Here is a 57,671-nt window from a genome sequence, read left to right as displayed (position 1 = left end):
GTACGATTGATTCCTCAATTGGCAATGCTAATTTATGCATCTCTGCTGTTACATCTGTCCCCTTTATTTCTTGCTTCGTTTCTATTTTCGCTTGTTTTTGCTTTTTATATTTCTTCAATGTCTGTACAATGCGTTCTTCATCGAATGGTTTTAAAATATAATCTAACGCATCTACTTCAAATGCTTGTAATGCGTATTGATCATAGGCCGTTGCAAATACAATCGCAGGAGGATTTTTCATCTTTTTTAATATATTTGCGATTTCAAATCCATTATCATCGGATAATTGAATATCCAGAAATACAATATCTGGTTTATGGTTCATTAGTTCCTCTAATGCGTCTTCCACACAATCAGCCTCACCAATTATCTCAACTTCTTTCGTTCTTTCTAATAAATATTTTAGCTCATCACGTGCTAACATCTCATCATCAACTACTAATACTTTTAACAACCCGTTCTTCCTCCCCTACTTTTTTTGGAATTATAAAGGTAACCTCCGTCCCCTTATTTAATTCACTTTCAATATGAAGCATCGTGTCTTTCCCAAATAAACCGACTAGACGTTCATTAATATTATATAAAGCTGTTCCAGTCCCTTTCTTTGATGAAACTACCATTTTCCCTAATTGTTCTAAACGTTCTATCTCAATTCCCTGCCCATTATCCCTCACTTCAAAGTGAACCATACCTTCTCTTTCAAACACATGCACTTCTACTTCGCATACTGGTTGTTTCTTTGGAAAAGCGTGCCGCAATGCATTTTCAACCAATAATTGAAGAACAAATGGTGGTACTAGAGTTGTCTTTAGCTCTTCCTCAATATACAGCTTTACTCCATACTTATTTGGGAACCTTGCTTGTTCTAGTGATAAGTATGCCTGTACATGGTTTAATTCTTGTTCTAGTGGAATCAATAACTGACGTGCCCCTTGCAAATTACAGCGGAAATACACACTAAGCTGTAATAATAACTTCCTTGCTTTTTCTACATCGGTTCGGCATAAAGCTGATACTGTATTAATCGCATTAAATAAAAAGTGCGGGTTAATTTGTGCTTGTAATGCTTTTATCTCCGCATCTTGCAATAATTTGCTTTGCAATTCAGCTTCACCTAATTCAAGTTGTGTAGAGAATATTTTTGCCAGCCCTTCTGCTAATTCCTCTTCCACACGACTTAACTGGTTAGGATTTTTAAAATACAGTTTTAATGTCCCTATCGTATTTCCATGTGAAGTGAGTGGAATAACGATCGCCGCTTGCAAAGGACAACCTTCATGTTGACAATTAATAACCTCACGTGATTTTGCTTTCATTATTTTCCCTGTGTTTAACACTTCTTTCGATAAACCAGTTATTAAACTATGTGAAGGAATATGGTGATCTGATGCTAATCCAACATGAGCTAATATTTTCTCTGTATCTGTTAAGGATACCGCATCTGTTCCTGTAAAGCGGTGAATAATTTGTGCCACATGCTTACACGATTCTTCTGTTAAGCCTTGGCGAAAATACGGTAACGTTTTATCAGCAATACGTAATACCTTATGGGTCTGAAGCGCCTTTGCGTTCTCTTCCTGACGCAAAATAGCTTGTATCATAGAAAGTAAAATAAAACTTCCAAAACTATTTACAAGGATCATTGGTATCGCAATTGTTTTCACAATACTAATTCCATCCTCTACAATTAATAGGATCATAATCATTTCTAAAGAAACGATAACAACACTTAAAATTGCTGAAAACTTAGGTGTAATTGTACGGTTATATTTTTTGAAAATGTATCCGATATACCCTGTTATAATCCCTGCTAAAATAGAAGAAATTGCACAACTTAGCGCTGTCGTACCACCGAGCATATAACGATGAATACCAGCGATAACTCCTACCCCAACTCCTACGATTGGTCCACCAAGTAAACCACTAATACCCACACCCATAATACGTGTATTCGCAATGGTACTTGATGAAGAAACACCTTGTAGCCAATTTTCATTCATAATCGTATTTCCTGCTATTTCAATACCAGTGTAATTGCTTACAATTGTAAACACAGAAAAAATACAAATAAGCTTAAGCTTATCTACATATCCGTCCTGCCTATGGAGAAGGCGCCTAAACGTTTTAATATGAGAGAGTAAAAATCCTAAAATAACGATAAGTCCGACGCGTTCAATCATCATGAGTACTAAATTTAACATCTTTGATTCATTCCTTTTTATTTAGTTAGTTTTATTATGGGAAAATAACGAAGTAGGCGTCAAGAAGAATGAAATGTTTTTTGAAATATTTTACACATGGAAATCTCCTCTTTATTTGACAATGTAATAGAAGAGTGCTAAAAATAAAGTAATATCATACAGTCCTTTAACCCAACCCCGTGAGGTTGAGAAGGAAGTCGGAATACAATATACGTATGTTCTTTTTTAGAGATACGTATGCTTTTTTGGCCTTCTCATCATATCAGGTGAGAAGGCCTTTTGTTATTCTTCCATAGCGACTGTAGAAGAAAATAAGGAGGAATAATAATGAACATTACCACTGATGTACAAACAACAGAGGAGACGAAAGAGAAAAGATATAAAACACTGTTTGGTTCTGCACTAGGATACGCCGCAGAAGGTTTAGATATGCTGCTCTTATCTTTCGTACTCGTTTATATTTTAAAAGAGTTTCATTTAAGCCCTGTTGAAGGTGGAAACTTAACATTAGCTACGACAATTGGTATGCTAATTGGTTCTTATTTATTTGGGTTTATCGCTGATTTATTTGGTCGTATCCGTACAATGGCCTTCACCATCTTACTATTTTCACTAGCAACAGCACTCATTTATTTCGCAACAGATTACTGGCAATTATTAATTCTTCGCTTTTTAGTTGGAATGGGAGTTGGTGGTGAATTCGGAATTGGAATGGCCATCGTAACTGAAACATGGTCAAAAGAAATGCGTGCTAAGGCAACATCGGTCGTTGCACTTGGATGGCAATTTGGTGTTTTAGTAGCTTCACTTCTTCCAGCATTTATTGTCCCGCATTTTGGATGGAGAGCTGTTTTCTTATTCGGACTAATTCCAGCTTTACTAGCTGTTTATGTACGTAAAAGTTTAAGTGAACCGAAAATATGGGAGCAAAAACAACGCTACAAAAAGGAATTGTTACAAAAAGAAGCTGATGGTATTTTAACAACTACTGAAGCAGAACATCTAAAACAAATAAAAAAATTCCCACTTAAAAAGTTATTTGCAAATAAAAAAGTAACAATAACAACAATTGGTCTTATTATTATGTCGTTTATCCAGAACTTCGGATATTATGGGATTTTCACATGGATGCCAACTATTTTAGCAAATAAATATAACTATACATTAGCAAAGGCGAGCGGTTGGATGTTCATCTCTACGATTGGCATGCTCATTGGAATTGCAACCTTTGGTATTCTGGCTGATAAAATTGGTCGTCGTAAAACTTTTGCAATCTATTATATCGGTGGTACTATATACTGTCTTATTTACTTCTTCCTATTCACAGATTCAACATTATTATTATGGGGAAGTGCATTGCTCGGATTCTTTGCAAATGGAATGATGGGCGGATTCGGAGCCATTTTAGCTGAAAACTATCCCGCCGAAGCTCGCTCTACAGCGGAAAACTTTATTTTCGGTACAGGACGTGGTTTAGCTGGATTTGGCCCTGTTATTATCGGTTTACTCGCTACAGGCGGAAATTTACTTGGAGCATTATCCTTAATTTTCATCATCTATCCAATCGGATTAATTACAATGTTATTATGTGTGCCAGAAACAAAGGGAAAAGTATTAGACTAAACGAAAAAGAGGAAGCATCTCATTTAAAATGCTTCCTCTTTTCAGTGTTTATTTATCATTCATTTTGATTTACTAGCTTTCTGGAATAAGAAAGCAGTTTTATCTTTTTCTTGTACAATGCCTTGCTTCAATGCTAATTCTCCTGCAACTTTAGGTGCCAGCCACAGCATCGGGAATAACAAAATTGATACCGGAACAGCTGTCACTACAATGAAAGATTGTAATGCATTAATGCTTCCTTCTCCCATATATAAAAGAATTGCTGCAACTGCTCCCATAATAAGTGACCAAAAAATTCGCAAGCTAATTCTAGGATCTCCATCTCCAGTCACTGCCATTGAAATGGAATAAGCCATTGAATCTCCTGTTGTTACTACAAATAAAATTGTTAATAAAAGAAATGCCGGTCCAATAATATTAGATAGTGGCAGTTGCTCTGTAATTGCAATCATAGCTGCTGGCATACCAGATTCACTTAAAGCGTTCGAGATAGATCCAGGCTTCATTAATTCATAAAATACACCCGATCCCCCCAATATAGTGAACCAGAACGTTGTAATAATAGGTGCAATAATTCCAATTGCAACGATGATTTCGCGAATCGTTCTTCCTCTTGAAATTCGACTTACTAAAATTGCCATCATTGGTCCATATCCAATAAACCATCCCCAGAAAAAGATTGTCCAAGATCCTAACCAACCTGTATCCCCGCGGTATGTGCTCATTGGTATAAACTCATTTATATAAAACCCAAACGAAGAAACAAATGAATCAATAATAAATCCACCTGGTCCAAAGAATAACACAAACACCATCAATAAAATCGCTAGTTTAACATTTAAATCACTTATTATTTGAATCCCTTTATCAATACCCGTTACCGCAGATATAGTAGAAACAGCTACCACACAAATAATAATTGCTAATTGAGTAGTAAACACGTCGGAAATTCCGAATAATGCTTGTAAGCCATAACTTGCTTGTAAGCCTAAAAATCCGATCGGACCAATTGTTCCTGCAGCTACTGCAATAATTGCAAATGCATCAATCATCGTTCCAAGCAAACTCTTTCGCAATTTCTCTCCAAAAATAGGATATAAAAGCGTACGAGGTTTTAACGGCATACCTTTATGATAATGTCCATACATCATAACTACCGCACTAATTGTACCTAAAATCGTCCAAGCTAAAAATCCCCAATGCATATAACTTTGTGCTAAAGCAGGCATGACTGCTTCTTTCGTTCCAGCAGATATACCTTCATGTATTGGTGGCACCGTCATCAAATGGTACATTGGCTCTGCCGCTGCCCAAAAAACGCCACCTCCGGCAAGTAGTGTAGACATAATAATAGCAAGCCACTTTGCCGTACTAATCTCAGGTTTTTCTAAATTACCTAGTTTGACCTTCCCATATTTCGAGAATGCCATACACATCGCAACAATAAATGTACCTAACAATAAAATCTGCCAAAAAGCCCCGAAGTACTTAATTGAAAATGCAAAACTGCGATTAATAGCTCCCTCTACATAACCTTTATTTAAGAAAACTGCGATTACAAATAATAAAAGCGAACCACCACTAATAAGAAATACAGGCCAATCTGTTTTTTGATTCTTCATCCTCATTTACACATCCTCCTTCCTCAGCAATCTAAAAAAACAACTTTATTATGTTTTCTTGTTTAAATCCAAAACACAATTATTATATAAATATAATAATTCATCAATTTTCCACATACTTATGTTGTCCCTAAAAATATGCTAAACCCCTTATTTAAAAGAAATATTCTATTCCTCTTACATAAAAAAGCAAAACAAAAGACCTTATATGTCTATAAGGTCTTCGAAACAGAAATTTGATTATAACATAAGGAACTCCCTGGTTCAAAAAGCTCCTGCCAAAAATAACCGAGAGTAAAGGCTTCCATTTGCTACATAACAGTAATTAAAAAAATTTTATATTTTACAGGAAATCCCCCCTATACTAAATATTATTTATGAAAGAAATTTGGCTTCAAAATATCATTCGGATACGGTTTATGATAAATATGAGTGGCAGCTGGCGATAATGGCGGTATTAACCATACCCAATTTCCTGTTACAACGCGACCACAGGCAGCTTCTTGCTTCTCAAATTGCTGAAATTGTTGTGCAGCAGTATGGTGGTCAACAATACTAATTCCTTGTTTTTTAAATGAATATAATACAGCAATGTTCAACTCAATTAATGCCTTGTCTTTCCATAACGTGCTATTTCTTGATGTATCTAAATTCATCATTTCTGCAACTGCTGGAAGTAAATTATAACGATCCTGATCAGCTAAGTTCCGAGCTCCAATTTCCGTCCCCATATACCATCCATTAAACGGAGCTGCCGTATAAGAAATACCACCAATCTCTAAACGCATATCTGAAATCATCGGCACTCCATACCATTTCACTTCTAAAGATGAGATTGGGTAATCTGGATGCTCAATTGGTACTTCTTTTACTTCTTCTTTTGGAATTTCTTTATATATAGGCTCTTTTCCATCAACAGAAAATACAAGCGGTAATACATCAAAATTCGTACCTTCTCCTTGCCAGCCAAGTTCCTGACAAAAATCCGTAAATGTAGCGGAATGAGAATCACCGATTACTCCCATTTCTGTTTTATATCCTGCATATCGAATTAATTGATGATTATAAATTCGTATATTATTTTCTTCACTTTCATATTGCTTAAAAATTGTAATTGTCGGTTTAACTTTCCCGTCGTTCGTTGCATATTTAATGTGATGAATTAACGCATTATATACACCTTCTTCATCATTCACTTCACGTGCATCTAATATGTGCATCTTACTCCAGAATAACCTTCCAATACATCTATTACTATTACGCCATGCCATTCGCGAACCATGAACAAGTTCTTCAAATGTATGCTCATACGTTCCCGTTCTCTCTATTTCCATGTGAATTTCTTTTATACGCTCTTCTATGAATTGCTCTTTATTAAGCTCTTTATAGCAAGTAGTAATAAAATTACTCGCTTCCTCTATTAATTGTTTCGTTTTACTCATAAACAATCTCCTTCTATTTCAACAAACGCTACTAATTTACAGTATAAGCAAAAAGGATAATAGTCACAAACGAAAGTGAAAGTGTTACTTTTATTGTAATATTTTCAGAAAATTATAGAAATCTCTCTTGACTTCTATGAAAAATAAGTGTATTTTTGACTCAGGTAAAATATTTTTACCTAGGGCAACTTTCGAACTAGAAAGGAGGTAATATTATGTCTTCATTTCAATTGCCAAAACTTTCATATGACTATGATGAATTAGAGCCATATATTGATAGCAATACACTTTCTATTCATCACGGAAAGCACCATGCGACATATGTAAACAATTTAAATGCTGCTTTAGAAAACTATACTGAATTACATAATAAATCTTTAGAAGAGTTACTATGTAATTTGGATGATTTACCAATGGAAATTATTACAGCAGTTAGAAATAACGGTGGTGGTCATTATTGTCATAGTCTTTTTTGGGAAGTGATGAGCCCTCGAGGTGGCGGCGATCCTAATGGAGACGTTGCAAAAGGAATTGATTATTATTTCAATACCTTTGACAACTTAAAAGACCAACTGTCCAAAGCGGCCATTAGTCGTTTTGGAAGTGGATATGGATGGCTTGTTCTTGACGGTGAAGAACTTTCTGTTATGAGCACACCGAATCAAGATACACCTTTGCAAGAAGGGAAGATCCCGTTACTCGTCATTGATGTATGGGAACATGCCTATTATTTAAAGTATCAAAATCGGCGCCCAGAGTTTGTTACCAACTGGTGGCATACAGTGAACTGGGACCGGGTAAACGAGAAATATTTACAAGCAATTCAATCACAAAAACATTAGTCGTGCGTATAAGGTAAATTTGGTAATGTAAAATCAGTATTGTCGAAATCCTCCAGAATCCCCCGGATTGCCACCGGGGGATTTATGATTACTTCATTGTATTTATGTAATGGCGTAAAATATTTTTCATTTCTAGTTTCAACTCTCGGAATGGAAATCCCAATTCACGAGCCTTTTCATTATGTAACGTACAATTAATTACTTCATTATAAGGCGCTTTATTATCTCCTACTTCTTGAATGAGAGCTTTTATCCCCGTATTTTCTTCTATGAAACGAATAACTTCTCTGGTAGAAACTACCCCGTTGCTACAAGCATTAATCGGCCCTTCTATGTTTTCCATCCCACACCAAGCTAAAAACTCTCCTGCTTCTTTCTCATGTATAAATGCCAAATCTCCATCTACATGATCCACAACGATAGGCTCTTGTTTCACAACATGTTCAACGTAAAATTGTAATCTTTTCGTATAATCATTTTCTCCAATAACAACTGGAAAACGCACTGCAACAACTGGGAATGCTGCATGTTGAAATACAACTGCCTCAGCTAATCTCTTACCTTCACTATAATTAAAATCATTCCTATCTCCATACGTGATTGCATACTCATATGGATTAAAGTCCTCTTCTAACAGACCTAGCGCAGGCTCATAGACAGCCATTGAAGATGTCATAATATACTTCTTAGTTTTTCCTTTTAACACTTCACATGCTCTCTTCGCTGCATTTGAGCTATAGCATAAATTATCGTATACAATATCATAACTTTTACCTTCTAAACGCTTTGCTAGTTCTTTTTCGTCTTCTCTATCTACGATGATTCTTTTTACTGCACTTCCAAAGGAATCTTTAGTAACTCCCCTCGTCGCAATCGTTACATCATGTCCAACTTGCAACAGTACTTCTACTAAATGTTTACCAAAAAATCTTGTTCCCCCTAGTACCAATACTTTTTTCACCTTCATCATCCCCGTTTTCATAAATTGTAAAATACTACCTCCCTTATTATAAATGCTAAAATAAAAAAACATGGAATCAGTTTAACGATTCCATGTTTTTTCTACATATGACGCATTAACGTACTCGATATTTAAAAATACAATAACAGAAATATAAAATAGAAATTACTGATACATAAACCCATAGTTCATATACAAATCCCTCTCCCCAAACTCCCATAAAATAAAAGAGTGAAGGCAGTGTCAATGTTACCCATGATTGTACGAAAGCAATTCTTCCAAGATATTGATTGATATTCTTTTTTTGTGTATTTAATACAAAGAATAAATACCAAAGTAATGCCCACATAAACCATGTTAACGCATTAACAACATCGTTGAATTGAACAAATGAAACGACCATATAGAATAAAGCAATAATCGCTACCCAAATACAGAACCATCCTAGACCACTACTATCCATTCCCTTTATAAAAGTAACACCTACATATAAATAGGTTAATCCAAATAAAAAGGTAGCTGAATATGAATATACCGTCCAATTACTTTGATCAGAAATCATAATCAAATAGAACGGAATGATAATTTGTAATGCCCCCACAAATAAATTAAAAACACCTGCGCTTTTCATCTCTGCTTTTCCTAATATAACAAGACTATTTAAAAATAAAGCTGCACCTGAAAGTAATAATCCTACATAACCCATATATATTCGTGTGAAAATCTTATCTTTTCACACTTTTAACCTCCCCACACTTTAAAGTGATACCTATATTATTTTTCTTCCCATTTAAAACTACATACATAATTTTTCATCTGAATAAGTCAGACTTCCTACCTTAAAAAAGAGCAAACTTAAAACGCTTTCAATAATAAATAACCCTATCAAAATATGCAATAGGATTCCTTGATTATAAACGGACTCTAACAAGGATACAAGTGTTGGAATACTTTTCAATCATACGTTTTTAATTTCTATAAAAAATGAATAGAATGATACATTTTCCCTATCTCATTCTACTAATGCCTAGCATAAAATATAGTACAATCATATCATTTTAAGGAAGGTTTGATATTTATGCCTCTTCATTATCCAAATCAACCTGTTTTTCACTCCACAGGTGTATTAACAAGAGAGCCTGCAACTGTTTCAGCAGTAGTAAACATTGTAAATTTAGATGCATTTTACGCACACTATGTAAGTATAGAGGTTTGGGATTGGTCTAACTATTCTAATCCTGTAAAATTACCTGTACTAATTGGTGAAAATGCGGAAGTAGTATTTCCATATATTTCACAAAGGAACAACTTAGCAGTTTTTTATGCTGATTTAGGTGACGCTGTTGACTTGTATGAAATTCGTATTTCTTATCCTAGCCACTCCAATATTATCGCAAATTGTTTTGGACGAAGCATACCGCCATACGCAAGCCAAGAAGGTAATACCGTATATCATAAACAACTTGTTCGAATTCATTAAGTTCTCTTTCCAAATCACCAATTTATAAAAGCATTCAATAGATTAAATTCCTATTGAAGTGCTATGGTCAGTAATACTCTCTTTCATTTTCTTTTCCTCAACGAAAACTATTACTGACCTTTGGTTCCCTTATTATACATAAATACAATAAAAATAAAGTATCCTCCTTAAATCATTTGATAGCCATTTTTATTATTTACCTGCCATCTCCAAGAATCTAAACACATTTCTTCTAATCCATATTCCGCTTCCCATCCTAATTCTCGCTTCGCTTTAGATACATCAGCAAAACATATCGCTACGTCCCCAGGACGACGCCCGATAATTTTATACGGTATTTTTTTGCCCGAAACCTTCTCAAAAGCATTAACCATCTCCAATACACTATACCCTTTCCCTGTACCAAGGTTATATGCATCTATTCCTGTAGTTTCAAGCACTTTCTCAAGTGCCTTTACATGCCCTTTTGCAAGGTCAACAACGTGAATATAATCACGAACACCTGTCCCGTCTTTTGTTGGATAGTCATTTCCAAATATATTTAATTCCTTTAACTTCCCTACTGCTACTTGTGTTACATATGGCATTAAATTATTAGGAATCCCATTTGGATCTTCTCCAATACGACCACTTTGATGCGCCCCAAATGGGTTGAAATAACGAAGTAACGCGATACTCCATTCACCATCAGCTTTTGCAACATCACGCATAATTTGCTCTATCATTAACTTTGTTTGCCCATATGGATTTGTCACGCTTAATGGAAATTCTTCCGTAATTGGTGATGTTTTTGGAATTCCATATACAGTTGCAGACGAACTAAAAATAAATTTTTTCACATTATGTTTTTGCATTACATCACATAATATAATCGTACTTATAATATTATTATAATAATATGTAAGCGGAATTGTAGTAGATTCCCCAACTGCTTTGAAGCCAGCAAAATGAATAACTGCTTCAATGTTATTTCCCAAAAAAATCTCATTCATTTTTTCACGATTTAAAACACTTTCATTATAAAATTTAAATTGTTTCCCTGTTATTTCTTTTACTCGGTTTAAAGACTCTATTGAACTATTTGAAAGATTATCTACGACTATAATTTTATAATTATTATTTAATAATTCTATACACGTATGACTACCAATATATCCTGCTCCACCCGTTATAAGTATCGCCATATATATAGTCCCCCACTTATCATCAATTATAAAATTTTATAATCTCAATACACATCTATCCTATCATATTCCAAGATATAAATTCTAAATATTTTAAATTTTCTTTTATATAAAAAGCTACATAACCTTTAAGTTATGTAGCTCTTCAACATCTATATTTTTCTATATCATTTTTTATTACCCAAAAATTTTAGTAAAAGCTATCCAAACGTTCTGATTTGTTAAATTACGTAACAATATACACTTAAAAAGTGTGCCAGGCTTCCTAATAATACGAAAACATGAAAAATTTCATGGTGTCCCATATATTTAAACTCCAACCATTTTGGCTTAGCACCGTAAATAAACCCACCAATTGTATAAAAAATACCTCCAAGTATTAAGAAAAGGATACCTCCTGTACTTAAATTCTCAGCTAGCGGTACAAAGAATAGAACAATTAACCAACCCATCAGAAGATAAATTCCTGTCGATAACCATCTTGGGCAATTAAACCAAAACATTTTAAAAACAATACCACAAATCGCAGTTGCATAAACCAAACAAAATAGTAGTAAACCATTTGCTGAACTTAATGTAATTAAGCAAAAGGGTGCATATGTACCTGCAATTAATATAAAAATCATAGAATGATCTAACTTCCTAAAGAAATAAATAACACGTTCACTGGCTACAACACTATGATACACAGCTGATGCCATATAAAGGACCATCATCCCAATACCGAATAAAATAACAGCTGTAATTGCAGCAAAAGATGGCATCTTAACAGAAACTTTCACAAGCATAGCTAATAATGCAATAAATGCTAATACAGCTCCTCCTAAGTGAGTAAATGCATTAACCGGTTCTCTTACATAAGCATTCATATAAACACCCCTCATATAATTACATGTAGTTTTAATAACTACATGTAATTATATACGCATTATTTATACTAGTCAACATTTACAATTCACTTGTTTCGTAATACCATATTTAAAGATATACTAAACATTCAGTTCCACTAAGTGATAAAAGTGAGGGGTTTTACGTGGAAAATATAAATAAATTACTTGAATCATTACATTTAGAAAAAAATATTAAACTTGAGGATATCCCAAATGTCGACTTATATGTAGACCAAGTTGTTCAACTATTTGAGAATACTTATGCGGATACAACAAGAACTGATGATGAAAAAGTATTAACAAAAACAATGATTAACAATTACGCAAAAGGGAAACTATTCATCCCTATTAAAAATAAAAAGTATTCAAAAGAGCATATGATTTTAATTAGCTTGATTTACCAATTAAAAGGAGCCCTTTCCATTAATGACATAAAAAGCTCCTTAGAAAATATAAATGTACCTTTACTAAACGATGATACATTCGAATTAAATACTCTCTATAAAGATTATCTTGCTCTTACTGAAACCAATGTGGAAACCTTTAACCAGGACGTAAATAACCGTATTAGGGAAGTAAATGAGATTTCCTCCTTAGAAGATCAAAAGCTAGAAAAGTTTTTATTACTAACATCCTTCGTGACGATGAGTAATATGTACAGACGATTGGCAGAGAAGTTAGTGGACGATTTAAAAGAATCGTAAATAAAAAAACTATCCACCTGTTACAGTGGATAGTTTTTTTATTTACTTAATTGCTTCATGGACTTTTAATTGTTTCCCTTTAATCGTTGTATTTTTCATGGTCTTTAAAACAATTGGTCCTTTTCCATTTAATATTTCAACGTAAGAAACATTGTCCTGTATCGTAATAATTCCTATATCTTCTGCTGTAACACCTTTAATTTTAGCAATTGTGCCGACAAAATCTACCGCTCTAATTTTCTTTTTCTTCCCACCATTAAAGTACAGCTTCATAATCCCTTTGTTTAAGTCTGCACTTTTATCTTTCTTTATAATTGGTTTAGCATGTATTTTTTCCTCAAATACTGCCTTCCCTTTCATAACCTCTTCTTTTGAAGGTGCATATGCCTTTGGAATTTCAAAGCCGATGTACGCCTCAATTTCTTCTAAAAATCTATTTTCATACGGAGTTATGAATGTAATAGCTTTTCCTTTATTGCCAGCTCGTCCCGTTCTTCCCGTACGATGTACATAACTTTCTTTTTCTAACGGAATATCATAGTTAATAACATGTGTAATATTATCAATATCAATTCCTCTAGCAGCTACGTCTGTCGCTACTAAATAACGGAACTTTCCTTTTCTAAAATCGTCCATAACTTCAAAACGATCTTCTTGCACCATACCACCATGTATTTTGTCACAAGGATAGTTAACACGGTTTAACTGTCTAAATACGTGATCTACATTTTCTTGTGTACGGCAAAAAATAATACAACTATCTGGATTCTCAATTGTTGTTACATCTTTAAGAAGTGAAAGCTTCTCCTCTTCTCTCGTCTCAAAAAGTGTATGTTCAATTTTGTCTGTGGTAATCCCGGCAGCCTTAATTTCAATATGCGTTGGCGAATCCATATACGTACGGGATAACTTTTCAACATCTTCTGGAAGTGTTGCCGAAAATAGCATTGTCATTCGCTTTGTAGGTAATTCATCAATAATTGCCTCTACTTGATCAATAAAGCCCATATTTAGCATTTCATCTGCTTCATCAATGACTAAATACTTCAGACATTCTAAAGAAAGGGTACCTTTTTCAATATGATCTAACACACGGCCAGGAGTCCCTACTACGATATGTGTCTTTTGTTTTAACTCTAATTTTTGACGTGCAAATGGAGACTTACCATAAACGGCCGCAGCCTTAATTCTTTTGAAGCGGCCTATATTCGTAATATCTTCTTTCACTTGAACAGCAAGTTCTCTCGTCGGCGTCAAAACTAATGCTTGTGGCTTATTCTCTTCCCATTCCACCATTTCACAAAGTGGAATACCGAATGAAGCTGTTTTTCCACTTCCAGTTTGCGATTTTACAACAAGATCCTTCTTTTTCAATGCAACTGGAATAACCTCTCCTTGCACTTCTGTTGGATGTTCATATCCTAAACCAGTAAGTGCTCGTATTATTTCTTTACTTAATGCATAATTACTAAATTCCTTTTTACTCATATACTAACCTCATTTGAATTTTATATTTAAATAACTATACTCTCCATATCTAACGTCAAGTTATACCAAGATACTATATTAAATCAATGTTTTCAATTCATTTAAGTTTCAATTTATCTACGTATAATTCTTAAATAATAAAGGACAGCCTTAATTATAAGTCTGCCCCTCTAAATTGTATTCATCTTTTATGGAACTAATTTTTTTACAACTGGTATTCTTTGCAATACTAAAGTAATTACCATACTAAGAACAATTGTGATTGTTACATTAATAGGTATTGCCAATATTGCATGTGCATGTTCATTCACCTTTGGAAATACTCTGTACAGATAGTTATTTAATAAGAAATAGTGAAGGATATAAATACCAAGGCTCGCTTGATTTATACCGCGTAATACAAATGGTAATTTTCTTTCTGAATTTCCGAAAGAATATTTGAAAAATACAAATAAACTAATCGCCATAAGTACAACACCTGGAGAAAAGTATCCATACCAAAACTGATCCAATTGTCCGTTTGCCTGAACTGTATAATAATATGTAACAAAGAATGTAATAATAAATCCTACAATTCCTCCAATGTAAGCCAAATTCCTCCACTTTTTCACAATATCATAATTGGATAAATAATAACCAAGAAGGAAATAGCCTACATAATTTGTAACGTAAAATAATTCAATATTAAAGTTGATAGGATAATAATATTTTGCCAAATTAACGACAACAGATGCATATAACCATAAAATTAAAAAATACTCTATCTCTTTCTTTTGAGCATTCTTCACAAAAATTTTCAGTAAAGGTGTAATTAAGTATATCCCTACAATCATGTACATGAACCATAAATGTCCACCAATACTATCTGTTAGAAAATATTTTATCCCCTGTTTTATAGAACGCGGGAAATATCCTGCATAAGCTCCGTATAAATAAAATAAAACACTCCAAGCTACAAAAGGTATAATTACCTTACTTGCACGTTTCTGTATAAATTCTCCAATAGAAATATCTTTCGTACCCTTTAATAATAAAGCTCCACTAATCATCACAAAGATTGGAACGCTAGCGCGTGAAAGTGACTCAAAAAGATTCCCAGACAACCAACGCGAAACGTTATTTGCATCCAATGTGGAAACATAACCAGCGGAGACATGAATTGTAACTACTGCGATTGTCGCTAACACACGCAACCAGTCCATATACACTAATCGTTTCATTAACAGCTCTCCTAAATTTACATATTTGATTTTTCCTATACCACACATAATTTTACATTAAATCATGTTATGTTAAAACAAATTTTGACGATATAAACCTACAGTAGACTTAAATCAACTTAATTTTTTTATATAAACATTAAAACCTTTGACTTATTAGTGAAAATAATGTAAATTATCCTTTGGACGAACATTTTCAAACGAAACAAATAAAATATTCGTATTTTAGGGGTGTAAATGATGGAAAACGTATTTGACTATGAAGATATTCAATTAATTCCTGCAAAATGCATTGTAAACAGTCGATCTGAATGTGATACAACTGTCACTTTAGGAAAACATAAATTTAAATTACCTGTCGTACCTGCAAATATGCAAACGATTATAGATGAAAGAATCGCAACTTATTTAGCTGAAAATAATTACTTCTATATCATGCATCGTTTCCAACCAGAGAAACGAATCTCATTCATTAGAGATATGCAATCACGTGGATTAATTGCTTCAATCAGCGTTGGTGTTAAAGAAGACGAATACGAATTCGTACAACAATTAGCCACTGAGCAACTTTCACCTGAATACATTACAATCGATATCGCACACGGTCACTCTAATGCTGTGATCAACATGATTCAACATATTAAAAAACATTTACCAGAAAGCTTTGTTATCGCTGGAAACGTTGGAACTCCAGAAGCGGTAAGAGAATTAGAACACGCTGGCGCTGACGCAACAAAAGTTGGTATTGGACCCGGTAAAGTTTGTATTACTAAAATTAAAACAGGCTTTGGAACTGGTGGTTGGCAGTTAGCTGCACTTCGCTGGTGTGCAAAAGCTGCAAGTAAGCCGATTATTGCTGACGGTGGTATTCGTACACACGGTGATGTAGCTAAATCTATTCGATTTGGGGCAACTATGGTTATGGTCGGTTCTCTATTCGCTGGTCATGAAGAGTCTCCAGGGGAAACAATCGAAAAAGATGGAAAGCTTTATAAAGAATACTTCGGTTCAGCTTCTGAATTCCAAAAAGGTGAGAAGAAAAACGTTGAAGGTAAGAAAATGTTCGTGGAGCATAAAGGTTCTTTAGAAGACACTTTAATCGAAATGGAACAAGATCTTCAATCTTCTATCTCTTACGCTGGTGGAACAAAATTAGATGCTATTCGTACTGTAGATTATGTTGTCGTGAAAAACTCTATTTTCAACGGTGATAAAGTATATTAATTCTTATATTGAGCTCGAAGGACAAGCATGTGTATGCCTGTCCTTCTTTTTTATGTATAAAACCGTTAAATATTTTTATTTTACTGAATTTTCTAGTATCATATTTTTAAATACTTAAAATAAGGGGGCTATAATAAATGAAAAATGTAATTGAAAATCGCCTTATTCGCGCAGAAGTTCCTACTGAACTAACATGGGATCTTTCTGATTTGTATAAATCTGATGCCGAGTGGCACGCTGCATTAAACGTATTAGAAAATGATATACAGAAACTTGGTGCATTTAAAGGACGCTTGCATACTAGCTCCACTACTTTACTAAATTGCTTACTTATAGAGGAAGAGCTTTTAATGAAATTAACAAAACTGAGCTCATATGCAAACCTAAAAGAATCTGCTGATCGGACAGATCCAGTTATTCAAGCGAACTCTTCCAAAGTTTCTGCTCTAGGAACGAAAGTACATACAGCACTATCCTTTATTCATAATGAAATTCTCTCATTTGAAGAAGGCACGATTGAAAAATATTTAATTGAGGAGATAAAACTCAACCCTTTTCGTAAATCATTACTAGAAGTGCTGAGCAAAAGGCAGCACACTCTTTCACCTGAAACAGAAGAAGCACTTGCTGCACTTGGCGAAGTTCATAGTTCTCCATACAAAATTTACGGCATGACTAAATTGGCCGATATGGATTTCAATCCTATACAAGACGAACAAGGAAACGAATTCCCTTTGTCATTTGCATTATTTGAAAGCAATTATGAATTCTCTCCAAGCGCATACATACGTAGAAAAGCATATGAATCGTTTGTTTCCACTTTGAAGCGATATAAAAATACAGTTGCCACAACATATGCTACTGAAGTAAAAAAACAAGTGACACTTTCTCGTTTACGCAAATATGAATCCGTTACTCATATGCTTTTAGAGCCGCAAAAAGTTCCACTTGAAATGTATAACAATCAACTTGATATTATTTATAAAGAATTAGCGCCTCATATGCGCCGTTTTGCAGATTTAAAAAAGAAAGTATTAGGACTCGATCAAATGCTTTTCTGCGACTTACATGCACCTTTAGATCCTGAATTTAATCCAGCAATTACTTACGAAGAAGCAGGCAAACTCATTCAAGATTCTTTAAAAGTATTAGGAGATGAATATAGTTCCATTATCGAAAAAGGCTTCAAAGAAAGATGGGTAGATCTTGCAGATAATGTAGGCAAATCAACAGGAGCATTTTGTTCAAGTCCATATGGTTCTCATCCATATATTTTAATTACATGGCAAAATACGATGCGCGGATGCTTCACATTAGCACATGAATTTGGTCATGCTGGGCATTTTTATTTAGCAAATAAAAACCAGCGCATTATGAATGTACGTCCATCTATGTACTTTGTTGAAGCACCATCAACAATGAATGAATTATTACTAGCCCAACATTTACTTGCAACAACTAACGATAAGAGAATGCGCAGATGGGTCATTCTACAACTACTTGGCACATATTATCATAACTTTGTTACTCACTTACTTGAGGGCGAATACCAACGAAGAGTATATACTCTAGCAGAAGAAGGACAAGCACTTACAGCTAAAAGTTTAACCGAAATAAAAACAAATGTCCTTTCTACATTCTGGGGGGATTCTGTAGAAATCGATGAAGGTGCCGGCTTAACTTGGATGCGCCAACCTCATTATTACATGGGCTTATATTCTTACACGTATTCTGCAGGTCTAACTGCATCTACCGCAGTAGCCCAAATGATTAAAGAAGAAGGGCAGCCCGCCGTTGATCGCTGGTTAGATGTACTTCGCGCTGGTGGTACAATGAAACCACTTGAATTAATGAAACATGCCGGAGTAGATATGTCAAAACCAGATGCAATCCGTAAAGCTGTTTCTTACGTTGGCTCCTTAATTGATGAATTAGAGCGTTCTTATCAAGAATAAAAAAATAAGCCCTCGCTTCTTTATGAGGGCTTATTTCATATTTACTTTCCAAATCTTTTACGGTATCCACATTTCCTACATAACTCTTCGACTGCAACTCTTTTCGAAAATCCATCGACAATGTTTGTTGCTCTTTCACCTTCTATAATGTTAGAAAATGAATCATTATTAATATTCCCAAGATTAATAATCCCTTCACCGTCTAAACAGCAAGGAATAACCGTTCCATTTGCTAAAATACCCGCTTGATTTCGAAGACCATGACAGAATCCTTTTCCATCATCCTCTTCTTCATGCAATGCCGGCCATTGAAATTCATAATCTTGATTAATAAAGACACGTTCCGCAATTTTTATACCTTTTCCTGGTGTAAGCTTCTCTTCAATTTGATAAGGCAGATCAAACTCATTTTCAATTATGGATAATAGCTCTCTATTTTTCTGGATTTCAGCATTTGTCTTATTATCCTGAGTTAAATTCCATAACCTTAGCGAAACAATTAAATCTGATTGACTTGTTGCTTCCCTAATGAAGGCAAGTATACTTCTTACATAGCCCTCTTTATCTTGCGAACCTGGATGTCCATCAAAACTGTGCAGGGAAAAGTTCATTTGTCTTAGAGCAGGCTTATTTAACAGTCTATGCCTTCTCTTATTAATTAACGTTCCGTTCGTTGTAATATTAACTTTAAATCCTTTTTCATGGCTTAAATCTAGCAGTTGATCTATTTTTGGATGGAGCAACGGCTCACCCTTCACGTGCAAATAAATGTAGTCTGTGTGAGGTTTAATTTGGTCTAATCTTTTAGCAAAATCCTCCACAGAAATGAATTGCTTCTGCCTTTCCGTCGGCGGACAAAAGCTGCACGCAAGATTACATACACTTGTAATCTCTAAGTAAAACTTCTTAAACTTCTTCACCTTTAATTCCTCACTTCTCTGACTACTTATAATTTTTTCCTCTTCATATTACAGCATACTTTTTTAGAAATAGAAACATACTTATTTTAGGAAATCTGCATACCACCTATTAATGTTTAAAAGACCATCGGTGATTTTTATCCAATGGTCTTTTTTACTCTTTTTATATACAAATGGAAATTTACTTATGATATGGTTCACCACGATTAATACGAAACGCTCTATACACTTGCTCAAGCAATACTAATCGCATTAATTGGTGTGGTAATGTCATTTTCGAAAAAGAAAGAGATTCATTGGAACGCTTCATTACTTCTGAACTTAGTCCAAGTGATCCACCAATTACAAAGGCAACTTTACTCTTTCCATATGTAGCAAGACGATCTAGGCTTACTGCAAATTCTTCTGATGACTTTTGTTTTCCTTCTATCGCTAATGCGATCACGTGCGTATCATCAGAAATTTTATCCAGTATACGTATACCTTCTTTTTCTTTTACAATTAACATTTCGGCTTCACTTAAATTTTCTGGTGCTTTTTCATCTGGCAATTCAATTACTTCTACTTTTGCGTACGCAGATAATCGTTTTAAATATTCTGCTATACCTTGTTTTAAATACTTTTCCTTTAATTTTCCGATTGAAATAATCGAGATATTCACATTTATTCCCCACCTTACAAACATGTTATCCACATAACTTATCCACATATCCACAAATGTTACCCACATATTGTGTGAGAATCTGTGTTCGATACAACATATGTCGCCTCATTTTGACAAAATTCACATGTTTTTTTATCTTTTTCTGAGTTATCCACATTGTTAATAACCGGTGCAACTTCACATTCATCAACAATAATATCTAACGCTAATTCAACATGTTCTAAACAACAAGGTAAATTCATATTCTTCACCTCACTTTTCTACAATAGAAAACAGGAGGTAGGCCCTCCTGTTTTTAATATTTTTGAATGCCTAATTTCACCGTTGTTGTTGCTCTTTTTGTACCACGATAAAACGTAAGAGTCATTTTATCATTAATTTTTTTATCATATAAGGCCGTACGGAACCCAATAATATCGTTTACTGGTTTTCCATCTACCGCTACAATAACATCATGTTCTCGCAAACCAGCATCCGCGCCTGGTGAAGGACTTTTCACATCTAAAATGCAAACTCCCTCTGCTACATTGCCTGGTAAATGTAATGTTTTGGACCAATAATAATTCGGAATCTCATTTAATGATCTAAGTTCAATTCCAACATAAGGTCTTCTTACTTTCCCGTACTTCTCAAGTTCATTCATAATCGGAACGGCTCTAGTAACCGGAATAGCTAATCCGATTCCTTCCACTTCTTTTGCAGCAATTTTCATTGAGTTAATACCAACTAATTGTCCTGCCGCATTTACAAGTGCACCACCACTATTACCTGGATTAATCGCTGCATCTGTTTGTAATACTTCTACTTGCCAATCGTAATGACCATCTTGGTCTAAGTCTACAGGAACAATACGCTCGTTAGCTGAAATAATGCCTTGTGTAACGGTCCCCGAAAATTGCAGTCCGAGTGGATTTCCAATCGCAATGACCGGTTCTCCTCGACGAACTTTATTAGAATCGCCAATCTCAATTATTTTTTTCACATGCTTCGCATCTATTTCTAGTACAGCTAAATCTGTGACTACATCGGTTCCTAATACTTTCCCTGGGACCTTCTTACCGTCACTTAGACTTACTTCAATACGATTTGCTCCAGCAACGACATGGTTATTTGTTACAATGTAAGCTTGTCCATCTGTCTTTTTATAAATGACACCAGATCCTGTACCGGCTTCTGAATCTGCCTCTGAAAAATTGTCTCGTTGAATATTAATAATACCAACAACAGCTTCAGAAGCGCGATCAACAGCGTCTACAAAGCTAACCTGTTTAATCCCTTGAGCTTCAGCCATGTTACTTCCACTTGCTTCAGCTTGCGGAAGCGCGCCAGCATGATTCGAAAATAAAGGCGCCCCAAATGCAAATAATGAAGCCCCTACAATTGTTCCTGCTATGCTAGAAATGACAATACCTTTATGCTTCTTTTTACCTGCACGTTTTATACGATACTTTTCTTCATCAATAAAGGACATATTTGTTCACCTATCTTCCTGAAAACAACTATATTCACCTTTATTGTTTACTAAAATGAAGAATTATACGTATTGAATTTTCGTAGGCATTTTTGGATCTGTATCATGAATTTCAAAGGATTCTCCCACTCCAAATCCTTTTTCCTCTAACACTTGCGATACTGACATACGCGCTAGTTCTTTCATATTGTTATCTAAGCTTAAATGTGCTAAATAAATATGTTTTGTCTCATCTGTAATTACATCTGCCATCGCTAACGCAGCATCCTCATTACAAACGTGACCAACGTCGCTTAAAATACGTCTTTTAATGCTCCACGGATAACGTCCCATACGAAGCATTTCCACATCATGATTACTTTCAAATACGAAAGCATTAGCTCCCTTAATAACACCTTTCATACGGTCACTCACGTATCCTGTATCTGTAATAAGGGCTAATTTTCTATTATTGTTATGAAAAGCATAAAACATCGGCTCTGCCGCATCATGGGAAACTCCAAATGACTCGACCTCAATATCACCGAATGTTTTCACATCCCCAACTGAGAAAATGAACTTTTGCTCAGTTGGAATATTTCCTATTAAATGTTCCATTGCATTCCATGTTTTCTCGTTCGCATAAACTGGTAAATCATATTTACGCGCCAATACACCTAATCCTTTAATATGGTCACTATGCTCATGTGTGACAAGAATACCTGATACATCATTTATATTCAGTTCTGCTTGTTTAAATAAAGCCTCTGTTGCTTTACCACTTAAACCTGCATCGACGAGTAATTTTTTTTCATCCGTTCCTACATATAGCATATTCCCTGTACTTCCACTTGCAAGCACACTAAAATGCATACTCATTCTTTCTCACTCCATTATGTTCTTCCGGCACTTGAGTTTCCCCTAATTCCATAACTTGTCCTTCAATTGCATTCACAAAAAAGTCCTTTTTCTGCTCTGTCTTTAAGTTCCAAGTTGGAGCTAGCACTTGTATATTAGAAGATGATTCAGCTAGAGCCGCATATCCAATCTGCGCCTCTTTCACGTGCGTATTTTCTGCAATTTTATTTTTTAAATATATATTTTCCAAAGCTGTTTGAGCAGTGATAATTTCTTGTTCTTTCGTTTTTTCACTTTCGCCCATTTCCTTCAAATCCGTTAACATTGTTTGTGTATACGAAACAAGCTCGTTTTTTTCATTTAAATCCACAACAATCATTGCATGATTATTGTGGAAAATCGGCTTATCCTTATACTTTTGGAAGAAATAAATTTTAGAGTCTTTCATTGCTCCAAATTCGTATTTCTGCCCATCAAGGACACTGTTTTTTAAGAAATCATTATATTTATCCTTAGATAATGATTTTGCATTTAAAAATGGCTCTTTCAACTTACCTTCTATCGTATATTCATTTTGCAGATGCGCTGTTTGATTTTTTAAAGATTGCACATCTTCTTCTTTAAAGTTTTTATTTTTCGCCATAATAAATGACTCTTTTTTCGGCTCTTTAGGAAAACTCCCCATAGTAATTTTAGATTCTTTTAATTGTTGATCAATTTTTGTTTCTGTCACAATTTCCAACTGATTACTATCTTGCTTTTGAATGAACTGAAAGATAAGAAAGAGGTCTAAAACAAAAAAGGTCACAATAAATATCGTTTTAATTCGATCCCAATCCATTTAGTCCTCCCTCACTCCACTCATATATTTTTTGTTTACCCTCTTCATCACATTTTACATACCATATCGGCTGTAAAATACTGATCTCTCCTCCGTTCACAGGACCTCCGTTCACGGAAGATTTCAATGACATTTTATAACCAATACCAACATCCTGAATTGAATTTTTGTCAATTTCCGGATTATTCTCTAATGATGTCATCACTGTACGACCTGATGCAAGAGAAGTGGGTGTACTAGGTAAAGGAATATTGAAATCAAAAAGAGATCTCTCATACTGCATGATTTCGCCTGAACCCCATGCTTGTTTTAATTCAGCCATTCCATCTGCATTAAATACAGGTAAACCGCCCTCGTATAAACGGAATGAGGTTTTCCCCTTATTAATATAATCAAGACGATAAGAATTTAAGTTACCACTGTGCCCACTTACAAAGTCGAAGCTTTTCTTCAAAAGCATCGCATTATCTGTAACTTTATCACTATATACTGCGGAATTTTTATATTTCAACATTAAATTCAACTTATCAATTTCCATAGATCGAATACCATCTGTAAATGTTTCCTTTGATTTCTCGGTAATAGGACTTAAATAACGCGGATCACTAAATAAAACATTTTTAAATGAATCCACATCTAACCCAGACACAAAATACTCTATCTGATTTAATTCCGTAATTCCATCTGGTAAAAACAGTTTTTTCGTATCATTTACTTGATATTCAAAATATGGTTTTGCTAATGTAATAAATCGATTTTGGTCGTTTATAACATCCTTTACATAAGCACCACTCAACATCGCTTGATATATTCTACGAGGATTATCATAAGAAATAAAATTAACTTTAATTTCTTGGTCCTTGCTTCGAGAAGGATCGATTACAATGCGATTAAAACCTCTATTAGATTCTAAATTTTTATCTTTAATATTGAACATGTCTTTAATCGTCTCAAGTGGCACATTTGTAGGAAAAACAAATTCAATCTTTTCTTCTCCGTGTACATAAGAAAGAAAATCCCCTTTAGGAACTGTGCCTGTTATTTCCCTAAAATCATGTAATTCTCCATTTTCAAGAATTTTATAAAGTGAGTTCACGTTGTTCGTATTCTCACTTACGTAATGATTTTTTTCTTTATGAACAATAACAGAGGATGGGCGAACAACTCCTGAAATCTTTATCGGATTTATCTCTTCATTACCTTGAACAAATTTTGTATTTTGCACAGAAGTGGAATCGGGAACATATGTCCATAAATTAAAAGTTAAAAATAGACTAATAACAACTAAATTAATTAGAACTATCGTTTTAAAGTTTTCCATACTCATTCCCAATCGTCCTCTTCATCTGGTGCCAGTGGCAGTGTGAAATAAATCGTCGTTCCTTTTCCTTCCTCACTCTTCGCCCAAATAGAACCACCATGTGCCTCAATCATTTCTTTTGCAATAGCTAATCCAAGACCTGTACCACCCATTTGTCTTGAACGGGCTTTATCCACACGATAAAAACGTTCGAAGATTTTATCTACGTTTTCTTTCGGAATACCCATACCTTGGTCACTTACACTAATCTCTAATAACTCCCCTCGATCACGTAAGCGATATGTTACTGTTCCACCTTCTGGCGAATACTTTAATGCGTTAGAAATAATGTTATACAACACTTGTGTAATTTTGTCCGTATCCATATCAATAAATCTAGATTTTTTAGAGAAAGATCGTTTGAAACTTACATTTTGCTCTTTAGACATTTCAAAGCGATCAATAACATTATTAAAGAAGTCAGTAAAGTCGACCCACTCTTTCATCAAACGATGTTCTGTACTATCAAGCTTAGATAGTTGCAACAGCGCATTTACAAGCCTTATCATTCTTTCTGTTTCCTCTTGTGTAACTGTTAAAAATTGCGGTGCAATATTTGGATCTTGCCATGCACCATCTGTCAGCGCTTCTAAGTAACTACGCATCGTTGTTAATGGTGTTCTTAATTCATGAGAGACGTTCGCCACAAACTCGCGGCGTTCCCCTTCTATACGCTCCTGCTCCGTTACATCGTATAATACAGCAATTAAACCATTTGCCTTCCCCGTCTCTTTTTGAATAACAGAGAAACTAGCACGTAAAATGTATGGTTCATTTCTCGTACTAAAATCTAATAAAACAGAATCAGGCTCTTCGTATAAATGATCGAGCGTAAATTCTTCCTGTATCCCCAATACTTCTAAAACCGATTGATCCAGCGCCGTTTCACGCGAAACATTTAGCATCTTTTCCGCAGGGTCATTTAATAAAATAATATCCCCTTTTCGGTCAGTAGCAATTACTCCATCTGTCATATGTGATAAAACAGATGATAATTTACGTCTTTCGCTTTCTGTTGAAGAACGAGCTTGTTGTAGCTTTTTTGATAAATTATTGAAAGATAATGCTAATTGGCCAATTTCATCATGACTATGGACCTTTACTTTTCTCGAATAATTTCCTTTTGCCATTTCAATTGCTTGCCTTCGCATATCTGAAATTGGTCTTGTAATTGTTTGAGCTAGTAAAATCCCAAGTACAGCCGTTACTAACAAAGCAATCACTGTTCCGGTAGCAAAAATTTGATTTATATCCTTCATTTGTTTGTATACATCTTCCATAGATGCAACAATACGAATGACACCAAGTACCTCCCCAGCTTTATCGCTTTGAATAGGAGTAATCATCACTTGAACTCGATGGCCAGTTCCTCCATCTTTCTCAATTTTTGATTCTAGTTTATTTTGTACAATTACCCGTTGAACAGCTATATCTGTCGATGTTCTGCCTATCTTATTTTGCTTAGCCGTGTCTGAAATCGCCATTAATTTTCTATTAGAATCAAATACACTTACTTCTTGAATATCTTTCTTACGATCCGATGCAAACTTTTGAATCGAATTTTTTATAGCGTCATCTAATGATTCTGGATCTGTTTTTTCACGACTTTTTGTAAATTCTTGCTTTAAATTATACGATAGTAAATTCGTTTGTTGTGTCAGGGAATCCTTAAAGCCTTGTACAAGACTTTTTTCTAATTCTCTTACGAAATATACACCGATTACTTGCATCGCTATTAATATTAATAGCATATATATGAGCACAAACTTTAAATGAATGGATTGAAAAAAACCAACCTTTTTCATATATTATTCCTGCTCTGGGTCACGCAAGTAATACCCTACCCCACGTCTAGTTACAATTAAAGTAGGATGACTTGGATTATCTTCAATTTTTTCACGTAAACGACGTACTGTTACATCCACTGTACGCACATCTCCAAAATAATCATAACCCCAAACTGTTTGCAATAAATGTTCACGTGTCATAACTTGTCCTAAATGTTTTGCTAAATAATGTAGCAATTCAAATTCACGATGTGTAAGCTCAATATTTTCCTCACGCTTTGTTACACTATAAGCATTTGGATTAATAATAATTGGTCCAATAACCATTTCAGTATTTTCTTCTTTTTCTGCTGCACCACCTTGTTGATGGCGGCGTAAATTCGCCTTCACACGAGCAAGTAATTCCCTCGTACTAAATGGCTTCGTTACATAATCATCTGCTCCAAGCTCAAGCCCTAATACCTTATCAATTTCAGAGTCCTTCGCTGTAAGCATAATAATCGGCATTTCTGAGTTTTTACGTATTTCACGACAAACCTCTAAACCATCTTTTCCTGGTAGCATAATATCTAATAAAACCATATCTGGCTGTTCTTCATTAGCTTTCTCAATTGCTTCATCACCATCATGTGCCATTACAATTTCAAAACCCTCTTTTTCTAGGTTGAACTTCAAAATGTCTGCAATCGGCTTTTCATCATCAACTACTAAAATTTTCTTTCCCATCATCGTCTATTTCCTCCTCATAAAAATATGGTCAATGATTCTTAAATATATTGATGTTTCTATAGTATATCCCTATATGACAGCAACCTTTATTTAAGTGTTCTCTCCTCTATTCTCATAGACTCATGTATGATCCACCTTTACACGGAATCCTATACGATCTACAGAAAAACCTCTAGCTTCAACTGCTAGAGGCTCCTCATCCTATTGTAAAATAACTACCCACATTTGTAAAACTACACAAAATAAAAAGGATATTAAGTGGGCCCACTTAATATCCTGAGAGTGGCTCGGGACGGAATCGAACCGCCGACACGAGGATTTTCAGTCCTCTGCTCTACCGACTGAGCTACCGAGCCAAAACTATATATAAAACCACTAATGGTGGTATAAACAAAAGTGGCGGTCCCGACCGGGGTCGAACCGGCGATCTCCTGCGTGACAGGCAGGCATGTTAACCACTACACCACGGGACCAAAAATAAACATAAAAAAACATGACCCGTACGGGATTCGAACCCGTGTTACCGCCGTGAAAGGGCGGTGTCTTAACCACTTGACCAACGGGCCACGAAAAATAAAATGGTGAGCCATGAAGGATTCGAACCTTCGACCCTCTGATTAAAAGTCAGATGCTCTACCAACTGAGCTAATGGCTCATACTCACCAACGTCATATTTTCGTGACGACAAGATGTATCATAACATATCATCTTTCACTTTTGCAATACTTTTTTTGTTTTTTTTATAAAAGATAAGAAAAAACTCATGCGGACATGAGTTTTTCTTAAAAATATCAATTAAACTTCGTATACGTTACGAACGATATTCGTTTGGTTACGATCTGGTCCAACTGAGAACATAGATAATTGGATTCCTGTTAATTCAGAAACACGCTCTACGTATTTTCTTGCATTTTCAGGAAGCTCATCTAATGATTTCACACCAGTAATATCTTCTTCCCAACCTGGAAGCTCTTCATATACAGGCTCACATTTCGCTAAAATGTTTAAGTTTGCTGGAACTTCATCTATAACTTCTCCGTTATATTTGTAAGCAACACAGATTTTAAGAGTTGGAATACCTGTTAATACATCAATAGAGTTTAATGATAAATCCGTTAAACCACTAACACGACGCGCATGTCTTACAACAACGCTATCGAACCAACCTACACGGCGTGGGCGACCAGTTGTTGTTCCGTATTCACGACCAACTTCACGAATTTGATGACCAATTTCATCATTAAGTTCAGTAGGGAATGGACCATCACCAACACGGCTTGTATATGCTTTACATACACCTACAACGCGAGTAACTTTCGCCGGACCAACTCCAGTTCCAACTGTTACACCACCAGCAATCGGGTTAGAAGATGTAACAAATGGGTACGTACCGTGGTCAATATCAAGCATAACACCTTGTGCACCTTCAAATAATACACGGTGATTGTTATCTAGTGCATCATTTAATACAACAGATGTGTCGCATACATATTGTGCGATTTGTTGTCCATATTCGAAGTACTCTTCAAAGATTTCTTCTACGCTGAAACCTTCTGTATCGTACATTTTTTCAAATAAACGATTTTTCTCTACTAAATTGCGCTCAAGCTTCTCTTTAAATGCTTCACGGTCTAAAAGATCAGCCATACGGATACCAATACGAGCAGCTTTATCCATATATGCAGGACCGATACCTTTTTTCGTTGTACCGATTTTGTTATCACCTTTACTAGCCTCTTCTAACTCATCTTGTTTTAAATGATAAGGTAAAATAACGTGTGCACGGTTACTTACACGTAAATTATCAGTACTTACACCACGGTCGTGTAAGTATTTTAACTCTTCAAGTAATGCTTTTGGATCTACTACTAAGCCATTTCCGATTACACAAATTTTCTCTTTATAGAAAATACCAGATGGAATTAAGTGTAACTTATATTTAACTCCGCCGAAAACAATTGTATGTCCCGCGTTATTTCCACCTTGATATCTTGCAACTACTTCCGCATGCTCAGAAAGAAAATCAGTGATTTTACCTTTTCCTTCGTCGCCCCATTGTGTTCCTACAACTACTACTGAAGACATTATTAAAGCACCTCCGCAATTTTCAAACGATCTATTCAAACAATATAATTGTACCAAAACCGAAAAAGAAGTCAACCAAAAAAGCGAACATTTTTTTATTAAAAATCATTTTCGTTCGTAAGAATTATATTTTCACCTTATGAAAGCCTTATCTTTACTCTATAAAAAAAGAAACACATCTTATTATAAGAAATGCGTTTCTTTTTTATACTGCCTTTATGCCCCATCCTCAAAGCGTCGTTCTAAGTTAACGAACTTATTAAATTCTTTAACAAACGCAAGCTCTACTGAACCTACCGGACCATTACGTTGTTTTGCGATGATAATTTCAATCGTATTTTTATTTTCCGTTTCACGGTCATAGTAATCTTCACGATACAAGAATGCTACAATATCAGCATCCTGCTCAATACTCCCCGATTCACGAATATCAGACATCATAGGGCGTTTATCTTGACGAGATTCAACACCACGGGATAACTGTGAAAGGGCAATAACAGGCACTTGTAATTCACGCGCAATCCCTTTTAATGTACGCGAAATCTCAGATACTTCCTGCTGACGGTTCTCGCCCGACTTCCCACTTCCCTGAATAAGCTGTAAATAGTCAATTAAAACCATCCCAAGACCTTGTTCCTGCTTTAATCTACGGCATTTTGCTCGAATCTCATTTACCTTAATCCCTGGTGTATCATCAATATATATACCGGCATTTGAAAGGCTTCCCATCGCCATTGTTAACTTCGCCCAATCATCAGAAGTTAATGACCCAGTACGAAGTCTTTGCGCATCAATATTACCTTCTGCACAAAGCATACGCATAACAAGCTGATCAGAGCCCATCTCCAAACTAAAGATCGCTACATTTTCATCCGTTTTCGTCGCTACGTTTTGTGCGATATTTAATGAAAATGCAGTTTTCCCTACTGACGGACGCGCCGCTACTATGATTAAATCATTTCGTTGGAAACCTGCGGTCATCTTATCTAATTCAGTAAATCCAGTTGGTATTCCTGTAACTTCACCTTTTTGATTATGCAAAAGTTCGATTTTATCGTAAGCATCCACAAGAACGTCTTTAATATTCTGGAATGCTTTAGCGTTCGTTTGATGAGATACTTCTAATATTTTTTTCTCAGCCTCATTTAAAAGGCCGTCCACATCATCTTCTCTCTCATATCCATCAGACACGATATGAGTCGCCGTTCGAATTAAACGACGTAAAAGCGCCTTTTCAGCGATGATTCGTGCATAATACTCTACGTTAGCAGCAGTTGGAACAATCTCTGCTAACTCTGCTAAGTAAGAAACCCCACCAACTTCTTCTAGTAATCCTTGATCAGCCATCGCTGACGTCATCATTACTAAGTCAATTGGCTCTCCCTTATCAGACAAGCCAAGCATCACTTCAAAGATCTTTTGATGTTTCGTTCGATAAAATGAGTCAGGTACCAATAGTTCTGATGCTGACGTTAACGCATCTTGATCAATCAATATGGCACCTAAGACTGCCTGCTCAGCTTCTATATTATGCGGAGGGGTACGATCAGCCATTACATCACTCATACGCAATCCTCCTTGTTTAATTTATTTTTATTGTTCACTAACATGAACTTTTACTTTTGCTGTTACTTGCGGATGCAATTTTACAGTCACATTTGTATAACCTAATGCACGAATTGCATCATCCATTTCAAATTTACGTTTATCAAGTTTGATTTTATGTGATTTTTGCATTGCGTCTACGATTTGTTTGCTTGTGATAGAACCAAATAAACGGCCACCTTCTCCAGATTTCGCCTTCAGTTCCACAGTTAATTTCTCTAAAGTTTCTTTCAGCTCTTTTGCATTCTCAAGCTCTGCTGCTGCATCTTTTTCTTCTTTACGCTTTTGAGCTTCTAAAGTTTTCATACTGCTGTTTGTCGCTTCAGCAGCTAATCCTTGTTTTAGTAAAAAGTTATTTGCATAACCATCTGGTACGTTTTTTATTTCTCCTTTTTTACCTTTACCTTTTACGTCTTTTAGAAAAATTACTTTCATGATTGTGTGCCTCCCTGTAAATAGTCATCAATAACAAATCGAAGCTTCTCCTCAGCTTCATCTACTGTAACATTTTTCATTTGTGTGGCTGCATTCGTCAAATGCCCGCCACCTCCTAGATTCTCCATAATTAGCTGCACATTCACTTCACCTAAAGACCTGCCGCTAATTCCAATGAAATTCTCCCCACGTTTCGCTATAACAAATGATGCAATAATACCCGTCATCGTTAATAGCGTGTCCGCTGATTGTGCAATAAGCACTTGATCGTAATAGTCATCACTATCAACTTTTGCAATAGCAATTCCATTTTTATAAATGTACGCATTTTTAATAGCTTTTGCAACTCGTAAATACTGATTCATATCTTCTTTTAACAATTCTTGTACAAGGACAGTATCTGCACCATGCGAGCGTAAATAAGAAGCTGCATCAAACGTACGAGCACCCGTCCGGAACGTAAAACTTTTCGTATCAACAATAATACCAGCTAACAATGCCGTCGCTTCTAACATTGTCATCTTTAAATTTTTCGGTTGATACTCAAGTAATTCTGTAACAAGTTCTGCCGTCGAAGAAGCATATGGTTCCATGTAAACAAGTAATGGATCTTCAATAAAATCTTCTCCACGACGATGATGGTCAATCACCACTACATTTTCAATTTTACGAACCAGTTTTTCCTCCATCACCATAGAAGGCTTATGTGTATCCACAACAACAAGTAAGGACTCATCATTTGCAAATTCCATCGCTTGATCTGGGGTAATAAAATGAGACCATAGTTCTTCATTTTGTTTCACTTTATCCATCAGACGTTTAATTCCCTTATCGGAATCATTTTCATCTAACACAATATATCCTTTGCGCTCATTTAATTGAGCTACCTTTAAAATACCAATCGCAGCACCAATTGCATCCATATCAGGGGCCCTATGTCCCATTATAATGACATTACTACTTTCTAATACTAAATCCTTCAATGCATGCGAAATAACTCTAGCACGTACACGAGTACGCTTTTCAACTGGATTTGTTTTACCGCCGTAAAATTTAACTTTACCTGTCGCTTGTTTAATAGCTACTTGATCCCCACCACGTCCAAGCGCAAGGTCTAAACCAGATTGAGCCATTGCTCCAAGCTCTGATAAAGGCATATCACCTGATCCGACACCCACACTTAACGTAAGTGGTATATTCCTTTTAGATGTTTCTTCACGCACTTGATCTAAAATGTTAAACTTGCCTTTCTCCATTTGTGCTAAAATACTTTCATTTAGTACAACGAAGAACCTCTCTGAAGATGCACGTTTTAAATAAGCGCCATACTTAACAGCCCATTCATTTAGACGTGACGTCACAAGACTTGTTATATTCGTACGTAATTGATCATCTAATCCTTGTGTAACTTCATCATAGTTATCTAAATAAATAACAGCTAAAACAGTGCGTTGATCTTCATACATCTTTTCAATTTCTGTTTGTTCCGTTACATCAAAGAAATAAATTAGCTTTTCTTCTTTCCTTACAAAAACACGGAACTTTCGATTATTTAAAGAAACTATATCGTCAGAAGTTTCCCCCTTAATAAAAAGGAGTAATGTTTCTGATACATCGTAAAGGTGCCAACCGGCTAATGCATGCTGTCCCAAACATGATGATAAATAAGGATTTGCCCAATCAATCCCATAATCCTTATTGTATAACAAAATACCAATTGGCATTTGGTTAAATGCTTCATTACTCACTTTCTTTACCCTTGTAATCATATCTGTCGTATGTTTTTCAAAATTTCTTTGGAAAGTAAGTTCGAATCGTATAACGACAAAAAGTACAATACAAAAGATAAAAAAGGCTGATATTCCCATAATTAAATGAAAGTAACAGAGGAGTGAAATTAGCACAAATACAAAAAATGCCAATACATAAACAGGATATAAAAACCACTGTTTCTTATAAAATTCAGGCATGTATACAACTCCTATAAAGTAAAACTAACTCACCTTCCAGTTAGTTTTACAGATTAAAATAGTATAAGGAATATTATTTTATCCCCCTATTTTAGAACGCAATGAAATCCCTAAGTCAATTATACCTAAGATTGTTACAAGAGGAAACATCATCGGAATAAACATGCATACAATAAAACTAATAATAGGAACACCTTTAGTAAATCCTTTTCTATGCGCTAAAAAGGTGATAAATGTCAGACCTTGCAGTACGAGCAATAGTGCAAATATGACATATAGGTTGGAAAATACCATATATAAATATGATGCTGGTTCTACCTTTATAAAAGTTGCTAACAAAATAAATATAACGTAATACCAGACAATGCTCTTTGGCAATTGTATATCTTTAAATTTAGGCCAAGATATAACGTCATACTTTAACTTCCTCAAGACACTACCCGATAGGAGCACTGTAATCCAAGAAAAACAAACAGAAACCATTACAAGTAAACTCGGGAATAGTGTTTGTAATATCTCATTGAATTGTCCAAATAACTCTTTTTGTTCTTTACTAATTGGCATACCTGCAGCGCTTACCATCTTTTCACTTTGCGCCATACTTTCATTAAACATATTTTGTATTTGCTTCATTAAATCTATGTTAAAAAACTTTATACTTGCAACATAAATGAGCACAAAACCAATTAAATATGCAAGGGTTCCTGCCATCAAGATCTCTATTGGCTTTTTTCTTTTTTTATACATGGATCCTAAAACAATCCCTATCAATCCAAACATTATTGTCTTCACTACATTCAAGGGCTGGCTCACAATAACGGTAATAAAAAGCGCAGCTGTAAAAATTATAAAAGCATTGGATAACCTATATTTTATCGTAAACAATATAAACGGTAATGGTAATGCGAAAGTTACAACTGTACCTAAAACCGGAACGTATAAAGACACAAGCAATAATATCGCGTATATAGCTAATAACGCTGCGCCTTCAGTAATAAATTTTGTTTGTTTCATGATTTAACCTCTCTTTCAAAAAAGAAAAGCATAGCAAAATGCACAGTAGAGTCCGACTCTACTGTGCATTTCATACGCTATTATTCACCAACATATGGTAAAAGTGCCATTTGACGAGCACGTTTAATTGCAACTGTAAGTTTGCGTTGGTATTTTGCGCTTGTTCCTGTTACACGACGAGGTAAAATTTTACCACGTTCAGAAACGAAACGTTTTAATAAATCAACATCTTTATAGTCAATGCGAGTGATGCCGTTAGATGTGAAGAAACACACCTTACGACGTTTCGCACGTCCACCTTTGCGTCCTGCCATGTCTATTCCCTCCATTCTTTGTTAAAAATAGCCGATTCATACCATTAAAATGGTAAATCGTCGTCCGAAATGTCAATCGGTTGACCAACATTCGAAAATGGATCGTCATTCTTCGTAAATCCAGAGTTTCCAGTGTTACCTGAGTTGCCTGAATTACTAGATTGACCAAATGGGTTAGAGCTTTGGTTACCGAAACCAGCTCCTGATGGTTGCTGATTGAATGAACCACGTTGCTCCCCACCGCCATTACGCGGCTCTAAAAATTGTACGCTCTCCGCAAGAACTTCTGTTACATATACACGTTTACCATCTTGTCCATCGTAATTACGAGTTTGAAGACGTCCGTCTACGCCTGCTAAGCTACCTTTTTTCAAATAATTTGCCACGTTTTCTGCTTGTTTACGCCATATTACACAATTAATAAAGTCAGCTTCACGCTCACCTTGTTGATTCGCAAATGCGCGATTCACAGCTAACGTAAAAGTAGCTACTGCAACACCATTGGGCGTGTAACGTAAGTCAGGGTCCTTAGTTAAACGACCAACGAGGATAACACGATTCATCAATCGAACCACTCTCCCTTATATATCAATTATTTTTCTTCTTCTTTAACAACGATATGACGAAGGATATCTTCGTTGATCTTAGCTAAACGGTCGAATTCGTTAATCGCTTCTGCGTTAGAGTTCACGTTTAAGATCATGTAGAAACCTTCACGTAAGTCGTTGATTTCGTAAGCTAAACGACGCTTACCCCACTCTTTCGTGTTAATGATTTCTGCACCATTGTTTGTTAAAACACCTGCAAAACGTTCAACTAAAGCTTTTTGAGCTTCTTCTTCAACGCCAGGACGAATGATGTACATAATTTCGTACTTTCTCATTACACTTTCACCTCCTTTTGGTCTAAACGGCCCATAATGGGCAAGGAGCAATTAATTTATAGTAATTACTCACGAGTTTAGATTATATCATAGTAAGTTATATGAATCAACTCACCAATACGTAAAAAACTTGGCAAACACATAATATATTTGCCAAGTTCATATCTTTATTTTTCCTAGGAAATATTAAATTAAACGTTAAAACGGAAGTGCATAACATCTCCGTCTTTTACGATATACTCTTTTCCTTCTAAACGTACTTTTCCAGCTTCTTTTGCAGCTGTCATAGAACCGTTTGTCATTAAATCATCATAAGAAACTGTTTCTGCGCGAATAAATCCACGCTCAAAGTCTGTATGAATTACGCCCGCACATTGTGGTGCTTTCATACCTTGTTTAAACGTCCATGCACGCACTTCTTGCACACCAGCTGTGAAGTAAGTAGCAAGTCCTAATAAGTCATATGCAGCACGGATTAACTGATCTAAACCAGATTCTTCAATGCCTAGTTCTTCCAGGAATACTTTTTTCTCTTCCTCATCTAACTCAGCGATTTCTGATTCAATTTTTGCACATACAACAATTACTTGTGAATTTTCATTTGCTGCAAATTCTTTTACCATTTGTACGTATTTATTTTCAGAAGGATCCATAATATCATCTTCACTTACGTTTGCTACGTATAGCATTTCTTTCGTTGTAAGTAAATGAAGGCCTTTAACAATCTTCATTTGCTCTTCTGTAAATTCAACAGTACGAGCTGGTTTCCCCTCTTCGAAAGCTTCTTTTAAACGCACTAAAATTTCATGCTCATATACTGCTTCTTTATCTTTTTGTCTTGCTAATTTCGCAACACGCTCGATACGTTTATCAACAGACTCTAAGTCTGCTAAGATTAGCTCTAAGTTGATTGTTTCAATATCATCAATTGGATCTACTTTTCCTGAAACGTGCGTAATATTTTCGTCTTCAAAACAACGAACAACTTGGCAAATTGCATCTACTTGGCGAATGTGAGATAAGAATTTATTTCCTAACCCTTCGCCCTTACTTGCACCTTTTACGATACCTGCAATATCAGTAAACTCAAATACAGTCGGAACAGTCTTTTTCGGTTCTACTAATTCCGTTAATTTATTTAAACGCTCATCTGGTACTTCTACAATTCCTACGTTTGGATCAATTGTACAGAATGGATAGTTCGCAGATTCTGCTCCTGCTTGTGTAATTGCATTAAATAAAGTGGACTTCCCTACGTTAGGTAATCCAACAATCCCAGCCGTTAATCCCATATTTTTCACTCCTATGTCTCAATCTTTCATCATTATAGATAGTAACGAAAAAAATGACAAGTTTCCTCCAAACGAAAAAAGCAACAGCCACCTACTGCAACTGTTACTTTTTCTCTATTCTTCGTGCTTCACAAGTATTTTTTTCACCTTACGATCAAACTCTCTTCGAGGAATCATTACTGAATGGTCACATCCCTCGCACTTAATGCGGATATCCATTCCCATACGAATAATTTTCCAACGATTCTCACCACATGGGTGGGCTTTCTTCATTTCCACAACGTCGTACAAGTTATATTCCTTTTGCTCCACTCTCCAAACCCCTCTCGATACTAAAGTGCTTTTCCACTAACCAGTTCTTCACGATTATATAAAACCATACGTGGATATGGAATTTCAATTCCATGTAAATCTAGACGATTTTTAATCTCTTTACGAAGTGCTCTTGCAATAACTGCATGTTGCATCGGTTCTACTTCAGCAATAACGCGTAATATAACTTCTGATGCAGCTAATGTTTGCACACCTAATAATTGAGGCGTCGTTACCATTTTTTCGTATTGTGCAGGTAACTCTATTAATAAATCCTCAATAACTTGCTCTGCTTTCGCAATGTCAGCCTCATATGAAATAGATACATCAACAAATGCTACACTATTACTAACTGAGTAGTTAGTAACTTGAACAATACTTCCGTTTGGTAAAGTATGAATTTCACCTGTCCAACTCTTTACTTTCGTTGTACGAAGTCCAATTTCTAAAACGACTCCTTCAAATTGACCGATTTTAACATAATCGCCAACTGAAAACTGATCTTCTAGCAAAATAAATAAACCTGTAATAACGTCTTTCACTAAACTTTGAGCACCAAATCCGACTGCTAAACCAATTACCCCGGCACCCGCTAATAAACCTGATGCATTAATATTAAACACACCTAAAATCGCAATTAGCATAATGAACATAACAACGTATGCTACAATATTTTCAAGTAATTTCGCTACCGTAACTGTACGACGTTCTGAAATTTGGATTGGAGAACGGCTCCCCATGCGAAACGCATTTCGTACAACCGCTCTTGCAACTCGCACAACAACTGCACCAATTGTTAAAATAATACATATTTTTAATGTCGCAACTCCAATATGAGCCCAACGATCAGCATCCAATAAATACTGTTTCGTAGAATTAAACCACTTCGTTAATAAATCCATGTATCTCTACCTCTCCAGCCAAAATTTCTTTTTAGTTATTCTTCTTATTGTATCAGAAGTCTCTCTGATTGCTGAAAAAATTTATAACTTTAATTGCATTTGTTAACTTCTATCCAGGTATAAAATGGAACGAATATATATATACTAGTACTATTATTTCCGTTTTCATTTACATTTTGCAAAAAGTACGCACTTATAGTTTTCCATTTTATTCGCCATATAACATATTTTGAAAATTTATTAAAAGGATGGGTGCTTCATGAATATTGGAAGTTTTCGCTTACCTTTTTTCGAAAAAGAAACTCAAAATGTTATGCACCAAGACTTAGAAGCCTCCGAGACAATCAGTAACTTCTTGCTTTCCCATATTCCTATTCAAACTAATATACCACTTATTCTCGTTTGTATCGGAACAGATCGTTCCACCGGTGATGCACTCGGCCCATTAGTTGGCACTAAGCTAGAACAAGTAGAAATCAAAAACTTCCAAGTGTTCGGCACACTAGATGAACCAGTGCATGCACTGAATCTAGAAGAGAAAATTCAAAATATACAGAAAGAAAATCCTACTTCCTTTATAATTGCCGTTGATGCATGTTTAGGAAAGTCTCAAAATATCGGTTCAATTACTACTGGAAAAGGACCTAGTAAACCTGGTGCTGCGATGAATAAGAAATTACCTGCAGTTGGTGATTTGCATATACACGGCATCGTCAATTTAAATGGTTTTATGGAGTTTTTTGTTCTTCAAAATACGAGATTAAGTTTAGTGATGAAAATGGCCGATGTAATCGCACAAAGTATAAAAGAGACGGATCAAAAATTATCTGCATTAAAAAAAGCAAACCATCTATAAATAATAAGATGGTTTGCTTTTTAATTTTTATGTGATAATAATTCTAAAATACGATTTAAATCTTCTTTATTAAAAAATTCAATTTCGATTTTACCTTTTTCTTTTTTCGTCTCTTTAATTTTCACATCTGTGCCAAACTTTTCTCTTAAGAACGTTTCACGTTCTACGAAAAATATATTTCGCTCTTTTTTCACTTGTTTTGTTTCACGTGAAACGTGTTGATTAATCTCTTGGACGATTTTCTCTAATTGACGAACATTTAATCCTTCTTTTTCAATGCGTTTCAATAAGGACTTCAATTGTTCTTCATCTTTGATTGTAAGTAAAGTTCTCCCATGAGCCATTGAAAGTTGACCATTTGCAATCATATCTTGTACGAAAGAAGGGAGGCTTAATAACCGAGTATAGTTTGCAATGTAAGGTCTACTTTTACCAAGACGTTTCGCTAATTGTTCTTGCGTTACATTTAGCTCATTCATTAACATCTGGTATGCCATTGCCTCTTCCATCGGATTTAAATCTTCTCGTTGTAAGTTTTCTAACAAAGCAAATTCCATCATTTGCTGCTCGTTTAATTGCCTTACAACGGCAGGTACCTTTTCAAGTCCAGCCTCTTTGGCAGCACGATATCTTCTTTCACCTGCAACAATTTCATATCCTTTAATACTCTTTCTAGCAATTAACGGTTGTAATATGCCGTGTTCTTTAATAGAAGCCGCTAATTCCTCAATCGCAGCTTTATTAAAGTGCTTACGCGGTTGGTATGGATTCGGCCTTAATTCAGTTACGATAATCTCCTGAATCGTTTCTTCTTTTTTCACATCTAAATCAGGAAAAAACACATTAATCCCTCTTCCTAAACCTTTAGCCACCTGCAATCACTTCCTCTGCTAAATCTATATATACTTCTGCCCCTCTTGATTTAGCGTCATACTGCATAATCGGTTTCCCATGACTTGGTGCCTCACTTAAGCGAACATTACGTGGAATAATGGAACGGTATACTTTATCCCTAAAGTATTTCTTCACTTCATCTATAACTTGAATCCCTAAATTTGTACGGGCATCTAGCATTGTTAACAATACACCTTGAATTGCTAGATCTTTATTTAAATGTTTTTGTACAAGTCGAACTGTATTTAATAGCTGACTTAATCCTTCGAGTGCGTAATATTCACACTGAACAGGAATAATAACAGAATCTGCTGCTGTTAATGCATTAATCGTTAATAACCCTAAAGACGGGGGACAGTCGATAATAATGTAATCATATTCATCACGAACTGGCTGTAATGCCCTTTGCAAACGTACTTCCCGGGAAATAGTCGGTACCAATTCAATTTCAGCACCAGCCAATTGAATTGTAGCGGGTAGAACATCTAAGTTTTCAGTTGCGGTTTTCCGTATAACTCCCTGAACATCTGCATCTTCCACAAGAACATTGTAAATACATTGGTCTAATTCTGACTTTTCAATTCCCACACCAGTCGTTGCATTTCCTTGAGCATCAATATCTACGAGAAGGACTTTCTTACCTACTTGCGCCAATCCAGCCCCTAAATTAACAGATGTTGTTGTTTTTCCAACACCGCCTTTTTGATTAGCAATAGCAATGATTTTTCCCATGATGTCACCTACTTTCAACCTTTCTATCTTATTCTAGTAACAATTACGTTTATTGTAACATGAAATAAAAGTTTTTCTTTTCCGTCCTTATTAAACTTCAAAATTTATTTCTAAACTCCTTCTTCATTAACAAGAAAATATAGCAAAAGAGACCTCTCCAGTAGGATAAGGTCTCTAACACATCATTATTATTTTTTCTTCGGAACTTTAATCGTAATTTGATAGTACTCATCAAATTCTTCTTCCTCAGAATTAACATTTAAACCACTGTCAGCCACCATTTGTAATGATTGCCTAATTGTATTCATAGCAATTCTCGCGTCTCGGCTTACTGCTTTTTGCTTCGCCTTGCGCTTCGGTTTTACTTCTTCTAGTAATTTCGCGATTCGTTCCTCTGTTTGTTTTACATTGAGTTGTTTTTCCACAATTTCTTGTAAAACTTTCAGTTGTAATTCCTCATTTTTTAAAGGAATGAGAGCACGAGCATGACGTTCTGTAATACTTTTTTCTAACAATGCACTTTTTATTTCTTCAGGCAACTTTAACAATCGCAACTTATTTGCGATTGTAGATTGTCCTTTTCCAAGTCGTTGTGCCAATGCTTCTTGCGTTAAATTATGTAACTCAATCAGCTTTTGATATGCCACAGCTTCCTCGATTGCTGTTAATTCCTCACGTTGCAAATTTTCAATTAACGCTACAGAAGCCGTCTCTGTATCATTTAAGTTCTTTATGATCGCAGGGACCTTTTCCCAGCCTAACTTCGTTGCTGCGCGAAAACGTCTTTCTCCAGCAATAATCTCGTACTTATCATCCTCATACTGCCTCACAACAATCGGCTGAATGAGCCCGTGTGTACGAATCGTTAATGCCAACTCGTCGATACGTGCATCGTCAAAAACCGTTCGTGGTTGATAACGATTAGGAGTAATATTTACGATCGGAATTTCTTGTATTTCTTCATATACCTTTTTATCTATTTCTTCATGGCTTTCGTCTTGTAATTCGAATTCGCTCTCTTTATCTCCAAAGCCAAATAAACGAGAAAACGTATTTTTCATACATATTCCACCACCTTTTAGGCCTATTGACTATTCTACATAAAATGTTTCCTATGAAACATTTACGTTTTCATTTATATAATTTAATCTTACGTCTAATAAGATTTATTTTTCAATAGGTAATTTATTGGGTGTTCCCGGTTTGCGTGGATATTTCTTTGGTGTCTTGCGCTTTTTCTCGATTAATAAAATATTACGTTCACTTTCTTCAAACGGTAATTGGAACGTAGACATCTCTTTTAACTCTCCGCCAAGCACCTCTAAAGCATACTTGCCATTTTCAATTTCTTCGTTTGCTGCTGCACCCTTCATCGCAATGAATGTTCCTCCGACTTTTACAAGTGGTAAACATAGCTCACTTAATACAGAAAGACGCGCAACTGCACGTGCCATTACAATATCGTACGATTCACGTACACCTTCTTTTTTCCCAAATGTTTCAGCACGATCGTGACAAAATGCAACGTCACTTAATTCTAGCTTTTGTGCTAAATGATTTAAGAAATTAATACGTTTTTGCAATGAGTCTACAATTGTTACTTTTAAGTGCGGGAAACAGATTTTTAAAGGAATACTTGGGAATCCAGCCCCTGCACCAACATCACAAATTGAGAATGGTTTTGAAAAATCATAATAAAAAGCAGCTGTAATAGAATCAAAAAAGTGTTTTAAGTATACTTCTTCTTTTTCCGTAATAGCCGTTAAGTTCATTTTTTCATTCCACTCTACTAATGTTTCAAAGTAGATTTTGAACTGCTCTAACTGCCTAGAAGAGAGGGTAATACCCTTCTCTTCTAGCATAGATTGAAATTGTTCTATGTTCATCTAGCGATAGCTCCTTACTATTTATTGGTTCGATACGCGCGCAATTTTTCCTTGTTCAATATACACAAGTAAAATGGAAATATCTGCTGGATTTACGCCAGAAATACGTGAAGCCTGCCCCATTGAAAGTGGACGAACATCTTTCAATTTCTGTCTAGCTTCTGAAGCAAGGCTAGAAATTGCATCATAATCAATATCCACAGGGATTTTTTTATTTTCCATTTTCTTCATACGCTCTACTTGCTGTAATGATTTTTCAATATATCCTTCGTACTTAGTCTGAATTTCAACTTGTTCCGTAACTTCATCACTTAATTCTACTTCGCTTGGTATTAAAAGATGAATATGCTCATATGTCATCTCTGGACGACGTAATAAGTCACTTGCACGTATTCCGTCTTTCAATTCACTTCCACCAATGCTACGAATTAATTCTTGAACTTCAGGACGTGGTTTAATAATAATGCTACCTAAACGTTCCTTTTCCTGTTCAATTTGTAACTTTTTATTTGTAAATCGCTCATAGCGCTCTTCTTTAATTAATCCGATTTCACGACCAACTTCAGTTAAACGAAGATCCGCATTATCGTGGCGTAATAATAGACGGTACTCTGCACGAGATGTTAATAAACGATATGGTTCATTTGTACCTTTCGTTACAAGATCATCAATTAAGACACCAATATAAGCATCCTCGCGCCCTAAAATAACTTCTTTTTTACCTAAAGATCGACATGCCGCATTAATTCCAGCCATAAGCCCTTGTCCTGCCGCTTCTTCGTAACCAGAAGTTCCGTTAATTTGTCCTGCTGTATATAAATTTTTAATGTTTTTCGTTTCAAGTGTTGGCCATAATTGCGTTGGCACAATTGCATCATACTCAATTGCATAACCTGTACGCATCATTTCGACATTTTCCAGCCCCGGGATTGTTCTAAGCATGTCACGCTGTACATCTTCTGGTAAGCTTGTAGATAGACCTTGTACGTATACTTCTTGCGTATTGCGTCCCTCTGGCTCTAAGAAAATTTGATGACGTGGTTTATCATTAAATCTTACTACTTTATCTTCAATAGAAGGACAGTATCTAGGTCCTGTTCCTTTAATCATACCAGAATACATAGCTGAACGATGTAAATTTTCATCTATTAAACGATGTGTTTCCGTACTTGTATATGTCAACCAACATGGAATTTGATCCATAATAAATTTCGTCGTTTCAAAAGAGAACGCACGTGGTTTATCATCACCCGGTTGAATTTCTGTTTTACTGTAGTCAATTGTATTGCTGTTTACACGAGGAGGTGTACCTGTTTTAAATCTAACAAGATCAAATCCAAGCTCCTCTAAATGCTCAGATAATGTAATAGATGGTTGCTGATTATTTGGACCGCTCGAATATTTTAAATCACCCATAATAATCTCACCACGTAAAAATGTTCCAGTTGTAATTACGACTGTTTTTGCTGTATATTCAGCACCCGCTTGCGTAATTACCCCTTTACATACGCCATCTTCAACGATTAAACGCTCTACCATTCCTTGGAACAAAGTTAAATTTGGTGTTTCTTCAATTGTTTTCTTTAATTCATGTTGGTAAGAGAACTTATCTGCTTGTGCTCGAAGTGCACGTACAGCTGGTCCTTTACCTGTATTTAACATACGCATTTGAATATGCGTTTTATCAATATTGCGTCCCATTTCTCCGCCTAATGCATCAATTTCACGAACAACAATCCCTTTTGCTGGTCCACCAACAGAAGGGTTACATGGCATAAACGCTACCATATCTAAATTAATTGTTAACATTAATGTTTTGGAGCCCATTCGTGCTGCCGCAAGACCAGCTTCACATCCTGCATGACCTGCACCGATTACTATAACATCGTATGAACCGGCATTGTATCCCATTATTTATTCCTCCTAATAATCTCTATCTTTCTGAAACATCGCCATATTATTTTCCTAAACAAAATTGAGAGAACAACTGGTCAATTAAGCTTTCATGGACAGTATCACCAGTAATTTCACCAAGTATTTCCCACGTTCTCGTTAAATCAATTTGTACCATATCAATCGGAACACCATTTTCTATTGCCTCAATTGCATCTCCAATTGTCTTTTCTGCTTGTGTTAATAGTCCGATATGCCTTGCGTTAGAAACATATGTCATATCTGCAGAATCAATTGTTCCTTCAAAGAATAGCTCAGCTATCGCCTGTTCAAGCTCATCTATTCCTTGCTCCTCGATTAAGGATGTTGTAATAACACGATTTCCCGCAGCCAATTCTGCAACACGTTCCATATCAATTCCTTGCGGTAAATCCGTCTTATTCACAATAACAATGAAATCTTTTCCTTGTACCGCACGGAATAAATCTTCATCTTCATTTGTTAAAGCCTCACTATAATTTACGACAATTAACACTAAATCTGCTTGGCTCATCATTTCTTTTGAACGTTCTACCCCAATTCGTTCAACAACATCTTCCGTTTCACGAATCCCGGCTGTGTCTATAAGTTTAAGTGGTACACCACGCACATTAACGTACTCTTCAATAACATCACGAGTTGTTCCTGCAATATCAGTTACAATTGCCTTTTTCTCTTGAACGAGACTATTTAATAGCGATGACTTCCCAACGTTAGGTCTACCGATGATTGCAGTAGCAATACCTTCACGTAAAATCTTCCCTTGCTTCGATGTTTCTAATATTTTTGCAATTTCAGCACGAACATGTGTCGCTTTCTCAATTAAAATATTATGTGTCATCTCTTCCACATCATCATATTCTGGGTAATCTATGTTTACCTCAACATGAGCTAGCGTTTCTAATATGTCCTGACGCAGGCGGCCAATTAATTTAGATAATCGCCCCTCCATTTGATTAATCGCTACGTTCATTGCACGATCTGTTTTTGCACGGATTAAGTCCATGACAGCTTCTGCTTGTGATAAATCAATACGACCATTTAAAAAAGCACGTTTTGTAAATTCACCAGGCTCTGCTAATCGTACTCCTTGCGCTAAAATAAGCTGCAATACTTTATTTACCGAAACAAGTCCACCGTGGCAGTTAATTTCTACTATATTTTCGCGTGTAAAAGTTCTTGGTGCACGCATAATAGACACCATAACTTCTTCAATAACTTGATTTGTATCTAAATCAACAATATGACCATAATGAATTGTGTGAGAAGGAACCTCTGTTAAGTCCTTCCCTTTAAAAATACGATTAACTTTTTCAACCGCATCATCCCCACTTACTCGAACAATGGCAATTGCGCCCTCTCCAAGCGCTGTGGAAATCGCAGCAATTGTATCAAATTCCATGTCCTTTCACCTCACTTGCTTATTTATCTCTATTTCAACACGATTATTTTCTTCACTAAATTATTAGAATACCATAACGAACCTATCTACAAAAGAATAATAACTCATTTTATTATGTCCTCATGTAAAAAACACTAAACTTATTCACAGTGGATAAGTTTAGTGTTTTTAGTTATCCACATCTGTTTTCCCCTCAAAAAAACCGGCACTCATTTGAGTAACCGGTCATTTGGAAGATATTACAACATGCCGATGTGGTTCATTTCCTTCAGAAGTTGTATTGATATCTTGATGATTAGATAATGCTTGATGGATAATTTTTCGTTCAAAAGATGGCATCGGCTCTAAAACAACTCTTTTTTTCGTTTTAGACACTTGTTTTGCTAATCGATAAGAAAGCGATTCTAACGTACTTTTTCTTTTACTACGATAATTTTCAGCATCTAGTGTGATACCAATATACTGTTTCGTATGGCGATTCGCGACAAGTTTTGTCAAATACTGCAAAGAGTTCAACGTATTACCTCTTTTTCCAATTAAAACACCTACATTATCACCAGAAATTGTAAATTCAACTTCGCGTCCCTTTACAATTTTACTAATCTCGACTTCCACACCCATGTTGCGAATAACATTTTTTAAATACTCTTCACATTCTTGAATGGGATCTTTCTTCAATACAACTTCTACTACTGCAGGACGATTCCCAAATAAGCCTAGGAATCCCCTTTTACCCTCATCGATAATATTTATATCAACTTGATCTTTTGAAGTGTTTAATTGCCTTAAAGCATCTTCTACTGCCAGCTCGACTGTTTGTCCTTTAGCAGTAATTACACTCACTTACCTGCTCCTCCAGCCTTACTAGCCTTAATTTCTGGCCCTTTGATAAAGTACATTTGAGCGATACCAAAGATATTACCAACAACCCAGTAAAGTGATAATGCCGCTGGGAAGTTAATTGCAAAGATTAAAATCATAATCGGCATAAGCCAAATCATCATTGCCATTTGTGGATTTTGACCAGCAGTTCCTGCCATTGCAAGCTTTTGCTGAATAAATGTCGTAATCGCTGCAACAACCGGTAAGATATAGTAAGGGTCTGCCTGTCCTAAATCAAACCATAAAAATGTATGTTTACTAATTTCTGATGTTCTCATAATCGCATGATAAAATGCGAATAAAATAGGCATCTGAACAAATATTGGTAAACAACCGGCTAATGGATTTACACCATTTTTTTGATATAACTGCATCATTTCTTGTTGTAATTTTTGCTGTGTTGCTTGATCTTTAGAGCTATGTTTTTCTTTTAACTTCACCATTTCTGGTTGTAATGCTTGCATTGCTTTCGTACTCTTCGTTTGTTTGATCATTAGTGGTAATAATGCAAAACGAATGATAAGAGTTGTAACGACGATTGCTAAACCATAATTCTTACCGAATAATTCAGCAAAATACGTAATTAACTGAGATAGTGGATATACAAAATATTCATTCCAAATCCCAGTGCTTTTCGGTGTAATTGGCTGATTTACTTCACTACAGCCAGCAGTAATTGCCATTAACGCAACAACCATGGCTAGTAAACCTAATTTCTTTTTCAAAGCCTACTCCTCCTTGTATCGGTATGTATATAGTGTAATTCATTTCCTTACGCTACTTTTTTATTTTTTTCATACCAGAGCGTTTAAAGACATGAATTAAGCTTTTCTTTACTTCTTCATATGTCATCTCTGCACAAGGCTTCCTTGCTATTATAACAAAATCTTTTCCAGAATCTATCTCATCTTTCAATTCTGTAATGGACTGACGGATCATACGCTTAATTCGATTACGAACTACTGCGTTTCCTATCTTCTTGCTAACAGAAAGACCGATGCGAAAATTTGGCTGTTCTTCTTTATTTAGTTGGTATACAACAAACTGACGGTTCGCATTTGATTTTCCTTTTTGAAAAACCTCCTGGAATTCATCATTCTTCTTTATACGATTTTTTTTCTTCATATCAATTGACACTCCTGTATTTCATCAGCGGAAATTCACTATTATTAGAAAAAAAGACCACTGAACGATCAGTGGTCTACGCAGATAATACTTTTCTTCCTTTACGACGACGAGCTGCTAGCACTTTACGTCCGTTCGCTGTGCTCATACGGCTGCGGAAACCATGTACTTTGCTGCGCTTACGTTTATTTGGTTGGTAAGTTCTTTTCATTATATGACACCTCCCTGAGGAATATCTGTTAAAGACAGTCTTATAAATTATAGTTAATCAACTAGGAAAATGTCAATGGTTCTCGAAATTTTCATCAAATATTCATTTTGAACCTGTTCACATTCTTTTTCACAGTTCTTATATTTCCTTGTGGATAAATGTTTTTTTATGTTTTTTATATCCACAAACTTTTTTCTTACTTTTACACAGTATATCGTATTGTGGACAAGTTTATTCCACAAGGTATTGATTTTGTGGATAACTTTCTTAATTTCATTGCTATAGCTACTTTTTTTTGATATTATAGTTGTGTTTTCACTTTGAATAAGTTTCCCACATGTTTATTTTATCCACAATTTGTGTATAACATGTGGACAGTTTTAATCACATGTGGGTAAATAGTTGTCCACATTTGCTTTTTTTGTCGAAAACCCTATCTCATATACAAACGACGTTTTTAGGTTTTAAAAGACGTTTCGTATAAATATACATTTACTATTTATTGGGTTGTACATTTGTTGCGCAACCTTATTCTTTTACCATCTTAGTAAAGGAGGGACACCTTTGGAAAACATCTCTGATTTATGGAATAGTGCCTTAAAAGAACTTGAAAAAAAGGTCAGTAAACCTAGTTATGAAACGTGGTTGAAGTCAACAACAGCACATAACTTAAAGAAAGACGTATTAACGATTACAGCTCCAAATGAATTTGCTCGTGATTGGCTAGAATCTCATTACTCAGAACTCATTTCGGAAACACTTTATGATTTAACAGGGGCAAAATTGGCTATTCGCTTTATTATTCCCCAAAGTCAAGCTGAAGAGGATATCGATCTTCCTCCTATAAAAAAAAATCGAGCACAAGATGATTCTACTCATTTACCACAGAGCATGTTAAATCCAAAATATACATTTGATACATTTGTTATTGGCTCTGGTAACCGTTTTGCCCATGCTGCTTCATTAGCTGTAGCTGAGGCTCCAGCTAAAGCATATAATCCTCTCTTTATTTACGGGGGCGTTGGGCTTGGAAAGACGCATTTAATGCATGCGATCGGTCATTATGTAATTGAACACAATCCAAACGCAAAAGTTGTATATTTATCATCCGAAAAATTTACAAATGAATTCATTAACTCTATTCGTGATAATAAAGCAGTCGATTTTCGTAATAAATATCGCAATGTAGATGTTTTATTGATAGATGATATTCAATTTCTTGCTGGAAAAGAACAAACTCAAGAAGAGTTTTTCCATACATTTAATGCATTACACGAAGAAAGCAAACAAATTGTAATTTCAAGTGATCGGCCACCAAAAGAAATTCCAACTTTAGAAGATCGTCTTCGTTCTCGCTTTGAATGGGGACTCATTACGGACATTACGCCACCAGATTTAGAGACGCGAATTGCGATTTTACGTAAAAAAGCAAAAGCTGAAGGACTTGATATACCAAACGAGGTTATGCTGTATATCGCAAATCAAATCGATTCAAACATTCGTGAATTAGAAGGTGCGCTCATCCGAGTTGTAGCTTATTCATCTTTAATTAACAAAGATATTAATGCTGATTTAGCAGCTGAAGCACTTAAAGATATTATTCCAAATTCTAAACCAAAAATTATTTCTATTTATGATATCCAAAAAGCTGTCGGGGGCGTTTACCAAGTAAAATTAGAAGATTTTAAAGCGAAAAAGCGTACAAAATCAGTTGCGTTTCCTCGTCAAATTGCAATGTATTTATCACGCGAACTTACAGATTCCTCTTTACCTAAAATAGGTGAAGAATTTGGTGGACGTGACCATACAACCGTTATCCATGCCCATGAAAAAATTTCTAAGCTACTAAAAACGGATACGCAATTGCAAAAACAAGTCGAAGAAATTAATGATATTTTAAAGTAGTAGCTGAATAGTGTGAATAACTCTCCTTGTTTTACGCACAGTCTATCCACATGTAGATAGACTGTTTTTACATCTTTCAACGGGGTTATCCACATATCCACAAGCCCTATTACTATTACTACTATTTTTTATCTTTATTAATTAAATAAAATCTTATACTTACCGGAGGTTTTTCTTTATGCGTTTTACAATACAAAAAGACTATCTTGTAAGAAGTGTACAGGATGTAATGAAGGCTGTTTCTTCTCGTACAACAATTCCAATTCTTACAGGAATTAAAGTTGTCGCTACTGAAGAAGGGGTTACATTAACAGGAAGCGATGCAAACATCTCTATTGAATCGTTTATTCCCGTCGAAGAGGACGGAAAAGAGATTGTAGAAATAGGACAATCAGGAAGTATTGTTTTACAAGCAAAATATTTTAGTGAGATCGTAAAAAAACTACCGAAAGACACTGTCGAAATTTCTGTGGAAAATCATTTTATGACAAAAATAAAATCTGGAAAATCAGAGTTTAACTTAAATGGTTTAGATTCTGCTGAATATCCATTATTACCACAGATTGAAGAACATCATGTTTTTAAGATTCCAACAGACTTACTTAAACATATGATTAGACAAACTGTATTTGCAGTTTCTACTTCGGAAACAAGACCGATCTTGACAGGTGTAAACTGGAAGGTATATAACAGCGAATTAATTTGTATTGCAACAGATAGTCACAGACTAGCACTTCGAAAAGCAAAAATCGAAGGATATAATATTGCAGATGCGTTTCAAGCAAATGTTGTAATTCCAGGTAAGAGCCTAAATGAATTAAGTAAAATTCTAGATGAGTCGGAAGAAATGGTAGATATCGTTATTACGGAGTATCAAGTATTATTCCGTACAAAACATTTATTATTCTTCTCAAGATTGTTAGAAGGAAATTATCCTGATACAACACGTCTAATTCCAGCAGAGAGTAAGACGGATATTTTTGTGAATACAAAAGAATTTCTACAGGCTATTGATCGTGCTTCACTATTAGCAAGGGACGGCCGCAATAATGTTGTAAAATTATCAACGTTAGAACAAAAAATGTTGGAAATCTCTTCTAATTCTCCGGAAATCGGAAAAGTAGTGGAAGAAGTTCAATGTGAAAACGTAGATGGAGAAGAATTAAAAATATCTTTTAGTGCAAAATATATGATGGATGCATTAAAAGCTTTAGATAGTACAGAGATTAAGATTAGCTTTACTGGGGCAATGAGACCATTCTTAATTCGTACAGTAAATGATGATTCAATTACTCAATTAATTTTACCAGTTCGTACTTACTAGATAGAAAATAAGGGTTGCTAGTTTAAAGATGCTAGTAGCCCTTATTTGATTTTGGGGTATTACTTTCCTAATGCTAGTTTATTTAGTACAATGAAAGAATGAACACTTTGAGAAAGTGAGCGATTTTATGAAACGTATTAAAATTTCAACAGAGTATATTACACTAGGACAATTTTTAAAGTTAGCTGATGTAATCGATACAGGTGGCGCTGTAAAATGGTTTTTACAAGAATATGAAGTGTACGTGAATCAAGAACTTGAAAACAGAAGAGGTCGCAAGTTATATGCGAACGATATTATTGAAATTCCGGGTAGCGGAACTTTCCAAGTTCAGGCATAAAGGGGGAGCCCTTTGTTTATTTCAGAAATACAATTAAAAAACTATCGCAATTATGAAAAATTAGAGCTTTCCTTTGAAGATAAAGTGAATGTAATTATCGGCGAAAATGCGCAAGGGAAAACAAATTTGATGGAAGCTATTTATGTGTTAGCGATGGCGAAATCTCATAGAACCTCCAATGACCGCGAGCTTATCCGTTGGGATGAAGATTTCGGTCAAATTAAAGGGAAATTACAAAAGAGAAATAGTTCTTTGTCTTTAGAATTAAATATTTCGAAAAAAGGTAAAAAGGCAAAATTAAATCAACTTGAACAACAAAAGTTGAGTCAATATATTGGCGAAATGAATGTTGTCATGTTTGCCCCAGAAGATTTAAATCTTGTAAAAGGAAGCCCTCAAGTAAGAAGACGCTTTTTAGATATGGAATTAGGACAAATAGCTCCTGTTTATTTGTATGAATTAAGTCAATATCAAAAAGTGCTCACGCAACGAAACCACTTGCTAAAAAAAATGCAAGGGAATAGTAAAAATGAGGAAACGATGTTGGATGTATTTACACTGCAACTGATTGAACACGGTGCAAAAATATTGCAAAAGCGTTTTGATTTTTTACATTTACTGCAAGAATGGGCAGCCCCAATTCATCGTGGTATAAGCCGTGGATTAGAAGAATTAGAAATTATTTATAAACCGAGTGTAGATGTATCAGAATCAATGGATTTGTCGAAAATAAAAGAAGTATACTATGAAAGTTTTCAATCTGTGAAACAACGTGAAATTTTCCGTGGTACGACTTTAATTGGTCCTCATCGTGATGATTTACAATTCTTCGTTAATAGTAAAAATGTTCAAGTCTTTGGTTCGCAAGGACAACAACGAACGACTGCACTGTCCCTAAAATTAGCTGAAATTGAATTGATTTATTCAGAGGTTAAAGAATATCCAATCCTTTTGCTGGATGATGTTTTATCAGAATTAGACGATTATCGTCAATCACATCTGTTAAATACAATTCAAGGAAAGGTGCAAACATTTGTTACAACGACGAGTGTCGACGGAATTGAACACGAAACATTGAAAGACGCGAAAACAATTCATGTAACGAACGGCACGGTAGATTGTGAAATAGATAGGGCATAAACCCCTGTTTAAATGGAAAAGTAGGTGATCTTTGTGTCAATGGAACAAAAACAAATGCAAGAAAATGCATATGATGAAAGTCAGATACAGGTACTTGAAGGACTAGAGGCAGTTCGGAAACGTCCAGGTATGTATATTGGATCTACGAGTGGGAAAGGACTTCACCACCTTGTATGGGAAATTGTTGATAATAGTATCGATGAAGCATTAGCAGGATATTGCGATGAAATTAACGTTAGTATTGAAGAAGATAATAGTATTCTTGTAACGGATAATGGCCGTGGTATCCCAGTTGGTATACAAGAAAAAATGGGACGTCCTGCAGTTGAGGTTATTATGACTGTCCTCCACGCTGGTGGTAAATTTGGCGGTGGCGGTTATAAGGTTTCTGGTGGTTTGCATGGTGTTGGTGCATCTGTTGTAAATGCCTTGTCAACAGAACTAGAAGTATTTGTACATCGTGACGGTAAAATTCATTACCAAAAATACGAAAGAGGTATTCCGGTTGCAGATTTAAAAGTCATCGGTGATACAGATAAAACTGGAACAATAACTCGCTTTAAACCGGATCCAGAAATTTTTAAAGAGACGACAGAATATGAATTTGATACGCTAGCGACTCGTATGCGTGAGTTGGCGTTTTTAAATCGTAATATTAAATTAACAATTGAAGATAAACGTGAACATAAACAAAAGAAAGAGTTCCACTATGAAGGTGGAATTAAATCATATGTTGAACATTTAAATCGTTCAAAACAACCAATTCATGAAGAGCCTGTATATGTAGAGGGTTCAAAAGATGGTATTCAAGTTGAAGTTGCGCTTCAATATAACGAAGGATATACAAATCATATTTACTCATTTACAAATAATATTCATACGTATGAAGGTGGTACACATGAGGTAGGATTTAAAACTGCCCTAACACGTGTGATTAACGATTATGGCCGTAAAAATAACATTTTAAAAGATGCGGATAGTAATTTAACTGGTGAAGATGTTCGTGAAGGTTTAACAGCAATCGTGTCAATTAAACATCCAAATCCACAATTCGAAGGGCAAACGAAGACGAAACTTGGAAATAGTGAAGCGAGAACGATTACGGAGTCAGTATTCTCAGAGGCTTTTGAAAAGTTCTTACTGGAAAATCCCAATGTTGCACGTAAAGTTGTAGATAAAGGAACGATGGCAGCGCGTGCGCGTGTAGCAGCTAAAAAGGCTCGTGAGCTAACTCGCCGAAAGAGTGCTTTAGAAGTTTCAAGTTTACCAGGGAAATTGGCAGACTGTTCTTCTAAAGATCCAGCAATTAGTGAAATTTATATCGTAGAGGGTGACTCTGCGGGTGGATCTGCAAAACAAGGACGCGATCGTCATTTCCAAGCGATTTTACCGCTGAAAGGTAAAATTATTAATGTTGAAAAAGCACGCTTAGATAAAATTTTATCAAATGATGAAGTTCGTACAATTATTACGGCGATCGGTACAAATATCGGTGGAGACTTCGATATTGAAAAAGCACGCTATCATAAAGTTATTATTATGACCGATGCCGATGTTGATGGTGCGCATATTCGTACCCTATTATTAACGTTCTTCTATCGTTATATGCGTCAAATCATTGAGTGTGGCTATATATATATTGCGCAGCCACCTTTGTTTAAAGTACAACAAGGTAAAAAAATTCAATATGCTTATAACGATAAAGAACTTGAAAAGATATTAGCTGAGCTACCAGCCCAGCCGAAACCAGGAATTCAACGTTATAAAGGTCTTGGAGAAATGAATCCAACTCAGCTATGGGAGACGACAATGGATCCAGAAGTACGTTCGTTACTTCAAGTTTCTCTTCAAGATGCAATAGAAGCAGACGAAACGTTTGAAATTTTAATGGGTGATAAAGTGGAACCACGTCGTAACTTTATCCAAGAGAATGCAAAATACGTGAAAAACCTTGATATTTAAATGAGTAATGACAGGAATCTAAGTATTCCTGTCTTCTACATATAAATCAATGTATGTGTAACGGAAATGTAAGAGGAGGTGCTCGTTGATGTCAGACAATCAACAACAAGCACGAATTCGAGAAATTAATATTAGTCATGAAATGCGTACCTCATTTTTAGATTACGCAATGAGTGTTATCGTATCTCGTGCATTACCAGATGTTCGTGATGGATTAAAACCTGTGCATCGTAGGGTTTTATATGCGATGAATGATTTAGGAATTACAGCTGATAAAGCGTATAAGAAATCAGCACGTATTGTTGGTGAAGTAATTGGTAAGTATCACCCCCACGGTGATTCAGCTGTTTATGAAACGATGGTACGTATGGCGCAAGATTTCAGTCAACGTTATATGCTTGTTGATGGGCATGGTAACTTCGGTTCTGTAGATGGAGATTCAGCAGCGGCAATGCGTTATACAGAGGCAAGAATGTCTAAGATTTCTATGGAATTAATACGTGATATTTCAAAAAATACAATTGATTATCAAGATAACTACGATGGTTCGGAAAGAGAGCCGATTGTATTACCAGCGCGTTTCCCTAATTTATTAGTAAACGGTACGACAGGTATTGCTGTTGGTATGGCAACAAATATCCCGCCGCATCAGCTTGGCGAAGTAATTGATGGTGTGCTGGCATTAAGTCATAACCCTGATATTACTATCGCGGAATTGATGGAATATATTCCTGGGCCAGACTTTCCGACGGCAGGTTTAATTTTAGGGCGAAGTGGAATTCGAAGAGCTTACGAAACAGGTCGCGGTTCTATTATGCTTCGTGCTAAGGTTGAAATTGAAGAGAAGTCAAACGGTAAACAATCTATTATCGTAACGGAACTACCTTATCAAGTTAATAAGGCACGATTAATTGAAAAAATCGCAGAATTAGTTCGCGATAAGAAAATTGAAGGTATTACAGATTTACGTGATGAATCAGATCGTAATGGTATGCGTATCGTTATGGAAGTACGTCGTGATGCTAATGCTAATGTACTATTAAATAATTTATATAAACATACAGCGCTTCAAACAAGTTTTGGTATTAATATGTTATCTCTTGTAAATGGAGAGCCTCAAGTACTAAATTTAAAACAAAACTTATATCATTATTTGGAGCACCAGAAGGTAGTAATCCGTAGACGTACTGCTTATGAATTAGAAAAAGCAGAGGCACGTGCTCATATTTTAGAAGGGTTACGAATTGCTTTAGATCATCTTGATGAAGTTATTACGTTAATTCGTAGTTCAAAAACGGCAGATATTGCAAAGCAGGGCTTAATGGAACGTTTCGGTTTAAGTGAGAAACAAGCGCAAGCGATTTTAGACATGCGTCTGCAACGCTTAACTGGATTAGAACGTGAAAAAATCGAGCAAGAATATCAAGACTTAATGAAGTTAATTTCTGAATTAAAAGCGATTTTAGCAGATGAAGAGAAAGTTCTTGAGATTATTCGTGAAGAATTAACAGAAGTAAAAGAACGTTTCAATGATAAGAGACGAACAGAAATTACAATTGGCGGTATGGAATTTATTGAAGATGAAGATTTAATTCCTGAGCAAAACATTGCGATTACGTTAACTCATAACGGTTATATTAAGAGGTTGCCAGCTTCTACGTACAAAACACAGAACCGCGGGGGACGTGGTGTACAAGGAATGGGTACGAATGATGATGACTTTGTTGAACATTTATTAACAACGTCCACCCATGATCATATTTTATTCTTTACAAACAAGGGTAAAGTATACCGTACGAAAGGATATGAAATTCCAGAGTATAGTCGTACTGCGAAAGGGCTACCGATTATTAACCTATTAGGGGTAGATAAGGGTGAGTGGATCAATGCCATTATTCCAATTCGTGAGTTTGGTGATGACCAGTTCCTATTCTTTACAACGAAACAAGGTATTTCTAAGAGAACGCCACTTTCATCATTTGCAAATATACGTACGAACGGTTTAATTGCAATTTCGCTTCGTGAAGAAGATGAAGTGATTTCTGTACGTTTAACATCTGGCGATAAAGATATTATCGTAGGGACAAGCAACGGTATGTTAATTCGCTTCAATGAACAAGATGTGCGTTCTATGGGTCGTAATGCAGCTGGTGTAAAAGCTATTACACTAGGCGAAGAGGACCAAGTAGTAGGTATGGAAATTGTTGAAGAAGATACGAATGTTTTAATTGTAACGAAAAACGGGTACGGTAAGCGTACTCCAGTTGAAGAGTATCGACTACAAAGTCGTGGTGGTAAAGGTCTGAAAACTTGTAACATTACAGATAAGAACGGTAAATTAGTAGCAGTTAAATCTGTAACAGGTGAAGAAGACATTATGTTAATTACAGCCGCGGGTGTTATTATTCGTATGCCGGTTGATCAAATCTCTCAAATGGGACGTAATACACAAGGTGTTCGTCTAATTCGATTAGAGGATGAGCAAGAGGTAGCAACAGTAGCAAAAGCGCAAAAGGATGAAGAAGAAGAAACTAGTGAAGAGGTTTCTTCTGAAGAATAAGAGAGGGGATTCTCCCTTCTCTTTATTTTTTTATAATAATACTTGCATAGCAATAAGAAACTATATATAATAGGCAGAGTCAGCAAATGAGAGATACAAGTTATCTTGAAAAACTTGTTGACGAAAATAATATACTATGATATATTATAAAAGTCGCTAAAACGCGATATTGAACTTTGAAAACTAAACGAAACAAACAACGTGAAACGTCAATTTTTATTTTTAGATGCTAGACAAACTAACTTTATTGGAGAGTTTGATCC

The 57,671-nt window shown here is 35.4% G+C and carries 53 protein-coding genes and 4 tRNA genes (1 of these 57 running past the window's edge); 13 read left to right on the top strand and 44 right to left on the bottom strand.

From position 1 onward, the window contains the following. Positions 1 to 454 carry the 5' portion of a LytR/AlgR family response regulator transcription factor gene (locus G9F74_RS15985; protein ID WP_000921837.1) on the bottom strand. 287 nt of this gene lie to the left of the window's left edge, so 454 of the gene's 741 nt are visible here — the first part of the coding sequence; it begins with the start codon at positions 452 to 454; its stop codon lies beyond the left edge, outside the window. Beyond that, positions 432 to 2,201: a two-component system sensor histidine kinase LytS gene (gene lytS / locus G9F74_RS15980; protein ID WP_000933603.1), complete on the bottom strand. Its 1,770-nt coding sequence runs from the start codon at positions 2,199 to 2,201 to the stop codon at positions 432 to 434. Before lytS ends, G9F74_RS15985 begins: the two co-directional genes overlap by 23 nt. 327 nt (positions 2,202 to 2,528) lie before the next feature. On the opposite strand from lytS, the gene G9F74_RS15975 reads away from it, so the two are divergent. Continuing rightward, positions 2,529 to 3,824 carry an MFS transporter gene (locus tag G9F74_RS15975; RefSeq protein WP_001028013.1) on the top strand — a complete coding sequence of 432 codons (1,296 nt, stop codon included), beginning with the start codon at positions 2,529 to 2,531 and terminating at the stop codon, positions 3,822 to 3,824. Between the two features lie 59 nt (positions 3,825 to 3,883). On the opposite strand, the gene G9F74_RS15970 is transcribed toward G9F74_RS15975, so the two are convergent. Both G9F74_RS15970 and G9F74_RS15965 read right to left on the bottom strand, forming a co-directional pair. Further along, entirely contained in the window at positions 3,884 to 5,452 is a 1,569-nt protein-coding gene (locus G9F74_RS15970; protein ID WP_001242400.1) for a BCCT family transporter, read from the bottom strand. Positions 5,453 to 5,817: 365 nt separating this feature from the next. Next, the gene (locus tag G9F74_RS15965) at positions 5,818 to 6,888 is read right to left on the bottom strand and encodes a nitric oxide synthase oxygenase (RefSeq protein WP_000047638.1); all 1,071 of its coding nucleotides are present in this window, start codon (positions 6,886 to 6,888) and stop codon (positions 5,818 to 5,820) included. 215 nt (positions 6,889 to 7,103) lie between these two features. Here G9F74_RS15965 and sodA point away from each other — a divergent pair, with 215 nt between their 5' ends. Continuing rightward, positions 7,104 to 7,730: a superoxide dismutase [Mn] gene (sodA, locus tag G9F74_RS15960; protein WP_016107336.1), complete on the top strand. Its 627-nt coding sequence runs from the start codon at positions 7,104 to 7,106 to the stop codon at positions 7,728 to 7,730. 88 nt (positions 7,731 to 7,818) lie between these two features. Here sodA and G9F74_RS15955 read toward each other — a convergent pair whose 3' ends face one another. Both G9F74_RS15955 and G9F74_RS15950 read right to left on the bottom strand, forming a co-directional pair. Continuing rightward, on the bottom strand, positions 7,819 to 8,712 hold the full coding sequence (locus G9F74_RS15955; protein WP_000847857.1) for an NAD-dependent epimerase/dehydratase family protein: 894 nt from the start codon (positions 8,710 to 8,712) through the stop codon (positions 7,819 to 7,821). Between the two features lie 94 nt (positions 8,713 to 8,806). Beyond that, on the bottom strand, positions 8,807 to 9,397 hold the full coding sequence (locus G9F74_RS15950) for an AmiS/UreI family transporter (RefSeq protein WP_098623812.1): 591 nt from the start codon (positions 9,395 to 9,397) through the stop codon (positions 8,807 to 8,809). 372 nt (positions 9,398 to 9,769) lie between these two features. On the opposite strand from G9F74_RS15950, the gene G9F74_RS15945 reads away from it, so the two are divergent. Next, on the top strand, positions 9,770 to 10,171 hold the full coding sequence (locus G9F74_RS15945) for a hypothetical protein (protein WP_016107338.1): 402 nt from the start codon (positions 9,770 to 9,772) through the stop codon (positions 10,169 to 10,171). Between the two features lie 167 nt (positions 10,172 to 10,338). Here the strand turns inward: G9F74_RS15945 and galE are convergent, their stop codons facing one another. Then, the gene (galE, locus tag G9F74_RS15940; protein WP_000996156.1) at positions 10,339 to 11,355 is read right to left on the bottom strand and encodes a UDP-glucose 4-epimerase GalE; all 1,017 of its coding nucleotides are present in this window, start codon (positions 11,353 to 11,355) and stop codon (positions 10,339 to 10,341) included. Positions 11,356 to 11,576: 221 nt separating this feature from the next. Then, on the bottom strand, positions 11,577 to 12,224 hold the full coding sequence (gene trhA / locus G9F74_RS15935) for a PAQR family membrane homeostasis protein TrhA (protein ID WP_000995372.1): 648 nt from the start codon (positions 12,222 to 12,224) through the stop codon (positions 11,577 to 11,579). Positions 12,225 to 12,388: 164 nt separating this feature from the next. Here trhA and G9F74_RS15930 point away from each other — a divergent pair, with 164 nt between their 5' ends. Next, complete coding sequence (locus G9F74_RS15930) at positions 12,389 to 12,949, top strand: DUF1836 domain-containing protein (protein WP_000427895.1); 561 nt, start codon at positions 12,389 to 12,391, stop codon at positions 12,947 to 12,949. Between the two features lie 42 nt (positions 12,950 to 12,991). On the opposite strand, the gene dbpA is transcribed toward G9F74_RS15930, so the two are convergent. Continuing rightward, the gene (gene dbpA / locus G9F74_RS15925; protein ID WP_000037208.1) at positions 12,992 to 14,437 is read right to left on the bottom strand and encodes an ATP-dependent RNA helicase DbpA; all 1,446 of its coding nucleotides are present in this window, start codon (positions 14,435 to 14,437) and stop codon (positions 12,992 to 12,994) included. A 188-nt stretch (positions 14,438 to 14,625) separates the two neighbouring features. Further along, the gene (locus tag G9F74_RS15920; RefSeq protein WP_000827026.1) at positions 14,626 to 15,657 is read right to left on the bottom strand and encodes an acyltransferase; all 1,032 of its coding nucleotides are present in this window, start codon (positions 15,655 to 15,657) and stop codon (positions 14,626 to 14,628) included. A gap of 240 nt (positions 15,658 to 15,897) precedes the next feature. On the opposite strand from G9F74_RS15920, the gene guaC reads away from it, so the two are divergent. Both guaC and pepF read left to right on the top strand, forming a co-directional pair. Continuing rightward, positions 15,898 to 16,881, top strand: a complete 984-nt coding sequence (guaC, locus tag G9F74_RS15915; RefSeq protein WP_033668204.1) for a GMP reductase — start codon at positions 15,898 to 15,900, stop codon at positions 16,879 to 16,881. Positions 16,882 to 17,018: 137 nt separating this feature from the next. Next, complete coding sequence (pepF, locus tag G9F74_RS15910; protein WP_000800001.1) at positions 17,019 to 18,836, top strand: oligoendopeptidase F; 1,818 nt, start codon at positions 17,019 to 17,021, stop codon at positions 18,834 to 18,836. Positions 18,837 to 18,877: 41 nt separating this feature from the next. On the opposite strand, the gene G9F74_RS15905 is transcribed toward pepF, so the two are convergent. The 24 genes from G9F74_RS15905 to G9F74_RS15790 form a co-directional block, all read right to left on the bottom strand. After that, a complete protein-coding gene (locus G9F74_RS15905) occupies positions 18,878 to 19,756 on the bottom strand; it encodes a radical SAM/SPASM domain-containing protein (protein WP_000713626.1) in 879 nt (292 codons plus the stop codon). 181 nt (positions 19,757 to 19,937) lie between these two features. Beyond that, positions 19,938 to 20,417 (bottom strand): 23S rRNA (pseudouridine(1915)-N(3))-methyltransferase RlmH, encoded by a 480-nt coding sequence (gene rlmH, locus G9F74_RS15900; protein ID WP_001027003.1) that lies wholly within the window; start codon positions 20,415 to 20,417, stop codon positions 19,938 to 19,940. 59 nt (positions 20,418 to 20,476) lie between these two features. After that, positions 20,477 to 20,662, bottom strand: coding sequence for a CxxH/CxxC protein (locus G9F74_RS15895; protein ID WP_001052826.1), 186 nt, complete (start codon positions 20,660 to 20,662; stop codon positions 20,477 to 20,479). Between the two features lie 53 nt (positions 20,663 to 20,715). Next, positions 20,716 to 21,891: a S1C family serine protease gene (locus G9F74_RS15890; RefSeq protein WP_000008023.1), complete on the bottom strand. Its 1,176-nt coding sequence runs from the start codon at positions 21,889 to 21,891 to the stop codon at positions 20,716 to 20,718. Positions 21,892 to 21,954: 63 nt separating this feature from the next. Continuing rightward, the gene (locus G9F74_RS15885) at positions 21,955 to 22,749 is read right to left on the bottom strand and encodes an MBL fold metallo-hydrolase (protein ID WP_000061688.1); all 795 of its coding nucleotides are present in this window, start codon (positions 22,747 to 22,749) and stop codon (positions 21,955 to 21,957) included. Next, positions 22,733 to 23,569, bottom strand: a complete 837-nt coding sequence (locus tag G9F74_RS15880; RefSeq protein WP_000383715.1) for a two-component system regulatory protein YycI — start codon at positions 23,567 to 23,569, stop codon at positions 22,733 to 22,735. Before G9F74_RS15880 ends, G9F74_RS15885 begins: the two co-directional genes overlap by 17 nt. Beyond that, positions 23,550 to 24,896, bottom strand: coding sequence for a YycH family regulatory protein (locus G9F74_RS15875; protein WP_000061572.1), 1,347 nt, complete (start codon positions 24,894 to 24,896; stop codon positions 23,550 to 23,552). The genes G9F74_RS15880 and G9F74_RS15875 overlap by 20 nt, the downstream gene beginning before the upstream one ends. Further along, the gene (gene walK / locus G9F74_RS15870) at positions 24,893 to 26,734 is read right to left on the bottom strand and encodes a cell wall metabolism sensor histidine kinase WalK (RefSeq protein ID WP_000755358.1); all 1,842 of its coding nucleotides are present in this window, start codon (positions 26,732 to 26,734) and stop codon (positions 24,893 to 24,895) included. The genes G9F74_RS15875 and walK overlap by 4 nt, the downstream gene beginning before the upstream one ends. A gap of 3 nt (positions 26,735 to 26,737) precedes the next feature. Next, entirely contained in the window at positions 26,738 to 27,445 is a 708-nt protein-coding gene (walR, locus tag G9F74_RS15865) for a cell wall metabolism DNA-binding response regulator WalR (RefSeq protein WP_000971864.1), read from the bottom strand. Positions 27,446 to 27,728: 283 nt separating this feature from the next. Continuing rightward, a tRNA-Phe gene (locus tag G9F74_RS15860) sits at positions 27,729 to 27,801 on the bottom strand. Between the two features lie 41 nt (positions 27,802 to 27,842). Continuing rightward, positions 27,843 to 27,918, bottom strand: a tRNA-Asp gene (locus tag G9F74_RS15855). A gap of 21 nt (positions 27,919 to 27,939) precedes the next feature. After that, positions 27,940 to 28,011, bottom strand: a tRNA-Glu gene (locus G9F74_RS15850). A 13-nt stretch (positions 28,012 to 28,024) separates the two neighbouring features. Continuing rightward, positions 28,025 to 28,100, bottom strand: a tRNA-Lys gene (locus tag G9F74_RS15845). A gap of 140 nt (positions 28,101 to 28,240) precedes the next feature. Continuing rightward, entirely contained in the window at positions 28,241 to 29,530 is a 1,290-nt protein-coding gene (locus G9F74_RS15840; RefSeq protein ID WP_000100232.1) for an adenylosuccinate synthase, read from the bottom strand. Between the two features lie 216 nt (positions 29,531 to 29,746). Further along, positions 29,747 to 31,096, bottom strand: a complete 1,350-nt coding sequence (dnaB, locus tag G9F74_RS15835; RefSeq protein ID WP_001286243.1) for a replicative DNA helicase — start codon at positions 31,094 to 31,096, stop codon at positions 29,747 to 29,749. 27 nt (positions 31,097 to 31,123) lie between these two features. Continuing rightward, entirely contained in the window at positions 31,124 to 31,570 is a 447-nt protein-coding gene (gene rplI / locus G9F74_RS15830) for a 50S ribosomal protein L9 (RefSeq protein WP_000864222.1), read from the bottom strand. Continuing rightward, complete coding sequence (locus G9F74_RS15825; RefSeq protein ID WP_001113905.1) at positions 31,567 to 33,540, bottom strand: DHH family phosphoesterase; 1,974 nt, start codon at positions 33,538 to 33,540, stop codon at positions 31,567 to 31,569. Before G9F74_RS15825 ends, rplI begins: the two co-directional genes overlap by 4 nt. Positions 33,541 to 33,618: 78 nt before the next feature. Then, complete coding sequence (locus tag G9F74_RS15820) at positions 33,619 to 34,554, bottom strand: YybS family protein (protein ID WP_016107340.1); 936 nt, start codon at positions 34,552 to 34,554, stop codon at positions 33,619 to 33,621. A gap of 80 nt (positions 34,555 to 34,634) precedes the next feature. Then, on the bottom strand, positions 34,635 to 34,868 hold the full coding sequence (gene rpsR, locus G9F74_RS15815) for a 30S ribosomal protein S18 (RefSeq protein WP_000918874.1): 234 nt from the start codon (positions 34,866 to 34,868) through the stop codon (positions 34,635 to 34,637). Positions 34,869 to 34,912: 44 nt separating this feature from the next. Then, positions 34,913 to 35,434, bottom strand: a complete 522-nt coding sequence (gene ssb, locus G9F74_RS15810) for a single-stranded DNA-binding protein (RefSeq protein ID WP_000981965.1) — start codon at positions 35,432 to 35,434, stop codon at positions 34,913 to 34,915. Between the two features lie 26 nt (positions 35,435 to 35,460). After that, positions 35,461 to 35,751 carry a 30S ribosomal protein S6 gene (gene rpsF, locus G9F74_RS15805; RefSeq protein WP_001233781.1) on the bottom strand — a complete coding sequence of 97 codons (291 nt, stop codon included), beginning with the start codon at positions 35,749 to 35,751 and terminating at the stop codon, positions 35,461 to 35,463. Between the two features lie 191 nt (positions 35,752 to 35,942). Next, positions 35,943 to 37,043 carry a redox-regulated ATPase YchF gene (ychF, locus tag G9F74_RS15800; protein ID WP_000524664.1) on the bottom strand — a complete coding sequence of 367 codons (1,101 nt, stop codon included), beginning with the start codon at positions 37,041 to 37,043 and terminating at the stop codon, positions 35,943 to 35,945. Between the two features lie 114 nt (positions 37,044 to 37,157). After that, entirely contained in the window at positions 37,158 to 37,355 is a 198-nt protein-coding gene (locus tag G9F74_RS15795; protein WP_000435485.1) for a DUF951 domain-containing protein, read from the bottom strand. Between the two features lie 20 nt (positions 37,356 to 37,375). Continuing rightward, positions 37,376 to 38,257 carry a mechanosensitive ion channel family protein gene (locus tag G9F74_RS15790; protein WP_000365117.1) on the bottom strand — a complete coding sequence of 294 codons (882 nt, stop codon included), beginning with the start codon at positions 38,255 to 38,257 and terminating at the stop codon, positions 37,376 to 37,378. Positions 38,258 to 38,516: 259 nt separating this feature from the next. Between G9F74_RS15790 and yyaC the strand changes: the two genes are divergently transcribed. Next, entirely contained in the window at positions 38,517 to 39,113 is a 597-nt protein-coding gene (gene yyaC, locus G9F74_RS15785; protein ID WP_001020736.1) for a spore protease YyaC, read from the top strand. A 20-nt stretch (positions 39,114 to 39,133) separates the two neighbouring features. Here yyaC and spo0J read toward each other — a convergent pair whose 3' ends face one another. The 10 genes from spo0J to rpmH all read right to left on the bottom strand — a co-directional run bounded on the left by spo0J (position 39,134) and on the right by rpmH (position 48,177). Next, complete coding sequence (gene spo0J, locus G9F74_RS15780; protein ID WP_080119617.1) at positions 39,134 to 39,985, bottom strand: stage 0 sporulation protein Spo0J; 852 nt, start codon at positions 39,983 to 39,985, stop codon at positions 39,134 to 39,136. Then, positions 39,978 to 40,739, bottom strand: coding sequence for a sporulation initiation inhibitor protein Soj (gene soj / locus G9F74_RS15775; RefSeq protein ID WP_000516116.1), 762 nt, complete (start codon positions 40,737 to 40,739; stop codon positions 39,978 to 39,980). The genes spo0J and soj overlap by 8 nt, the downstream gene beginning before the upstream one ends. 188 nt (positions 40,740 to 40,927) lie before the next feature. Beyond that, complete coding sequence (noc, locus tag G9F74_RS15770; protein ID WP_000799019.1) at positions 40,928 to 41,800, bottom strand: nucleoid occlusion protein; 873 nt, start codon at positions 41,798 to 41,800, stop codon at positions 40,928 to 40,930. Between the two features lie 105 nt (positions 41,801 to 41,905). Next, positions 41,906 to 42,625: a 16S rRNA (guanine(527)-N(7))-methyltransferase RsmG gene (gene rsmG, locus G9F74_RS15765; RefSeq protein ID WP_001019628.1), complete on the bottom strand. Its 720-nt coding sequence runs from the start codon at positions 42,623 to 42,625 to the stop codon at positions 41,906 to 41,908. 21 nt (positions 42,626 to 42,646) lie between these two features. Beyond that, positions 42,647 to 44,536, bottom strand: a complete 1,890-nt coding sequence (gene mnmG, locus G9F74_RS15760; protein WP_016107342.1) for a tRNA uridine-5-carboxymethylaminomethyl(34) synthesis enzyme MnmG — start codon at positions 44,534 to 44,536, stop codon at positions 42,647 to 42,649. Between the two features lie 46 nt (positions 44,537 to 44,582). Beyond that, positions 44,583 to 45,959, bottom strand: a complete 1,377-nt coding sequence (gene mnmE, locus G9F74_RS15755; protein WP_000393771.1) for a tRNA uridine-5-carboxymethylaminomethyl(34) synthesis GTPase MnmE — start codon at positions 45,957 to 45,959, stop codon at positions 44,583 to 44,585. 225 nt (positions 45,960 to 46,184) lie between these two features. Further along, positions 46,185 to 46,802, bottom strand: coding sequence for an RNA-binding cell elongation regulator Jag/EloR (gene jag, locus G9F74_RS15750; RefSeq protein WP_000111507.1), 618 nt, complete (start codon positions 46,800 to 46,802; stop codon positions 46,185 to 46,187). Further along, positions 46,799 to 47,566: a YidC family membrane integrase SpoIIIJ gene (spoIIIJ, locus tag G9F74_RS15745; RefSeq protein ID WP_000727743.1), complete on the bottom strand. Its 768-nt coding sequence runs from the start codon at positions 47,564 to 47,566 to the stop codon at positions 46,799 to 46,801. Before spoIIIJ ends, jag begins: the two co-directional genes overlap by 4 nt. A gap of 52 nt (positions 47,567 to 47,618) precedes the next feature. Next, on the bottom strand, positions 47,619 to 47,966 hold the full coding sequence (gene rnpA, locus G9F74_RS15740) for a ribonuclease P protein component (RefSeq protein ID WP_000728890.1): 348 nt from the start codon (positions 47,964 to 47,966) through the stop codon (positions 47,619 to 47,621). Positions 47,967 to 48,042: 76 nt separating this feature from the next. Then, positions 48,043 to 48,177 (bottom strand): 50S ribosomal protein L34, encoded by a 135-nt coding sequence (gene rpmH, locus G9F74_RS15735; RefSeq protein WP_000831901.1) that lies wholly within the window; start codon positions 48,175 to 48,177, stop codon positions 48,043 to 48,045. 564 nt (positions 48,178 to 48,741) lie between these two features. Here rpmH and dnaA point away from each other — a divergent pair. The 6 genes from dnaA to gyrA all read left to right on the top strand — a co-directional run bounded on the left by dnaA (position 48,742) and on the right by gyrA (position 57,408). Beyond that, positions 48,742 to 50,082 (top strand): chromosomal replication initiator protein DnaA, encoded by a 1,341-nt coding sequence (gene dnaA, locus G9F74_RS15730; protein ID WP_000428014.1) that lies wholly within the window; start codon positions 48,742 to 48,744, stop codon positions 50,080 to 50,082. Positions 50,083 to 50,260: 178 nt separating this feature from the next. Further along, positions 50,261 to 51,406 (top strand): DNA polymerase III subunit beta, encoded by a 1,146-nt coding sequence (gene dnaN, locus G9F74_RS15725; RefSeq protein WP_001212897.1) that lies wholly within the window; start codon positions 50,261 to 50,263, stop codon positions 51,404 to 51,406. 127 nt (positions 51,407 to 51,533) lie between these two features. Continuing rightward, a complete protein-coding gene (yaaA, locus tag G9F74_RS15720; RefSeq protein WP_000821369.1) occupies positions 51,534 to 51,746 on the top strand; it encodes a S4 domain-containing protein YaaA in 213 nt (70 codons plus the stop codon). Between the two features lie 12 nt (positions 51,747 to 51,758). After that, the gene (gene recF / locus G9F74_RS15715; RefSeq protein WP_000470741.1) at positions 51,759 to 52,886 is read left to right on the top strand and encodes a DNA replication/repair protein RecF; all 1,128 of its coding nucleotides are present in this window, start codon (positions 51,759 to 51,761) and stop codon (positions 52,884 to 52,886) included. A 39-nt stretch (positions 52,887 to 52,925) separates the two neighbouring features. Next, the gene (gene gyrB / locus G9F74_RS15710; RefSeq protein ID WP_000435980.1) at positions 52,926 to 54,848 is read left to right on the top strand and encodes a DNA topoisomerase (ATP-hydrolyzing) subunit B; all 1,923 of its coding nucleotides are present in this window, start codon (positions 52,926 to 52,928) and stop codon (positions 54,846 to 54,848) included. 88 nt (positions 54,849 to 54,936) lie between these two features. Continuing rightward, positions 54,937 to 57,408 carry a DNA gyrase subunit A gene (gyrA, locus tag G9F74_RS15705; RefSeq protein WP_001282865.1) on the top strand — a complete coding sequence of 824 codons (2,472 nt, stop codon included), beginning with the start codon at positions 54,937 to 54,939 and terminating at the stop codon, positions 57,406 to 57,408. Positions 57,409 to 57,671: the final 263 nt, after the last annotated feature.

The sequence above is a fragment of the Bacillus sp. EKM202B genome, from assembly GCF_011066025.1.
GTDB lineage: Bacteria > Bacillota > Bacilli > Bacillales > Bacillaceae_G > Bacillus_A > Bacillus_A toyonensis.
The sequence above is the reverse complement of the archived record's forward strand: the minus strand, read 5'-3'. Positions and strand labels throughout refer to the sequence as shown.

Excerpts from the sequence above, each read along its gene's own strand:
- lytS (WP_000933603.1), bottom strand. The coding sequence starts at position 2,201 with ATGTTAAATTTAGTACTCATGATGATTGAACGCGTCGGACTTATCGTT.
- G9F74_RS15975 (WP_001028013.1), top strand. The coding sequence starts at position 2,529 with ATGAACATTACCACTGATGTACAAACAACAGAGGAGACGAAAGAGAAA.
- G9F74_RS15970 (WP_001242400.1), bottom strand. The coding sequence starts at position 5,452 with ATGAGGATGAAGAATCAAAAAACAGATTGGCCTGTATTTCTTATTAGT.
- G9F74_RS15965 (WP_000047638.1), bottom strand. The coding sequence starts at position 6,888 with ATGAGTAAAACGAAACAATTAATAGAGGAAGCGAGTAATTTTATTACT.
- sodA (WP_016107336.1), top strand. The coding sequence starts at position 7,104 with ATGTCTTCATTTCAATTGCCAAAACTTTCATATGACTATGATGAATTA.
- G9F74_RS15955 (WP_000847857.1), bottom strand. The coding sequence starts at position 8,712 with ATGAAAACGGGGATGATGAAGGTGAAAAAAGTATTGGTACTAGGGGGA.
- G9F74_RS15950 (WP_098623812.1), bottom strand. The coding sequence starts at position 9,397 with ATGGGTTATGTAGGATTATTACTTTCAGGTGCAGCTTTATTTTTAAAT.
- G9F74_RS15945 (WP_016107338.1), top strand. The coding sequence starts at position 9,770 with ATGCCTCTTCATTATCCAAATCAACCTGTTTTTCACTCCACAGGTGTA.
- galE (WP_000996156.1), bottom strand. The coding sequence starts at position 11,355 with ATGGCGATACTTATAACGGGTGGAGCAGGATATATTGGTAGTCATACG.
- trhA (WP_000995372.1), bottom strand. The coding sequence starts at position 12,224 with ATGAATGCTTATGTAAGAGAACCGGTTAATGCATTTACTCACTTAGGA.
- dbpA (WP_000037208.1), bottom strand. The coding sequence starts at position 14,437 with ATGAGTAAAAAGGAATTTAGTAATTATGCATTAAGTAAAGAAATAATA.
- G9F74_RS15920 (WP_000827026.1), bottom strand. The coding sequence starts at position 15,657 with ATGAAACGATTAGTGTATATGGACTGGTTGCGTGTGTTAGCGACAATC.
- guaC (WP_033668204.1), top strand. The coding sequence starts at position 15,898 with ATGGAAAACGTATTTGACTATGAAGATATTCAATTAATTCCTGCAAAA.
- pepF (WP_000800001.1), top strand. The coding sequence starts at position 17,019 with ATGAAAAATGTAATTGAAAATCGCCTTATTCGCGCAGAAGTTCCTACT.
- G9F74_RS15895 (WP_001052826.1), bottom strand. The coding sequence starts at position 20,662 with ATGAATTTACCTTGTTGTTTAGAACATGTTGAATTAGCGTTAGATATT.
- G9F74_RS15890 (WP_000008023.1), bottom strand. The coding sequence starts at position 21,891 with ATGTCCTTTATTGATGAAGAAAAGTATCGTATAAAACGTGCAGGTAAA.
- G9F74_RS15885 (WP_000061688.1), bottom strand. The coding sequence starts at position 22,749 with ATGAGTATGCATTTTAGTGTGCTTGCAAGTGGAAGTACAGGGAATATG.
- G9F74_RS15880 (WP_000383715.1), bottom strand. The coding sequence starts at position 23,569 with ATGGATTGGGATCGAATTAAAACGATATTTATTGTGACCTTTTTTGTT.
- G9F74_RS15875 (WP_000061572.1), bottom strand. The coding sequence starts at position 24,896 with ATGAGTATGGAAAACTTTAAAACGATAGTTCTAATTAATTTAGTTGTT.
- walK (WP_000755358.1), bottom strand. The coding sequence starts at position 26,734 with ATGAAAAAGGTTGGTTTTTTTCAATCCATTCATTTAAAGTTTGTGCTC.
- walR (WP_000971864.1), bottom strand. The coding sequence starts at position 27,445 with ATGATGGGAAAGAAAATTTTAGTAGTTGATGATGAAAAGCCGATTGCA.
- G9F74_RS15840 (WP_000100232.1), bottom strand. The coding sequence starts at position 29,530 with ATGTCTTCAGTAGTAGTTGTAGGAACACAATGGGGCGACGAAGGAAAA.
- dnaB (WP_001286243.1), bottom strand. The coding sequence starts at position 31,096 with ATGAGTGATGTAATGGCTGATCGTACCCCTCCGCATAATATAGAAGCT.
- rplI (WP_000864222.1), bottom strand. The coding sequence starts at position 31,570 with ATGAAAGTAATTTTTCTAAAAGACGTAAAAGGTAAAGGTAAAAAAGGA.
- G9F74_RS15825 (WP_001113905.1), bottom strand. The coding sequence starts at position 33,540 with ATGCCTGAATTTTATAAGAAACAGTGGTTTTTATATCCTGTTTATGTA.
- G9F74_RS15820 (WP_016107340.1), bottom strand. The coding sequence starts at position 34,554 with ATGAAACAAACAAAATTTATTACTGAAGGCGCAGCGTTATTAGCTATA.
- rpsR (WP_000918874.1), bottom strand. The coding sequence starts at position 34,868 with ATGGCAGGACGCAAAGGTGGACGTGCGAAACGTCGTAAGGTGTGTTTC.
- rpsF (WP_001233781.1), bottom strand. The coding sequence starts at position 35,751 with ATGAGAAAGTACGAAATTATGTACATCATTCGTCCTGGCGTTGAAGAA.
- ychF (WP_000524664.1), bottom strand. The coding sequence starts at position 37,043 with ATGGGATTAACGGCTGGGATTGTTGGATTACCTAACGTAGGGAAGTCC.
- G9F74_RS15790 (WP_000365117.1), bottom strand. The coding sequence starts at position 38,257 with ATGGATTTATTAACGAAGTGGTTTAATTCTACGAAACAGTATTTATTG.
- yyaC (WP_001020736.1), top strand. The coding sequence starts at position 38,517 with ATGAATATTGGAAGTTTTCGCTTACCTTTTTTCGAAAAAGAAACTCAA.
- soj (WP_000516116.1), bottom strand. The coding sequence starts at position 40,739 with ATGGGAAAAATCATTGCTATTGCTAATCAAAAAGGCGGTGTTGGAAAA.
- noc (WP_000799019.1), bottom strand. The coding sequence starts at position 41,800 with ATGAAAAATACGTTTTCTCGTTTATTTGGCTTTGGAGATAAAGAGAGC.
- rsmG (WP_001019628.1), bottom strand. The coding sequence starts at position 42,625 with ATGAACATAGAACAATTTCAATCTATGCTAGAAGAGAAGGGTATTACC.
- mnmG (WP_016107342.1), bottom strand. The coding sequence starts at position 44,536 with ATGGGATACAATGCCGGTTCATACGATGTTATAGTAATCGGTGCAGGT.
- mnmE (WP_000393771.1), bottom strand. The coding sequence starts at position 45,959 with ATGGAATTTGATACAATTGCTGCGATTTCCACAGCGCTTGGAGAGGGC.
- rnpA (WP_000728890.1), bottom strand. The coding sequence starts at position 47,966 with ATGAAGAAAAAAAATCGTATAAAGAAGAATGATGAATTCCAGGAGGTT.
- rpmH (WP_000831901.1), bottom strand. The coding sequence starts at position 48,177 with ATGAAAAGAACTTACCAACCAAATAAACGTAAGCGCAGCAAAGTACAT.
- dnaN (WP_001212897.1), top strand. The coding sequence starts at position 50,261 with ATGCGTTTTACAATACAAAAAGACTATCTTGTAAGAAGTGTACAGGAT.
- yaaA (WP_000821369.1), top strand. The coding sequence starts at position 51,534 with ATGAAACGTATTAAAATTTCAACAGAGTATATTACACTAGGACAATTT.
- gyrB (WP_000435980.1), top strand. The coding sequence starts at position 52,926 with ATGGAACAAAAACAAATGCAAGAAAATGCATATGATGAAAGTCAGATA.
- gyrA (WP_001282865.1), top strand. The coding sequence starts at position 54,937 with ATGTCAGACAATCAACAACAAGCACGAATTCGAGAAATTAATATTAGT.